Source organism: Micromonospora sp. NPDC000121 (assembly GCF_042899165.1).
Lineage (GTDB): Bacteria > Actinomycetota > Actinomycetes > Mycobacteriales > Micromonosporaceae > Micromonospora.
In genome coordinates, this window is record NZ_JBIAZP010000019.1 from 1 (window position 1) to 57,671 (window position 57,671).

4 protein-coding genes and 1 pseudogene (1 of these 5 running past the window's edge) are annotated in these 57,671 nt (G+C 76.2%); all 5 read right to left on the minus strand.

The window, feature by feature from the left end:
• Positions 1-1,730 (minus strand): type I polyketide synthase (locus ACFY23_RS31280; protein WP_387039056.1); only part of this gene is annotated, 1,730 nt, incomplete at its 3' end.
• Positions 1,731-1,775: 45 nt separating this feature from the next.
• Positions 1,776-16,448, minus strand: coding sequence for a type I polyketide synthase (locus ACFY23_RS31285; protein ID WP_387039064.1), 14,673 nt, complete (start codon positions 16,446-16,448; stop codon positions 1,776-1,778).
• A 19-nt stretch (positions 16,449-16,467) separates the two neighbouring features.
• A complete protein-coding gene (locus tag ACFY23_RS31290) occupies positions 16,468-26,709 on the minus strand; it encodes a type I polyketide synthase (protein WP_387039058.1) in 10,242 nt (3,413 codons plus the stop codon).
• 338 nt (positions 26,710-27,047) lie between these two features.
• Positions 27,048-56,774, minus strand: coding sequence for a type I polyketide synthase (locus ACFY23_RS31295; RefSeq protein ID WP_387039061.1), 29,727 nt, complete (start codon positions 56,772-56,774; stop codon positions 27,048-27,050).
• Positions 56,775-56,801: 27 nt separating this feature from the next.
• Positions 56,802-57,671 (minus strand): annotated as a pseudogene (locus ACFY23_RS31300) (type I polyketide synthase) (its annotated part continues 5,028 nt past the right edge of the window); the annotation flags it as partial.

A 57,671-nucleotide genomic window follows, 5' to 3' on the forward strand; every position in this document is an offset into this window, starting at 1 on the left:
AACGCGACCTCGCCCGGCGCACCGGCAACCCCGGCGACGACCTGCGGCGCGGGCCGACCCTCGGCGAGCGCGTCCAACGCGACGGTCAACTCGTCCCGATCGGCGGCGAAGACCACCGCCCGGTGGTCGAGGGGCGACCGGGAGACCGCCGAGGTCCAGGCGACGTCGGCCGGGCTCAGGTCGGCGTCGCCGGCGACGTACCCCGACCAGAGCTCGGCCTGGCGGCGCAGCGCGGTGCGGGTACGCCCGGTGAGCAGCACGGGCGCGGGCGCGGGGAGCTCCGCCCGCTCGGCGTCGGCGGGGGTCTCCTCGGGTTGTTCGAGGATGATGTGGGTGTTGGTGCCGCTCATCCCGAACGAGGAGACGGCGGCCCGGCGGGGCCGGTCCACCGCCGGCCACGGCGTCGGTTCGGTGACCAGGGCGACCGCGCCGGCGGTCCAGTCGACGTGCGGGGTGGGCTCGTCGACGTGCAGGGTGGGCGGCAGCACGCCGTGCCGCATCGCCAGGACCGTCTTGATGATCCCGGCGACCCCGGAGGCGGCCTGGGTGTGCCCGATGTTGGACTTGATCGACCCGAGCAGCAGCGGGGCGCCGTCGCCCCGGTCCTGCCCGTACGTGGCGAGCAACGCCTGCGCCTCGATCGGGTCGCCGAGGGTGGTGCCCGTGCCGTGTGCCTCGACGGCGTCGACCATGTCGGGGGTGAGCTTCGCGCTCGCCAGTGCCTGTCGGATGACCCGCTGCTGGGCGGGCCCGTTGGGGGCGGTGAGGCCGTTGCTCGCACCGTCCTGGTTGACCGCGGAGCTGCGGATGATCCCGAGCACCGGGTGACCGTTGCGGCGGGCGTCGCTGAGCCGCTCGAGCAGCAGCACGCCGACGCCCTCGGACCAGCCGGTGCCGTCGGCGGACGCGGCGAACGACTTGCACCGCCCGTCGGCGGCGAGGCCGCGCTGCCGGGAGAACTCGAGGAACGCGCCGGGGGTGGCCATGACGGTGGCCCCGCCGGCGAGCGCCAGGCCGCACTCGCGTTCGCGCAGCGCCTGGCAGGCCAGGTGGACGGCGACGGACGACGACGAGCAGGCGGTGTCGACGGTGACCGCGGGGCCTTCGAGCCCGAACGTGTACGCCAGCCGGCCGGAGACGACGCTGGCGGCGGTACCGGTGAGGACGTATCCCTCGACGCCGGGGGCGCGGTGCATGACGGCGGCGTAGTCTTGGCCGGAGGTGCCCATGAACACGCCGGTGCGGCTGCCCCGCAGCGACAGCGGCGCGATGCCGGCCCGCTCGAACAGCTCCCAGCTGGCCTCCAGCAGCAGCCGCTGCTGCGGGTCCATGGCGACGGCCTCGCGGGGCGAGATGCCGAACAGGGCCGCGTCGAACTGCCCGGCGTCGGACAGGAACCCGCCGGACGCGGTGTACGAGGTGCCGGGGTTGTCCGGGTCGGCGTGGTGCAGCCGGTCGAGGTCCCAGCCCCGGTCGGTGGGGAAGTCGCCGATGGCGTCCCCGCCCTCCGAGACCAACCGCCACAGCTCCTCCGGCGAGCTGATGCCGCCCGGGTAGCGGCAGCTCATGGCCACGATCGCCACCGGCTCGGACTCCTCGGCGGTGACCTCGCGCAGCCGCTGGCGGGTCTGGTGCAGCTCGGCCATGACACGCGTCAGGTAATCGCGGAGCCGCTCCTCGTCCGACATGGTCGATCCCGAGCCCTCGTTCTCCACCGGCACGTTCGCCATGGTTGGTCTCACTTCCTCGTTCATTACCGGTAGGTGACGCGTGCCTCAGGAGAGCCCGAGGTCCCTGTCCAAAAGATCGAAAAGCTCCTGGTTGCTGGCCGTCCGCAGCCGGTCGGCCACCTCGGCGGCCTCGTCGGGCCGCTCGCCGGCACCCCGCTCGGCGGCGCCGAGGCGCTCCAGCAGCCGGTGCAGCCGCATGGTGATCCGCACCCGGCCGATGTCGTCGGCCTCGCGCCGGACGAGCGCCTCCTCCAGCCGGTCGAGCTCCTCGACGGTGGGCAGCGCCTCCACCGACGCCTCGCTGACCAGTTCGGCCCGCAGGTGCTCGGCGAGGGCCTGCGGGGTCGGGTAGTCGAACACCACCGAGCTGGCCGGGCTGAGGCCGGTGGCCTTCGCCAGCCGGCCGCGCAGCTCCACGGCGGTCAGCGAGTCGAAGCCGAGGTCCCGGAACGGCCGGTCGGCCTCCAGGGCGTACGGGCTGTCGTGGCCGATCACCTCGGCGGCGGCGGTGCGGATCAGGTCGACCAGCAGCCGGTTCTGCTCGCTGACGGTGAGGTCGGCGAGCCGCTTGCGCAGCCCGGCGAGCACCTCGTCGCCGCACTCGTCGGCCGGGTCGGGACCGGTGTGCAGCGCCGCCACCTCGGGCAGGTCGCTGATCAGCGGCCGGGGCCGGGCGGAGGCGAAGACGGGGGCGAAGCGCGCCCAGTCGACGTCGGCGACGGTGAGCACCGCGCCGTCGCCCTCGACCGCGGCGCGCAGGGCGGCCATCGCCGGCTCCCGGTCGAGCAGCGTGACCCCGCGCCGGCTCATCGCCACGGCGAGGTCGTCGCTGATCATGCCGCCGCCGGCCCACGGCCCCCAGTTGACCGAGAGCACCCGGGCCCGGCCTGCGGGCCGGGACTGCGCCCAGGCGTCGAGGAAGGCGTTGCCGGCGGCGTACGCGCCGTGGTCGCCGACGCCCCAGGCCGCCGCGATGGAGGAGAAGTAGACGACCAGCTCCAGGTCGTCCGGGTCGAGCAGCTCGTCGAGGTGGCGGGCCCCGGCGGTCTTGCCGGAGACCACGTCGGCGAGTTCGTCGGCGGTGACCACCGCGACAGGGTTGAGGCGTCCGACGCCGGCGGCGTGCACCACGGCGCGCACGGTCTCGCCGTCGCGGCGCAGCCCGTCGACCAGGGCCGCGACGGCATCCCGGTCGGCGAGGTCGCAGGCGAGCACGGTGGCCTGCGCGCCCAGGTCGGCCAGCTCGGCGACGGTGTCGGCGACGCCCGGGGCGTCCGCGCCGCGCCGGCTGACCAGGATCAGCCGCCGGGTGCCGTGCCGGGCCAGCCACGTGGCGGCGTACCGGCCGATGGCGCCGGTGCCGCCGGTGATGAGCACGGTGTCCGGCGGCTGCCAGGCCGGGGCGTCGGGCGCCTCGGCGCGGGCCGCCCGGGCCAGCCGCCGCAGGTGCGTGCCCAGGGGGCGGACGGCGAGCTGGTCCTCGGCGTCGGTGTTGGTCAGCGCCCGCAGCAGGTGCTCCCCGGCGGCGGCGTCCAGCTCGACCGGCAGGTCGAGCAGGCCGCCCCAGTGCGCGGGGTGTTCCAGGGCGGTGACCAGGCCGAGGCCCCAGGTGGTGGCCTGGGCCGGGTGCGCGATGGTGTCGCCGGGGCCGGTGCTGACGGCCTGCCGGGTGAGCAGCCACAGCGGCCCGGCCGGCGCGCCGTCGGTGACGGCCTGGATGAGGGCGAGGTTGCCGGTGAGCCCGGCGGGCACGTTCGGGTGGTCGGGGTGGGCGCGCTCGTCCAGGGCGAGCAGCGAGACGACCCGGGTGGGTGGGCCGGCGGGCAGCAGCCCGGTCAGCTCGGCCCGGGTGACGGACGCGGGGTCGACCGCGACGGTCCGTACGTCGCCGCCGTGCGCGCCGATCAGCTCGGCGATCCGGTCGGCCGTCTCCGCCGCCGCGCCCGCCGGGACGACCAGCAGCCAGTCCCCCGTGGCGTCGCCGGCGGTGAGCCGCCGCTGCGGCCAGGTGATCCGGTAGCGCCAGCCGTCGACGAGCGCGTCGGCCTGCCGCCGGCGGTGCCACTCGGCGAGGGTGGGTAGCTGGGCGCGCAGCGGCTGGTCGGGGTCCACGCCGAACCGGGCCGCCAGCCCCTCGCCGTCGCCCGCGGCCACGGCCTGCCAGAACGCCTCGTCGGCGGTGCCGGCCACGGCGGTGGCCTGCTCGGCGGCGCCGACCACGTCGCCGGCGCCGACGGGCCAGAACCGCCGGTGCCGGAACGCGTACGTGGGCAGCTCGACCGGGTCGGCGGCCGGCAGCAGAGCCGCCCAGTCGACGCGTACGCCGTGGCTGTGCAGCCGGGCCAGCGCGCCGAGCAGGGCGGCCACCTCTCCCCGGCCGCGGCGCTGCGTTCCGGTGACGAGCGGGCCGTCGTCGGGCAGCGCGTCGGCGGCCAGGGCGGTGAGCACGGTGTCGGGGCCGACCTCCAGCAGCGTGCCCACCCCGAGGTCGCGCAGGTGGGTCACCGTGTCGGCGAACCGGACGGCCTCCCGCACGTGCCGCACCCAGTAGTCGGGGGTGCAGACCAGCTCGGGGTCGGCGACCCGGCCGGTCAGGTTGGACACCAACGGCACGGTCGGCGGGGCGTAGTCGAGGCCGGCGGCGACGGCGGCGAACTCGGCCAGCATCGGCTCCATCAGCGGGCTGTGGAACGCGTGGCTGACCTTCAGCCGCTTGACGCGTACGCCGAGCGCGGTGAAGTGCTCGGCCAGCTCGGTGAGCGCGTCGCCGTCGCCCGAGACCACCACGGCGGCCGGGCCGTTGACGGCGGCGACGGCGACCCGGTCGACGTACGGGGTGAGGGTGGGGGTCACCTCGGCCTCGCCGGCGGCGACCGCGAGCATCCCGCCGCCGGCCGGCAGCGCCTGCATGAGTCGGCCCCGGTGGCCGACCAGGGCGCAGGCGTCCGGCAGGGTGAGCACCCCGGCCACGTGCGCGGCGGCGATCTCGCCGACGGAGTGCCCGGCGACCAGGTCGGGGCGGACGCCCCAGCCTTCCAGCAGCCGGTGCAGCGCCACCTCGACGGCGAACAGTCCGGCCTGGGTGAAGACGGTCTGGTCCAGCAGCGCGGCCTCGGCGCTGCCCTCGGCGGCGAACAGCACGGTCCTCAGCGGCCTGGGCAGGTGGGCGTCGAGGTGCTGGCAGACCTCGTCGAGGGCCTCGGCGAAGGCGGGGAACGTCTCGTACAGCTCCCGGCCCATTCCCGCGTGCTGCGCGCCCTGGCCGGAGAAGAGCACGGCGACGGTGCCGCCGGACGCGGCGACGTCCCGGGTGAGGCTCGGATGGGTCTGCCCGGCGGCGAGCGCCCGCAGCCCGGCCACGTACCCCTCGCGGTCGGTGGCCAGCAGCACCGCGCGGTGCCGCAGGTGGGACCGGCCGGTGGCCAGCGCCCGGGCCACGGCCGCGTCGGCGGCGGGCTCGGTGGACGCCCACTCGGCGAGCCGGGCCGCCTGGGCACGCAGCGCGTCCTCGTCGGCGCCGGAGACCGCCCAGGGCAGCAGCGGCAGCGCCGGGGGCCGCGCGGCGTCGGTCCGCTCGACGTCGGTCCGCGGCGCGTCGTCCTCGGCCGGCGGCGCCTGTTCGAGGATGACGTGGGCGTTGGTGCCGCTGACCCCGAACGACGACACCGCGGCCCGGCGCGGCCGGTCCACGACGGGCCACGGCTGGGGCTCGGCGAGCAGCGCGACCGCGCCTTCGGTCCAGTCGACCTGCGGGGTGGGCTCGTCGACGTGCAGGGTGGGTGGCAGCACGCCGTGCCGCATCGCCAGCACCATCTTGATCACGCCGGCGACGCCGGCCGCGGCCTGGGTGTGGCCGATGTTCGACTTGACCGAGCCGAGCCACAGCGGCCGGTCGGCGGGCCGGTCCTGCCCGTACGTGGCGAGCAGCGCCTGCGCCTCGATCGGGTCGCCGAGGCGGGTGCCGGTGCCGTGGCCGTCGACGGCGTCCACGTCAGCCGGGGTGAGCCGGGCGTTGGCCAGGGCCTGCCGGATGACCCGCTGCTGGGCGGGGCCGTTGGGGGCGGTCAGCCCGTTGGACGCGCCGTCCTGGTTGGTCGCGGAGCCGCGCAACACGGCAAGCACGCGCCGGCCCTCGCGCCGGGCGTCGGAGAGCCGCTGCAGGAGCAGCAGGCCGACGCCCTCGCCCCAGCCGGTGCCGTCCGCGCCGGCCGCGAACGCCTTGACCCGCCCGTCGGCGGCGAGGCCACGCTGCCGGGAGAACTCCAGGAACGCGCCCGGCGTCGACATCACCGTGACACCGCCGGCCAGCGCCAGATCACACTCGCCGGAACGCAGCGCCTGCGCGGCCAGATGCAGCGCGACCAACGACGACGAACACGCCGTGTCCACGGTGACCGCGGGGCCCTGCAGGCCGAACGTGTAGGACAGCCGGCCGGAGACGACCGCCGCGGTGTTGCCCGTCGCCTGGAAGCCCTCGGTCTCGGCCCGCGCGGCCATCAGCAGGGTGGCGTAGTCCTGCCCGTTGGTGCCGACGAAGACGCCGGTGCTGCTCTCCCGCATGTCCGCGGGGGCGATGCCGGCGCGCTCGAACAGCTCCCACCCGGTCTCCAGCAGCAGCCGCTGCTGCGGGTCCATCACCAGGGCCTCGCGGGGCGAGATGCCGAACAGGCCCGGGTCGAACCCGCCGACGTCGGCGACGAAGCCGCCCTCGCGGACGTACGAGGTGCCGAGCCTGTCGGGGTCGGGGTCGTAGATGGCGTCGAGGTCCCAGCCCCGGTCGGCGGGGAACGGGGCGATGGCGTCGTGGCCCTCGGCCACCAGCCGCCACAGGTCCTCCGGGCTCGTCACCCCTCCCGGGTAGCGGCAGCTCATGGCGACGATGGCGATCGGCTCGTCCAGCGCGGCGGCGGCCTGTGTGGGGGCGGCCGTCTCGTCGGTCACGCCGAGGATCCGGTCGGCCAGCCAGCCGGCGAGCAGCGACGGGGTGGGCCGGTCGAAGACCAGCGTGGCGGGCAGCCGCAGCCCGACCGCCTCGCCCAGCCGGTTACGCATCTCCACGGCGCTGAGCGAGTCGAAGCCGATCTCCCGGAACGGCCGGTCCACGCCGATCGCCTCGGCGGAGGCGTGCCCGAGCACCGCCGCGGCGTGCATCCGGACCAGCTCCAGCAGGGTGCGGCGGCGCTCCTGCTCGGCCAGGCCGGCGAGCCGGTTGCGCAGGGGGGACGCCTCGGCCGGCTCGTCGTGGTCGCGGGCACGGGCGGCGGCGATGATCCGGGCGACCTCGGGAACGTCCTCGATCAGCGGCCGAGGACGGGTCATCGCGTAGGTCTGGTGGAACCGGTCCCAGGCGATGTCGGCCACGGTGAGGGTCGCCTCGTCGTGGGCGAGGGCCTGGGCGAGCACGGCGACGGCCAGGTCGGGGCGCATCGGCCGGACGCCGGAGCGGAACATGTGGTCGGCGGCGCCCTCGGCCTCCAGCATGCCGCCGCCGTCCCAGGCGCCCCAGGCCACGGCGGTGGCCGCGAGGCCCCGGCGACGCCGGTCCTCGGCGAGCGCGTCGAGGAACGCGTTGCCGGCGGCGTAGCTGCCCTGCAGACCGCCGCCCCAGACGCCCGCCCCGGAGGAGAACAGGACGAACGCGCCCAGGTCGCCGCCGAAGGTCTCGTCGAGGTTGACCGCGCCGGCGACCTTCGCGTGCAGGCCGTCGGCGAGCTCGGCCAGGTCGGTGCCGGCGAGCGGGCCCGCGTGGGCGACCCCGGCGGCGTGGAAGACCGCGTCGATCCGGACGCCCTGCCCGGCGAGCCGGTCGACGAGGCCGCGCAGCGAGTCGAGGTCGGCCACGTCGCAGGCCGCCACGGTGACGGTCGCGCCGAGCGCGGTCAGCTCCGCCTCCAGCGCGGCCGCACCGGCCGCCGCCGGGCCCTGCCGGCTGGTCAGCACGAGGTGGGACGCGCCGCCGCGGGCGAGCCAGCGGGCCACGTGCGCGCCGAGCGAGCCGAGGCCGCCGGTGACCAGGACGGTGCCGGCGGGCCGCCAGCCGGTGGCCGCCGGCGGGGTGTCCGTGCCGGCGCGGACGAGCCGGCGGGCGAACAGGCCGGAGGGGCGGACGGCGATCTGGTCCTCGTGCCCGGCCCCGGCGAGGACGGCGGCGAGCCGGCCCCGCGAGGTCCGGTCCAGGGCGGCCGGCAGGTCGACCAGGCCGCCCCAGCGCTCGGGGTGTTCCAGGGCGACCACCCGGCCGAGGCCCCAGACCGGGGCCTGCCGGGGGTGGTCGAGCGGGTCGGCGCGACCGGTGGAGACGGCGCCGCTGGTGGCGCACCACAGCGGGGCGGTGATCCCGAGGTCGCCGAGGGTCTGCACCAGGGCGAGCGTGCCGGCCAGCCCGGCGGGCACCACCGGGTGGTCCGGGTGGCCGGTCTCGTCGAGGGCGAGCAGGGAGAGCACGCCGGTGACGGCGTCGGCCTCGAGGTGGGCGAGCTGCCCGGCCAGCGCCGCGCGGTCCGGGTCGGCGACGGTCACCGGGACGACGTCGGCCCCGGCCTCGTCGAGGGCCTGGGCGACCTGCCCGACCAGCGGGTGGTCGGCGTACGCGGCGGGCGACACGAGCAGCCAGGTCCCGCCCAGCCGGGCGGAGGACGCGGCGGTGAGGGGCTTCCAGCGCACCCGGTAGCGCCAGGCGTCCACCGTGGACTCGTCGCGGCGCCGCTGCCGCCATCCGGAGAGCACCGGCAGCGCCTCGCCGAGGGTCCGCGCCGCGGTCCCGTCGATGCGCATGGCGGCGGCGAGGGCGTCCGCGTCGGCCCGCTCCACGGCGTCCCAGAACTGGCGGTCGACGGAATCCTCCACCGTGGACGCCGGGCCGGTGCGCAGCGGCGCCTCGGGCCAGTACCGCTGCCGGTGGAAGGCGTACGTCGGCAGCGGCACGGCCGGTCCGGTACGCACGCCGCAGACGGCGTGCCAGTCCGCGTCGACGCCGCGGACGTGCAGCTCGGCGAGGGCGGTGAGGATCCGGGGCCAGCCGCCCTCGCCGTGGCGCAGGGTGTCCACCACGGCCGCCTCGTGCTCGCTGGCGTCGATCGCCTCCCGCGTCCCGGAGCTGAGCGCGGGGTGCGGGCCGACCTCCAGGAAGACCTGGTGGCCGTCGTCGAGCAGGCTGCGCACGGCCCGCTCGACGTCCACCGTCTCCTGCAGGTTGCGGTGCCAGTAGTGGGCGTCGAGGGTGGTGGTGTCGGTCTGCCGGCCGGTCAGCGCGGAGTAGAAGGGCAGCTCGGCGGGGCGGGCGGTGATCCCGTCGAGGGCGCTCAGGAACCGGTCGGCGACAGCCTCGATCTGTGCGGGGTGGAGGGCGCCGTCGACGTCGAAGGCGTCGACCGTCCCGGCCTCGCCGGCGAGGTCGGCCAGCACCTGGCTGCGCAGGACCACGATCCGGGCGGCGTCCTCCAGGGAGAGGGCGCCGGCCACGCAGGCGGCGGCGATCTCCCCCTGGGCGTGCCCGACCACCGCGGCCGGCCGTACGCCGAGCGAGCGCCACAGCCGGGCCAGGGAGACCGTCACCGCCCAGAGGGCGGGCTCCAGCACGCCGGATGCGGCCAACGGCGGGGCGCCCTCGGCGCCGCGCAGCACGTCGGTCAGCGACCAGTCGACCCAGGACGCGAGGGCGGCCTCGCACTCGGCCATCGACGCGGCGAAGACCGGGGAGCTGTCCAGCAGCTCCGTCGCCATGCCCGGCCACGGCGAGCCGTGGCCGGAGAAGACGAAGACGGGGGCGGTGTTACGCAGGGCCGTACCGGTCACCACGGCGGGGGCGGACTGGCCGTCGGCGAGCGCGGTGAGGCCCCGGGTCAGCTCGGCCTGGTCCCGGCCGAGCACCACGGCCCGGTGCGGGAACGACGCCCGCGTGGTCGCCAGGGCGTACGCCACCTCGTCCGGTTGGATCTCGGGGTGCGCGGCGAGGTGCGACCGCAACCGGACGGCCTGCTCCCCCAGGGCGGTCCGGTCCGCGGCGGACAGCACGAGCGGGACGAGCCCGGCTTCGGCGGCGGTGCCGGGCCGGAACTCCGCCACGACCGTGGGCTCGGGGGCCTGCTCCAACACCACGTGGGCGTTGGTGCCGGAGATGCCGAAGGACGACACGGCGGCCCGGCGCGGCCGGTCGACGGCCGGCCACGGGGTCGCCTCGGTGGCGAGCGCGACGGCCCCGGCCGTCCAGTCGATGTGCGGCGAGGGCTCGTCGACGTGCAGCGTCGGCGGGACGAGGCCGTGCCGCATGGCGAGGACCATCTTGATCACGCCCGCCACACCCGCCGCGGCCTGCGTGTGCCCGATGTTCGACTTGATCGACCCCAGCAGCAGCGGCCGGTCGGCGGGCCGGTCCTGCCCGTACGTCGCCAGCAACGCCTGCGCCTCGATCGGGTCGCCGAGGGTGGTGCCGGTGCCGTGCGCCTCCACGGCGTCGACGTCGGCCGTGGTCAGGCGCGCGTTGGCCAGCGCCTGGCGGATGACCCGCTGCTGCGACGGACCGTTCGGCGCCGTGAGGCCGTTGGACGCGCCGTCCTGGTTCACGGCGGTGCCGCGCACGACCGCCAGGATGCGCCGGCCCTCCCGCTGGGCGTCGGACAGCCGCTGCACGAGCAGCACGCCGGCGCCCTCCGCCCATCCGGTGCCGTCGGCGGCGGCGGCGAACGACTTGCACCGCCCGTCCTGCGACAGCGCGCGCTGCCGCGAGAACTCGACGAACGTGCCCGGGGTGGCCATCACGGTCACGCCACCGGCCAACGCCAGGTCGCATTCCCCCGACCGCAGCGCCTGCGCCGCGAGGTGCAGCGCGACGAGGCTGGAGGAGCACGCCGTGTCGACCGTGACCGCCGGGCCCTCGAGCCCGAACGTGTACGCCACCCGGCCGGACAGCACGCTGCCGGAGGTGCCGGTGCCGATGTAGCCCTCCACCTCGGCGGGCAGGTCCAGCAGACGGGACGCGTAGTCGTGGTACATGACGCCCGCGAACACGCCCGTCCGGCTGCCCCGAAGCCGGTGCGGGTCGAGGCCCCCCGACTCGAACGCCTCCCACGAGGTCTCCAGCAGCAGCCGCTGCTGCGGGTCCATCGCAAGGGCCTCGCGCGGCGAGATCCCGAAGAAGCCCGGGTCGAACTCGGCGGCCCCGTACAGGAATCCGCCCTGCCGGGTGTACGACGTGCCGCTGCTGTTCGGGTCCGGGTCGAACAGCGACTCCAGGTCCCATCCGCGGTCGGCCGGGAACTCGCCGATCCCGTCCCCGGCCGTGGCCAGCAACTCCCACAACCGGTCCGGGCTGTCGACCCCGCCCGGGTACCGGCAGGCCATGCCGACGATCGCGATCGGCTCGCCGAAGCCGGTGCCCGTGGCCGCCTCGGCGGCGGCGACCGTGGCCGCCCGGCCGCCGGCCAGCTCGGCGTAGACCTGGTCGGCGAGGATCCGCGCGGTCGGGTAGTCGAACACCAGCGTCGACGGCAGCCGCAGCCCCGTCGCCGCGTTGATCCGGTTGCGCAGGTCGACGGCCGTCAGCGAGTCGAAGCCCAGCTCCCGGAACGCCCGGTCCCCCGGCACCGCCTCGGCGGTGCCGTGCCCGAGGACCTGGGCGACCAGGCCACGGACGAGAACATCGACCTGGTCGCGGGCCTCCTGCGGGTCCAGTCCGGCCAGCCGGTCGGCCCAGTTGCCCCGGCCCGCCTGCCGGCGGGCGTTGACCGCGCCCAGCAGCACCCGCAGCAGCGACGGCACCCGGCCGGCGACGACCTGCGCCCGCATCGCCGCCACGTCGATGACGGCCGGCACCAGCACGGGCCGGTCCGCGGCCAGGGCGGCGTCGAACAGCTCCAGGCCCGTCTCGGTGCTCATGCCGGTGATGCCGGCCCGGGTCGACCGGGCGCGGTCGGCGTCGCTCACCGACGCGGCCATGCCGGCGGTGTCCCACATGCCCCACGCCAGGCTGACGCCGGGCAGCCCCGCCTGCCGGCGGTGCACCGCGAGGGCGTCGAGGAAGGCGTTCCCCGCCGCGTACGCGGCCTGGCCCGGGGAGCCCAGCACGCCCGCCGCGGACGAGAACACCACGAACAGGTCGAGGTCCAGGCCGAGCGTCGCCTCGTGCAGCCACCAGCCGGCGGCGGCCTTCGGGGCCAGCACGCCGGCCAGCCGCTGCGGGCTGATCGCCGAGACCACGCCGTCGTCGAGCACGGCCGCGGTGTGCACCACACCGGCCAGTCGGCCGCCGACGCCGGCGACCAGCGCCGCCACCTGGTCGCGGTCGGTGACGTCGGCGGCGACGACCTCGACCCGGGCGCCGAGGCCGGTCAGCCGCTCCGCCAGCGCGTCCGCGCCGGGGGCGGCCGGGCCCCGCCGGGACACCAGCAGCAGCGACCGCGCCCCGTACGCCGTGACCAGGTGCTCCGCCACGAGGGCCGCCAGCGCCCCCGTGCCGCCGGTGACGAGGACCGTGCCGTCGCCGAGGGACGGCGCGTCCCCCGTCGAGGGGAGCGTGGCCCGGGCGAGGCGGGGGGTCAGGACCGCGTCGGCGCGCAGCGCCACCTGCCCGCCGGTGGCGGGCAGGTCGTCGGCGACGCCGGCCAGCACGGCGAGGGTGGCGGCGTCCGGGTCACGGTCGAGGTCGGCCAGCACCAGGCGCTCCGGGTGCTCGGACTGCGCCGAGCGGAGCAGGCCCCACACGGCGGCGCCGGGCAGGTCGGCGACCTGGTCGGCGTCGCGGGCCGCCACCGCGCCCCGGGTCAGCACCACCAGTCGGGAGTCGGCCAGGGCATCGGCGGCGAGCCACGCCTGCGCCACCCCGAGCACGTCCGTGGTCACCGCCCGGACCGCCCCCGGCACGTCCAGGCCGGACGGGGCGGACACCGGCAGCACGAGGATCCGCGGGGGCTCCTCCCCCGTCTCGGCCGCGGCGGCCAGCACCGCCGCCACGTCGGCGAACGCGGGCAGGCCGGCGAGGTTCGGCTGGTCCGCGTCGGCGAGCAACGCCCAGCCGGACAGGTCCTCGACCGCCGTGACCTCCTCGGCCTGCCAGACCACCTCGAACATCGACCGGGCCGCCGCGCCCGGGGCGGTCAGGCCGGTCATCTCCCGCAGGACCAGGGAGTCCACCGACACGACCGGCGCGCCCGTGGCGTCGGCGGCGACCAGCCGCACCGCCGAGCCGTCACGGGACAGCCGCACCCGCAACGCCGACGCGCCGGACGCGTGCACCTGGACGCCCTCGAACGCGAACGGCACCCGGGGGCCGTCGCCCGCATCGGCGAGCAGCACTCCGACGGGATGCAGGGCGGCGTCCAGCAGCGCCGGGTGCACCCCGAAGGCGCCGGCGGCGTCCGCCACGTCCTGCGGCAGGGCCACCTCGGCGTACACCTCGCCGTCGCCCGTCCACAGCCGGCGCAGCCCCCGGAACGCCGGCCCGTACGCGAGGCCGCGCCCGGCCAGCGCGTCGTACCAGTCGTCGAGCCGCACCTCGGTCGCGGCGGCGGGCGGCCACGCCCCCAGGCCGGGTTCCTCGGCGGTGGCGGGCTCCAGCACGCCCTCGGCGTGCCGCACCCAGCCGGCCTCCGGGTCCTCCTCGGACTGGGCGTGCACGGTCACCGCGCGGGCGCCGGCGTCGTCGGCCGGGCCGACGCGCACCTGCACCCGCATGCCCCCGGCTGGGGGCAGCGTCAGCGGCGCGGCGACGGTCAACTCCCGTACGCGGGAGGCGCCGATCTCGTCGCCGGCCCGCACCACCAGCTCTACCAGCGCCGTGCCGGGCACCACCACGACGTCGGAGACCGCGTGGTCGGCCAGCCACGGGTGGGTGGCCAGCGACAGCCGGCCGGTGAGCAGCACCATGTCCTCGCCGGCGACGGAGACCGCCGCGCCGAGCAGCGGGTGCCCGGCCGCGCCGAGTCCGGCGCCGGAGACGTCGGCGAGCCGGCCGACGGGCTCCAGCCAGTACCGCTCGTGCTCGAACGCGTACGTGGGCAGGTCCACCCGGCGGGCGCCGGTGTCGGCGAGCAGCGCGTCCCAGCCGACGGCGAGGCCGTCGGCGTGCAGCCGGGCGAGCCCCTCCAGCACGGCGCGGGGCTCCGGCCGGTCCTTGCGGACCAGCGGCACCAGCACCGCGGCCGGGTCGGTGAGGCAGCTCTGGGCCATGGCCGTGAGCACTCCGCTGGGCCCCAGCTCGACGTACGTGCCGACGCCGGCCTCGGCGAGCCGCCCGACGGCGTCGGCGAAGCGCACGGCCTCCCGGACGTGCCGCACCCAGTAGCCGGGGCTGCACAGCTGCTCCGGCTCGGCGATCCGGCCGGTCACGTTGGACACGATCGGCACGGTGGGCGGGCGGAACGTCAGGCCCTCGGCGACCGCCGCGAACTCGGCGAGCATGGGCTCCATCAGCGCGCTGTGGAAGGCGTGGCTGACCCGCAGCCGGTGGGTGGGCGTGCCCCGGCCGGCCCAGAGCGCGGCCAGCTCGTCGATGGCCTGCGCGTCGCCGGAGACGACGACAGAGGCGGGCCCGTTGACGGCGGCGATGTCGACGCGGCCGGTCACGCCGGACAGCGACTCGGCCACCGACGCCTCGTCGGCGGCGACGGCGAGCATCGCGCCGCCGGCCGGCAGGGCCTGCATGAGCCGGCCCCGGGCGGCGACCAGCGCGGCCGCGTCCGCGAGGGAGAGCACCCCGGCGACGTGCGCGGCGGCCAGTTCGCCGATCGAGTGGCCGACCAGGAAGTCGGGGACGACGCCGAACGACCCGGCGAGCCGGGCCAGGGCCACCTCGACGGCGAAGAGGCCGGCCTGGGTGAACACCGTCTGGTGCAGCAGCTCCGCGTCCGCGGTGCCGTCCTCGGCGAACATCACCTCCCGCAGCGGCCGCGGCAGGTGCGGGTCGAGCTGGGCGCAGACCTCGTCGAGGGCGGCGGCGAAGACCGGGTACGCCTCGGCGAGCTGCCGGCCCATGCCGGGACGCTGGGCGCCCTGGCCGGAGAAGAGGAACGCGACCCGGCCGCGGGAGGCGGCCGCGCCGGTGACCACCGAGGGGGCCGCCGCGCCGTCGGCGAGGGCGCGCAGCCCGGCGAGCAGGTCGGCGCGGTCGGCGGCGAGCACGACGGCCCGCCGGTCCAGCCCGCCCCGGCTGAGCGAGGACGCGGCCACGTCGACGGGCCGGGCCGAGGAGTCGGTGGCGAGGTGGTCGGCCCAGCGGCGGGCCTGCGCGGCGAGGGACCGCGGGCTGCGCGCGGACAGGAGCACCGGGACCAGCGGCGGCGGGGCCGCCTGCCCCGCCGGCTCCGGCTCCTCGGCGGCGGGGGCCTGTTCGACGATGACGTGGGCGTTCGTGCCGCTGACGCCGAAGGACGACACGGCCGCCCGCCGCGCCCGCTGCTTCTCCGGCCAGGGCCGGGCCTCGGTGAGCAGCTCGACGGCGCCGGCCGACCAGTCGACGTGCGGGGTGGGCTCGTCGACGTGCAGGGTGCGCGGCAGGACGCCGTGCCGCATCGCCATGACCATCTTGATGATGCCGGCGGCCCCGGCCGCGGCCTGGGTGTGACCGAGGTTGGACTTCACCGAGCCGAGCCACATGGGCTCCCCGTCGGCGCGGTCCTGCCCGTACGTGGCGAGCAACGCCTGCGCCTCGATCGGGTCGCCCAGGGTGGTGCCCGTGCCGTGCGCCTCGACCACGTCCACGTCGGCCGGGGAGAGCCGGGCGTTGGCCAGGGCCTGCCGGATGACCCGCTCCTGGCTGGGACCGTTCGGGGTGGTCAGGCCGCTGCTGGCGCCGTCCTGGTTGACGGCGCTGCCCCGGATCACCGCGTAGATCCGCCGGCCGTCGCGTTGCGCGTCCGAGAGCCGCTGGAGCAGCAGCACGCCGACGCCCTCGGCCCAGCCGGTGCCGTCGGCGGCGGCGGCGAACGACTTGCACCGCCCGTTGCCGGAGAGCCCGCGCTGCCGGGAGAACTCGGCGAAGACGCCGGGGGTGGACAGCACGGTCACACCGCCGGCCAGGGCGAGGTCGCAGTCGCGCTGACGCAGCGCCTGCACGGCGAGGTGCACAGCGACCAGCGACGACGAGCAGGCGGTGTCGACGGTGACGGCCGGCCCTTCGAGGCCGTACGTGTACGCCACCCGGCCGGACACCACGCTCCCGGAGTTGCCGGTGCCGAGGTACCCCTCCACACCCTCCGGCAGGTCCACCACCCGGGAGGCGTAGTCGTGGTACATCACCCCGGCGAACACCCCGGTACGGCTGCCGCGCAGTCGCTGCGGGTCCAGGCCGGCGGACTCGAACGCCTCCCAGGAGCTCTCCAGCAGCAGCCGCTGCTGCGGGTCCATGGCCAGGGCCTCGCGGGGCGAGATGCCGAAGAAGGCCGGGTCGAACTTGGTGGCCTCGTAGAGGAAGCCGCCCTTGTCGGTGTACGAGGTGCCCGGGTTGTCCGGGTCGACGTGGAACAGCCGCTCCAGGTCCCAGCCCCGGTCGGTGGGGAAGTCCCCCACCCCGTCCCGGCCGTCGGCGACCAGTCGCCACAGCTCGTCCGGGCTCGTGACGCCGCCCGGGTAGCGGCACGCCATGCCGACGATGGCCATCGGCTCGCGGTCCTTCGCCTCCACCTCGCGCACGCGCCGCCGTGCCTCGCGCAGGTCGGCCGTGGCGCGCCGGAGGTAGTCGAGGAACTCTTCCTCAGTGGGCATCGGGCCACTCCGTATCGGGGTCAGAGGTCCGGGACATGCGCGCTCAGGCCGTGCCGAGCTCGTCGTCGAGGAGGTTGAACAGCTCCTCCGCGCTGGCGGAGCTGAGGTTGCCGTCGGCCGCGGCGGCGTCGTCGGTGCCGCTGTCGGCGTACGTCCAGAGCGAGAGCAGCTCGCGCAGCCGGGCGGCGACGGCGGTCCGGTCGGTGTCGTCGGCGGCGACCGCACGCATGGCGGTCTCCAGCTTGTTGAGCTCGCCGAGCACCGACAGCGCGGAGGTGGTCCGCTCGGCGAGCAGCGACCCGCGTAGGTGGGCGACGATGGCCGCGGTGGTCGGCCGGTCGTAGATCAGGGTGGACGGCAGGCGCAGGCCGGTGGCGGCGCTGAGCCGGTTGCGGAACTCCACCGCGGTCAGCGAGTCGAAGCCCAACTCGACGAAGCCCTTCTCCTCGTCGATGTCGCGCATCGAGGAGTAGCCGAGCACCGCGGCCGCGTGGGTGCGGACCAGGTCGGACAGCACCCGGTCCCGCTCCCCCTCGGGGGTGGCGGCGAGGGTGTCCGCCAGCGCCGCCGCCGCGTCCGCCGCCGACGTCGCCGCCGCCGGTGCCCCGACGGTCGGGCGGACCAGGCCGTGCAGCAGCGGGGGCAGCGCCGGGCCGAGCCGGCCGAACACCCCGTGGTCCAGGCTCACGGGCACGACCACCGCGTCGCCGAGGCGCAGCCCCTCGCTGAACAGTTCCATGCCCTCGTCCGGGTCGAGGGGGTGGAAGCCGGCGCGGCTCATCCGCTCCTCGTCCACGTGCCCCTGCGGCCCGCCGGGCTCGTCGGGGTTGGCCCACGGCCCCCACGCCATCGAGGTGACGGCCAGCCCGCTCGCCCGGCGGTGGTGGGCGAGGGTGTCGAGGAACGCGTTCGCGGCGGCGTGGTTGGCCTGGCCGGGGCCGCCGAACAGCCCAGCCGCGGAGGAGAAGAGCACGAACGCGGCCAGGTCGAGCTTCTCGGTCAGCTCGTGCAGGTGCCAGGCGGCGTCCACCTTCGGCCCGAGGACCCTGTCGAACCGGGCCGGGGTGAGTGCCGGCAGCACCCCGTCGTCGAGGATCCCGGCGGCGTGCACGACGCCGACCAGCGGTCGGTCGGCGGGGATCTCGTCGAGCAGCACGGCGAGGGCGTTGCGGTCGGTGACGTCGGCGGCGGCGACCTGGGCGGTGGCGCCGAGCCCGGTCAGCTCCTCGACGAGTTCCGCCGCGCCCGGGGCGTCGAGGCCGCTGCGGCTGACCAGTAGCAGCCGGGGCACCGCGTACCGGGTGACGAGGTGCCGGGCGACCAGCCGGCCGATCACACCGAAGGCACCGGTGATCAGGACGGTGCCGGCGGACAGGTCCGGCGCCGGCCGGTCCTGCGGCGCCGGACCGAGCCGGGTCAGCCGGGGCACCCGGAGCTGACCGGCGCGGACGGCGAGCTGCGGTTCGCCGGTGCCCAGCGCCGCCGGCAGGGCCACCGCCGAGCGGGGGTCGTCGTCGAGGTCGAGCAGCACGAACCGGCCCGGGTTCTCCGACTGTGCGGAGCGGACCAGCCCCCACACCGTGGCGGCCGGCAGGTCGGCGGGCCGCTCGTCGCCGTCGACGCAGACCGCGCCCCGGGTGACGACGACGAGCCGGGCGTCCGCCAGCGGCTCGCGGGTGAGCCAGTCCTGCGCCAGCGCCAGCGTCTCGTGGCTGACCAGGTGCGCGGCCCGCGCCGGGCTCGGCTCGTCGGCGCGCTTCCCCACGCAGGTGGCGAGCACCGCGTCGGGCACGGCCGTCCCGCGGGTCACGGCCTCGACCAGCTCGTCGAGGTCCCGGTACGCCTCCGTGCCCGGCCACCCGTCGGCGTCGCCGAGCACGGCGATCCGGGCGGGCCGGCCCGTCGCGGGCTCGGGGGCGATCCAGTCGAGCCGGTGCAGCGACCGGTTCGCCGCCCGGCGGGCCGCGTCGAGCTGGTCGGTGCTGACCGGCCGCAGGACGAGGGAGTCGAGGGACGCGACGGGCACGCCGGAGGTGTCCGTGACGGTCGCCGCCACCGACGCCTCGGTGACCGTGAGTCGGACCCGCAGCTCACGGGCCCGGGTGGGCTGGATGGCGACGTCCGTCCAGGAGAACGGCAACCCGGTCTGCGTCGCGCTCGGCTGCGCCTCGGTGTCGACGCGGTCGAGGACGCTGGCGCCGATGGCGTGCAGAGCGGCGTCGAGCAGCACCGGGTGCACCGAGAAGGCGGCGCTGTCGGTGGCCGCGTCGACGTCCAGCGCCACCTCGGCGAGGATGTCGCCGCCGCTGCGCCAGGCCGCGCGCAGGGCCTGGAAGACCGGTCCGTAGTGGTAGCCCTGCTCGGCGAGGTGCGGGTAGAGGGCGTCCAGCGCGATCGGCTCGGCGTCGGCGGGGGGCCAGGCGCCGGCCGGGGCCGCCGTCACCGCCCGGGTGGGGGCGAGCAGGCCCGTGGCGTGCCGCTGCCACTGCCGGGTCTTCTCCGGCCGGTCGGTGCCGTCGTCGACGTACGAGTGGATGGCGACCGGGCGGCAGCCGTCGGCGTCGGCCGGGCCGACGCGGACCCGCAGGTCGACGCCGCCGGTCCCGGGGACGACGAGAGGCGCCTCCAGGACCAGCTCCGCCACGTGGGCGGTGCCGACGCCCCGGCCGCTGGACGACGCCAGCTCCACCATGGCCGTGCCGGGCAGCAGGGCCGTGCCGAGCACGGCGTGGTCGGCCAGCCACGGGTGGGTGGCCAGCGACAGCCGGCCGGTGAGCAGCAGGCCCTCGTCGCCGGGCAGGTCGGCCGCCGCGCTGAGCAGCGGGTGGTCCACCGGGTCGAGGCCGACCGACGGCAGCCCCGCCCGGCTGGCGCCGCCGCGCGACAGCCAGTACCGGTCCCGCCTGAACGGGTACGTGGGCAGGTCGACGGTCGGCGCGGGCGTGAGGACCTTCGCCAGGTCGACGGGCAGGCCGATCGCGTACGCGGTGGCCAGGTTCGTCAACAGCCGCGTCGGATCATCATCACCCCGCCGCAAGCTACCCAGCGTGTGCCCCGTGCTGCCGGTGTCGTCCAGGATCGCCGTCACCGGCATCGTCAACACCGGATGCGCCGACACCTCCACGAACGTGGTGTGCCCCGCCGCGACCGCCACCCGCACCGCCGCGTCGAACCGCACCGGATTCCGCAGGTTCTCATACCAGTAACCGCCATCCATGACGGTCGGATCAGCCCAGTCACCAGTCAGCGTCGACACCAACGGAACGTCCCCGCGCCGCGGCTCCAGACCCGCCAGATCCGCCAACATCTGATCACGAATTTGCTCGACCGCCGGGGAGTGCGAGGCGTAGTTGAACCGGATCGGCCGCGCCCGCACCCCCTCGGCCCGGAACACCTCCACCAACTCCGCCACCTGCTCCGGCGGCCCGGAAACCACCACCGTCGCCGGCCCGTTCACCACCCCCACCACCACCTCGGGATGATCCACCAGACGAGCCGTCACCTCGTCGGCCGGCAGGTCCACCGCCGCCATCGCCCCCGTACCCGCAAGACCGGCCAGGGCACGAGCCCGCAGAATCACCGCCCTCGCCGCATCATCCAGGGACAGCACACCCGCCACACAAGCCGCCGCGATCTCCCCCTGCGAATGACCAATCACCACCTGCGGAGTCACCCCCGCCTGCCGCCACACCTCCGCCAAAGACACACCCACCGCGAACAACACCGGCTGCAGGATCTCGACCCGGTCCAACCAGGACTCGTCATCCCCGGTCAACACCGACACGATGTCCACATCCAGATACGGCGCGAACGCCCGCTGACACTCCGCCAGCCGCGCATCAAACGCCGCACACCGCCCCACCAGACCCGCCGCCATCCGCGCCGACTGGCCACCCTGACCGGGGAACACGAACACCACCCCGTGGTCGGACGCCGTTCCGCCGACGACGTGGCCGGCGGGCGCGCCGGTCGCCAGGGCGTCCAGGCCGGCCAGCAGCTCCTCGGTGTTCGCCCCGACGACGGCGGCGCGCTGCTCCAGTGCGGCCCGGGTGGTCGCCAGCGACCACGCCACGGCGGCCGGGTCGAGGTCGTCGTGCTCGCGGACGTGCCGCGCGAGCCGTTCCGCCTGGGCCCGCAGTGCCGCGCCGGACCGCGCCGACAGCGGCCACAGCACCACGTCCGAGCCGACCAGCCGGTCGGGGCCGCCCTCGGCGGGCGGGCCGGCCTCGGTGGGCTCGGCGTCGGCGTCCGGCTCGGCGGGCTCCTCCGGCTGTTCGACGATGATGTGGGCGTTGGTGCCGGAGACACCGAACGACGACACCGCTGCCCGGCGCGGCCGGCCCGTCTCCGGCCACGGCCGCTGCTCGGTGACGAGCGTGACGGCCCCGGCCGTCCAGTCGATGTGCGGGGAGGGCTCGTCCACGTGCAGGGTCGCGGGGACGACCCCGTGCTGGATGGCCTGCACCATCTTGATCACACCGGCCATCCCGGCCGCGGCCTGGGCGTGCCCGATGTTCGACTTGATCGAGCCGAGCAGGAGCGGCTCGGCGTCGCCCCGGTCCTGCCCGTACGTGGCCAGCAGCGCCTGCGCCTCGATCGGGTCGCCGAGAGTGGTGCCGGTTCCGTGTGCCTCGGCCACGTCCACGTCGGCCGTGGTCAGCCGGGCGTTGGCCAGCGCCTGGCGGATGACCCGCTGCTGGGACGGCCCGTTCGGGGCGGTCAGCCCGTTCGACGCCCCGTCCTGGTTGACCGCGGAGCCGCGCAGCACGGCGAGGACGCGGTGGCCGTTGCGCCGCGCGTCGGAGAGCCGCTCGACCAGCAGCATGCCGACGCCCTCGGCCCACCCGGTGCCGTCGGCGGCGGCGGCGAACGACTTGCACCGCCCGTCGCCGGCGAGACCGCCCTGGCGGGAGAACTCGGCGAAGGTGTCCGGGGTGGCCATCACGGCGACACCGCCGGCGAGGGCGAGATCGCACTCGCCCCGGCGCAGCGCCTCGCCGGCCAGGTGCAGCGCGACCAGCGACGACGAGCAGGCGGTGTCCACGGTGATGGCCGGGCCCTCCAGCCCGAGCGTGTACGCCACCCGGCCGGAGATGACGCTGTGCGAGCCGCCGGTCATCAGGTAGCCCTCGGTGCCCTCCGGCACCTCGGTCAGCCCGCTGCCGTAGCCGGAGGTGGACGCGCCGACGTACACGCCGGTGCGGCTGCCCTTGAGGGCGGTCGGGTCGAGCCCGGCCCGTTCCAGCACCTCCCAGGACGCCTCCAGGGTGAGCCGCTGCTGCGGGTCCATCGCCAGGGCCTCGCGGGGCGAGATGCCGAAGAACGCCGGGTCGAAGCCGGTCACGTCGTAGAGGAAGCCGCCGGCCGGGGTGTAGCCGCTGTCCGGCGCGGGGGTGTCCCAACCCCGGTCGGTGGGAAACTCGCCGATCGCGTCGACGCCCTCGGTGACGAGCCGCCACAGCTCCTCGGGGCTGCCGGCGCCTCCCGGGTAGCGACAGGCCATGCCGACGATGACGATCGGCTCGCCGGCGGTGACGGCGACCGCGACGGGCGCGGCGGCGCGGTCCGCGCCGAACGCCGTCTCGCGCAGGTGCCGGGCCAGGTCGGCCGGGGTGGGGTGGTCGAAGACGAGGGTGGCCGGCAGCCGCAGCCCGGTGGCCTCGTTCAGCCGGTTACGGAAGTCCAGGGCGGTGAGCGAGTCGAAGCCGAGGTCCTTGAACGGCCGGCCGCGCAGGTCGTCCGGGGTGGCGTGGCCGAGCACGCGGGCGGCCTGCTCGTTGACGAGCCGGAGCAGCTCCCGCTCCTGCTCGGCCCCGGGCAGGTCGGCCAGGTGGCGCAGCGCGTCGGTCGCGCCGGCCGGCGCGTCGGTCTCCGCCTCGGCCTCGGCCAGCGCCCGCACAGTGGGCAGCTCCGAGAGGAACGGGCTGGGCCGGGCCAGGGTGAACGCCGGGTGGAAGCGGCTCCAGTCGACGTCGGCGACGGTCAGGCAGGTCTCGCCCTGCTCGACGGCGCGGCGCAGGGCGAGCAGCGCGTCGGCCGGCTGCATCGGGTTGAGGCCGCGTCGGCTGAGCAGTTGTCGGGTTTCCTCGGTGGTGGCCATGCCGCCCTCGGCCCAGGCGCCCCAGGAGATCGAGGTGGCGGTGAGCCCCCGGGCGCGGCGCTGCTCCGCGAGCGCGTCGAGGTACGCGTTGGCCGCGGCGTACCCGCACTGGCCGGCGCTGCCCCACACCGCGGCGATGGAGGAGAACGTGACGAAGGCGTCGAGTTCCCGGTCCGCCAGGAACTCGTCGAGGTGCAGCGCGCCGAGCACCTTGCCGGCGATGACGTGGTCGAACACGTCGAGGCCGGTGTCGACCAGCGGGGTGAGGTGGTCGGTGCCGGCGGCGTGCAGCACGGCGGTCAGCGGGGCCACGTCGTCCAGGCCGGCGACCAGCGCGGCGACCTGGTCACGGTCGGCCATGTCGCAGGCGACCACGCTGACCCGTACGCCCGTGGCGGCCAGTTCGTCGACCAGCTCACGCGCGCCGGCGGCGTCGAGGCCGCGGCGGCTGGTCAGCACCAGGTGCTCGGCGCCGTTGCCGGCGAGCCAGCGCGCGGCCTGCGCCCCGATCGCACCCGTGCCGCCGGTGATCAGCACGGTGCCGCGCGGCTGCCACGGGATCGCCTGCCCCGAGGGGCGGGCGGTGGCGGTGTGGAGCCGCCGGACGAACGTACCGGACGGACGCACCGCGAACTGGTCCTCGTCCCCGGCGCCGCCGGTGAGGATCCGGGCGACCTCCGCCCAGGTCGCCGAGTCGGGCTCGGCGGGCAGGTCCACGAGCCCACCCCACTGCCGCGGGTATTCCAGGCCCACCACCCGGCCCAGCCCCCACAGCGCGTGCTGCGCGGCGCTGACGACCGGCTCCGCCGGGCCCGTGCCGACCCCGCCACGCGTCACGCACCACAGCGGCGCGGACACCTCGGCGTCCTGCAACGCCTGCACCAGGCGCGTCGTCGCGACCAGCCCGGTGGCGACGCCCGGGTGACCGGGGAACTCCGCATCCACCAGGCCGAGCAGGGACACCACCCCGGCCAGCGGCGCGTCCGCGTGCCCGGCCAGCCGCTGTGCCAGCTCCTCCCGGGACACCACGGCCGGGTCGACGGCCAACGACCGCACCGCCGACCCGCCCGGCAGTGCTGCGGCGAGCAGGTCCAGCCAGCCGTCGACCGTCGCGTCGTCGGCGGGCCGCACCACCAGCAGGTCGCCGGCCGCGACGGCACCGCCGGCCGCCGCCACCCGCTTCCACACCACGCGGTACGACCAGCCGTCCAGCACCGCCCGCTGCAACCGGGCCTTGCGCCACGAGGACAGCACCGGCAGCGCCGGGGCGAGCACCTCCGCGTCGGCCGCGCCACCCTCGAGCTGCGCGGCCAGGGCCGCCACGTCGGAGTTCTCCACGGCCGACCAGAACTCGACGTCGACCACGTCGGGGCTGACCGGACCGGCGACGGCCGGTGCCACCTGCTCCGGCCAGTACCGCTCGGCCTGGAAGGCGTACGTGGGCAGGCCGGTGAGGATCGGCGCGGGGGCGAGGACCCGGCGGTAGTCCACCGGCAGCCCGTTCGCGTGGGCGGCGGCGATGCTGGTCAGCAGCCGGACGCGGGCGTCCTCACCGCGACGCAGCGTCGCCAACGCCCGACCGGCGACGCCCGTGTCGTCCAGGATCGCGGTCACCGACATGCTCAGCACCGGGTGCGGGGAGACCTCCACGAAGTCCGTGTGGCCGGCGTCGATCGCGGTACGCACCGCGGTGTCGAACAACACCGGCAGACGCAGGTTCTCCGCCCAGTAGTCCGCGTCCATCCGAGCGCCGTCGAGCCAGGTCCCCGTGACGGTCGAGATGATCCGGACGTCGCCGTCACTCGGGGCGAGACCAGCCAACTCGACACGCACCCGATCGGAGACCGGCTGCACCGCCGGAGAGTGCGAGGCGTAGTCCACGGCCACCAACCGGGCCCGCACACCATCGGCGACACACGCCGCCACCAGATCGGCGACCGGCTGCGGCGGCCCCGCGACCGCGGTGGTGCCGGGGCCGTTGATGACGGACACGGTCACCCCCTCGGGCAGCCGTGCGTTGACCTCAGCGGCGGGCAAATCGATCGCGGCCATCGCCCCGGTGCCGGCGATGGTGGCCAGCGCCCGGACCCGCAGCGCCAGGACCTTGACGGCGTCGGCCAGCGACAGCACCCCGGCGACATGAGCGGCCACGATCTCACCCTGCGAGTGACCGATCACCGCCTTCGGGGCCATCCCCGCCTGCCGCCACAACCGCGCCAAACCCACACCGACCGCGAACAACGCCGGCTGCGCCACCTCCGAGCGAGCCAGCCACGAATCGTCGGCACCGGTCAGCACCGCGACCACATCGATGTCCAGCCACCGGTCGAACTCCGCCTGACACTCGGCGAGAGCCTCGTCGAACACCGGACACGCACCGATCAACCCGGCCGCCATCGCCACGTGCTGCGCGCCCTGACCAGGGAACACCCAGACCGGACCCTCCCCCGGCTCACCGGCCACGCCGGTGACGACCGTGCCGGCGGGGGTGCCGGCGGCCAGGGCGTCCAGCCCCGCGAGAAGCTGCGCCGGATCGTCGGCCACCACCGCCGCCCGGTGCTCGAACGCGGACCGCGTGGTCGCCAACGACCAGGCCAGCCGGGCCGGATCGACATCACCGTGAGCGCGGACGTACCGGGCGAGCCGGGCGGCCTGCTCCCGCAGCGCGGACGTGGACCGGGCCGACAACGACCAGACCGTGGCAGGAGACGCGAGCAGGCCGGGCTGCTCCGGTGCGGGCGCCGGCGCGGCGGCGGGGTCGGTCGCCGCCTCCGGGGCGGTGTCGCCGTCCGGGGTTTCCTGGGGCGCCTCCTCGATGATCACGTGGGCGTTGGTGCCGCTCATCCCGAACGAGGAGACCCCGGCGCGGCGGGGCTGCTCCCCACGCGGCCAGGGCAGCGCCTCGGTCAGCAGTGACACCGCGCCGGCCGACCAGTCGACGTGGGGGGTGGGCTCGTCGACGTTCAGGGTGGCCGGCAGCGTGTCCTGCCGCAGGGCCATGACCATCTTGATCACCCCGGCGACGCCGGCGGCGGCCTGGGTGTGGCCGATGTTCGACTTGACGGAGCCCAGCCGCAGCGGGCGGTCCGCCGGCCGTCCCTGCCCGTACGTGGCGAGCAGAGCCGTGGCCTCGATCGGGTCGCCGAGGCTCGTGCCGGTGCCGTGCGCCTCCACCGCGTCGACCTGCTCCGGGGAGAGTCGCGCGCTGGCCAGGGCCTGGAGCACGACCCGCTGTTGGGACGGGCCGTTGGGGGCGGTGAGGCCGTTGGACGCGCCGTCCTGGTTGACGGCACTGCCGCGCACCACGGCGAGGACGGGGTGGCCGTTGCGGCGGGCGTCGGAGAGCCGCTCCACGAGCAGCATGGCGGCGCCCTCGCCCCAGGCGGTGCCGTCGGCGGCGGCGGCGAACGCCTTGATCCGCCCGTCGGGGGCGAGCCCGCGCTGGCGGGAGAAGCCGACGAACGCGCTGGGGGTGGACAGGATGGTGGCGCCGCCGGCCAGCGCGAGGGTGCACTCGCCCTGACGCAGGGCGTGACAGGCCAGGTGCAGCGCGACCAGGGACGAGGAGCAGGCCGTGTCGACGGAGACGGCGGGGCCCTCGAGCCCGAGCGAGTACGCGATGCGGCCGGAGACCACGCTGGCGGCGGTACCGGTGAGGACGTACCCCTCGACGCCGGGCGGGGGCGGCTGGAGCAGCGCCGCGTAGTCCTGGACGGTGGTGCTGGCGAAGACGCCGACCTGGTGGCCGCGCAGCGTGGCCGGGTCGATGGCGGCGTGTTCGAACGCCTCCCACGAGGTCTCCAGCAGCAGCCGCTGCTGCGGGTCCATGCCCAGCGCCTCGCGCGGCGAGATGCCGAAGAAGCCGGGGTCGAACTCGGTGGCCGAGTCGAGGAAGCCGCCCTGTCCCACGTACGAGGTGCCGGGATGGTCGGGGTCCGGGTGGATCAACCGCTCCAGGTCCCAGCCGCGGTCGGTGGGAAAGTCGACCATGGCGTCGCGACCGGAGGCGACCAGCCGCCACAGGTCCTCGGGCGAGCGCACCCCGCCGGGGAATCGGCAGCCGATACCGACGATGGCGATGGGCTCCCGGTGCGCCGCCTCCAGTTCTCCGAGCTTCCTCCTGGTCTGGTGGAGGTCCGCGGTAACCCATTTGAGGTATTCCCGGAGAGTGTCTTCAGTCGCCATTAACGCCACCTTTTCGGGCCGGAAAAAGGCGACCCGATACCGTCCACAGACGCCTCAAGCCGCGACACCACAGCCCATTAAGCCCGACCACGAATTGCAAAAATCAACAGCGTTGCAGTGCCCACCAGGTCCTACTTCCCGGAGGAAGGTAAGTGTCGGCCGACAGCGGTCACAACCCCTAGCGTCCCCTACGGCCGCCCCTAGCAGGACCACCGCCGGAACGGCCGCAGGCTGGCCCGCCGACCCGCCGCCGCCGACCCCACGGGGCCGGCGGCGGTGGCGATGTCAGCCGCCGCGACCGGCCCCGTGGGCGCGCCCCACAATGGGCCGCCAATTGTTCAGAAAACACCGCCGACATTGCCGCCTGGGCCGCCGAGCTCCCGATGGATGAATTCGAAGATCTCGGCGTCGCTGGCCCCCTCGAGCGTCTGCGTGACGGGGGCCTCCGCCGGCGCGGGCCGGTCCTCGCCCCAGCGGGCGATGAAGGCCTGCATCTGCACCAGCAGCTTCTGCCGGGTCAGTTGGTCCGGGGCGCTGGCGGCGAACAGGCCGTCCAGTTTCTCCAGTTCCGACAGCAGGCCGGCGGTCGCGGTCACCCCCTCCTCCACCACGAGGGTGCGCAGGTGGCGGGCCAGCGCCAACGGGGTCGGGTAGTCGAAGACCACGCTGCCCGGCAGGCTGACCCCGGTGGCCGCCCGGAGCCGGTTGCGCAACTCCACCGCGGTCATCGAGTCGAAGCCGACCTCGCGGAACGCCCGCGTCGGGCCGAGCTCGCCGGTGCCCGGGTGACCGAGCACCGCCGCGGCCTGGGTGGAGACGAGATCGACCAGGACGGCGTCCCGCTCCGCGTCGCCGAGCGGCCGCAGCCGGTCGCGCAGCGCGGCGGCCGCCCCGTCGTCGGCCGGCTCGTCGGCGTGCAGGCTGTGCAGCGCCTCCTGCGCCTCGGGGATCTCGCCGAACAGCGGCCGGGCCCGCACGGCGGCGACGGCCGGCACGAACCGGTCCCACCGCACGTCGGCCACGACGAGCTGCGCGCCGTCGGCCACGGCCCGACGCAGCGCGGCGACCGCCAGCTCCGGGTCCATGCCGGGCAGGCCGCGCCGGCCGAGCTGCTCCAGGTCGGCGTCGGCGAGGCCGTCCGCCCAGGGGCCGAACGCCACCGACGTCACCGGCAGGCCGGCGAGGTGCCGGTTGGCGGCGAGGACCTGGAGCAGGGCGTCGCCGGCCGCCTGGCCGGAACGCCCACCGGAGCCCCACACCCCCGAGGTGGACGAGCAGAGCACCAGCGCCCCCAGGGCCCGGCTCTCCAGCTCGTCGGCGTACCGGGGGATGTCGCCCACGGTGGCGAGCAGGTCCGCGGCGAGGTCGGCGAGGGTCAGCTCGGCCAGCGGCACGGTGCCGGTGTCGGTCGGTACGTGCACCAGGGCGGTCACCGGCCGCCCGTCGGCGGCGAGCTGCTCCATCCGGTCGGTCAGCTTCCCGCCGGCCGGCTGGTCGAGCGGCACCACGGCGGCGCCGTTCCGGTCCAGCCAGGCGGTGGTGTGCCGGGCGATGGCCCCCGCCCCGCCGGTGACCAGGACGGTGCCCTGCGGGGACCAGCCCGTACCCCCGGCCGGGCCGGTGGCCCGCAGCAGGCGCCGGACGCGCACGCCGGACGCGCGGACGACGACCTGGTCCTCACCCTCCACGTTGGTCAGCGCGGCGACCAACGCGGCGGACAGCTCCCCGGTCACCGTGTCGGGCAGGTCGACGAGGCCCCCGACGTGCCGGGGGTGTTCGAGCGCGGCGGCCAGGCCGAGGCCCCAGGTGGTGGCCTGCCACGGCCGCGTCGCCGGCTCCTCGTCGCTGGCGACCGCCCCGGTCGTGGCCAGCCACAGCGGCGCCCCGGTCTCCCGGCCGGTGTGCGCCTGGAGGAGCAGCAGGTTCGCCGCGAGCCCGGACGGCAGAGCGTCCTGCTCGGGGTGCGGCGCCTCGTCGAGGGCGAGCAGCGACAGCAGCGCCGTCGGCTGGTGCTCCGCGCATGCCCGGTCGAGGTCGGCGGCGAGGCCGTCCCGCTGCGCCGTCGCCGGGTCCACCGTGAGCACGTGTACCGCGGCTCCGCCCGCCCGCAGCGCGTCGGCGACCGTTTCCGTGGTTTCCCGCGGCGGCGCGACCAGCAGCCAGCGGCCCGGCTCGCCGCCGGTCAACCGCCGCTGCCGCCAGGTGACCCGGTACCGCCACCCGGTGAGCGTGCCGTCCTGCCGCTGCTGGCGCCGCCACGACTCCAGCTCCGGGAGCAGCTCCTTCAGCGGCTGACTGGTGTCGATGCCCAGCCGGTCCAGGTCGCCGTCCCTGACGGCCCGCCAGAACTCGGTGTCGGCCTGGTCCGTGGTCCCGCCGAGCGGCGTGGCCAGGGTCGGCCAGTACCGCTGCGGCTGGAACGCGTACGTGGGCAGTTCCGGCAGGTCGCGCGGGGCCGGTCGGGGTCCGGCCAGCGGCGTCAGTACCGCGGCCCAGTCGACGTCCCGCCCGGTCGCGTACCGGGAGGCGACGGCCGTGAGCAGCGCCGTCACCTCGGGTACGCCCGCCCGCTGGACGGCGACGGCGGTGCCGCCGTCGTCGGGGAGCACGTCGGCGTTCATCGGGGTCAGCACGGCGGCGGGGCCGATCTCCAGGTACGTGTCGACGCCGGCAGCCCGCAACGCCGCGACGCCGTCGGCGTACCGCACGGCCTCGCGGACGTGCCGCACCCAGTAGTCGACCGTGCGAAGCTCGTCGCCCGCAGCCAGCGCCCCGGTCAGGTTCGACACGACCGGCACCAGCGGCGCCGAGAAGGTCAGCCCGTCGAGCACCGTGCGGAACTCGGCCAGCATCGGCTCCATCAGCGGGCTGTGGAACGCGTGACTCACCGTCAGCCGCCGCGTCCGCACGCCCCGGCCCCGCCAGACGGCCTCCACCTCGTCCAGGGCCGTCAGGTCGCCGGACACCACGACGGAGGTCGGACCGTTCACGGCCGCGATCCCGACCCGGTCGGTCAGCCCTTCAAGCGTCGGCAGGACGTCGGCCTCGGCCGCGTTCACCGCCAGCATCCCGCCGCCAGCCGGCAACGCCTGCATCAACCGACCCCGCGCCGCCACCAGGGCACACGCGTCCCCAAGGGACAACACCCCGGCCACGTACGCGGCGGTGATCTCCCCCACCGAGTGGCCACCGACGAAGTCCGGCACCACACCGAACGACTCGACAAGGCGGAACAGCGCCACCTCGACCGCGAACAGGCCCGCCTGGGTGAACACCGTCTGGTCCAGCAGCCCCGCCTCCGGCGAGCCCGCCTCGGCGAACAGGACCTCCCGAAGCGGCTGCGGCAGCAGCGGGTCCAAGTGCCCGCACACCTCGTCCAACGCCGACGCGAACACCGGGAACGAGTCGTACAACTCCCGGCCCATGCCCGCGCGCTGCGCGCCCTGCCCGGAGAAGAGGACGGCGGTGCCGCCCGAGGCGGCCGGGCCAGCCGGGACGAGCGCGGGGTGCGCATCCCCGGCGGCGAGGGCCCGCAGCGCCGCCAGCCGGGCCTGCGGGTCGGCGGCGACGACCACCGCCCGATGGGCCAGGTGCGCCCGGCCGTCGGCCAGCGCCCAGGCCACCGTCCCGGGCCGGCCCGCCGCGTCCCCGTCGCCCGGGTCGGCGAGCCGGCGGGCCAGGCGGTCGGCCTGCTCCCGCAGGCCGGCGGCCGTCGCGGCGGCGACCGGCCACGGCAGCGCGGCGTCGGCGGCCCGGTCGGTCCCGTCGACCGGCCCCGCGTCGACGGCGACGTCGGCGGGCGCCTCCTCCAGGATCACGTGGGCGTTGGTGCCGCTGATGCCGAACGACGAGACGCCCGCCCGGCGGGGCCCCCTGTCGGCGTCCCACGGGCGCGCCTCGGTGAGCAGCTCCAGCGGGCCCGACGCCCAGTCCACGTGGGGCGACGGCTCGTCGACGTGCAGGGTCGCCGGCAGCGTCCGGTGCCCCAGTGCCAGCACCATCTTGATCAGGCTGGCCACGCCGGCCGCGGCCTGGGTGTGCCCGATGTTCGACTTCACCGAGCCGAGCCACAGCGGCCGGTCGGCGGGCCGGTCCGGCCCGTACGCGCCGATCAGCGCCTGCGCCTCGATCGGGTCGCCGAGGGTGGTACCGGTGCCGTGCGCCTCGATGGCGTCGACGTCGGCCGGGGTCAGGCCGGCGTTGGCCAGGGCCTGCCGGATGACCCGCTGCTGGGCGGGGCCGTTCGGGGCGGTCAGCCCGTTGGACGCGCCGTCCTGGTTGACGGCGCTGCCCCGCACCACGGCCAGGACGCGCCGGCCCTCCCGCTCGGCGTCGGAGAGACGTTGCAGCAACAGGACGCCGACGCCCTCGCCCCAGCCGGTGCCGTCCGCGCCGGCCGCGAACGCCTTGACCCGCCCGTCGGCGGCGAGGCCACGCTGCCGGGAGAACTCCAGGAACGCCCCCGGCGTCGACATCACCGTCACGCCACCGGCCAGCGCCAGATCACACTCGCCGGAACGTAGCGCCTGCGCGGCCAGATGCAGCGCCACCAACGACGACGAACACGCCGTGTCCACGGTGACCGCGGGGCCCTGCAGGCCGAACGAGTACGCCAGCCGGCCGGAGACCACCGACGCCCCGTTACCGGTCGCCTGGTAACCCTCCACCTGCGACCGGGCGCCCAGCAGCAGCGTCGCGTAGTCCTGCCCGTTGGTGCCCATGAAGACGCCGGTCTCGGACCCGCGTACCCGGTGTGGGTCGATGCCGGCGCGCTCGAACACCTCCCAGGTGGTGTGCAGCAGCAGCCGCTGCTGCGGGTCCATCGCCAGCGCCTCACGCGGGTTGATCCCGAAGAACGCCGCGTCGAAACCGGCCACGTCGCCCAGGAAGCCGCCGTTGCGGGCGTAGCTGGTGCCGATCCGCTCCGGGTCGCTGTCGAACATGCCGTCCAGGTCCCAGCCCCGGTCGGTGGGCATCGGCGTCACCGCGTCCACGCCGTCGGCGAGCAGCTGCCACAGCTCCTGCGGGGAGGACACCCCGCCGGGGAAGCGGCAGGCCATCGAGACGATGGCGATGGGTTCGTCCACGGGTGGCCGGACCACGGTGGTGACGGCCGCCGGGCCGTCCGCGCCGCCCACCAGTTCGGTACGCAGGAAGCGGGCCAGTTCCGCCGCCGACGGATGGTCGAAGACCACGGTCGACGGCAGGGTCAGCCCGGTGGCCCGGCCCAGCCGGTCCCGCAGCTGCACCGCCGCGAGGGAGTCGAAGCCCAGCTCGCGGAACGCGCGCCCGGCCGGCACCTGGTCGGTGGAGGCGTGGCCGAGCACCGCCGCCGCCTCCGCGCGGACCAGGTCGACCAGCAGGTTCTCCTGGCCGGTGGCCGGCAGCGCGGCGAGCCGGGCGCGCAGCCCGTCGGTGCCCGCCTCGGTCTCCGGCCGCTCCGGTTCCGCCTCGACGGCCGGGGCGACCCGGTCGAACAGGCGGCTGGGTCGCGCCGCGGTGAACGCCGCGACGAACCGGGACCAGTCCACGTCGACGATCACCGGCGCCGGCTCGGGGGCGTTCACCCAGCGGCCCAGCGTCGCGACGGCGGCGTCGGGCGCGAGCGGGGTGAATCCGCGGCGGCGCAGGCCGTCCGCGGTCTCCCCGGCGGCCATGCCGTCCTCCGCCCACGGGCCGTAGGCCAGGGCGGTGGCGGGCAGCCCGGCCGCGCGGCGGGCCGCGACGAGCGCGTCGAGCAGGGCGTTGCCGGCCGCGTAGCCGGCCTGGCCGCCGCCGCCCCAGACGCCGGCGACGGAGGAGAAGACCACGAACGCGTCGAGGTCCCGGTCGCGGCACGCGCCGTCCAGGTGGACGGCCCCGAGCACCTTGCCGGCCAGGGTTTCCGCCAGGTCGCCGTCGGTCAGCTCGTACGCCGGCGCGGTCCCGCCGGACGCGCCGGCGGTGTGCACGACGGCGGTCAGCCCCGGCAGGTCGTCCACCAGGTCGGTGACGGCGGTGGCGTCGGTGACGTCGCACGCCACCACCCGCACGGCGCCCAGCTCCGCGACCAGGTCGGCCGCGCCGGGGGCGTCCGGGCCGCGCCGGGAGGCGAGCACCACCTCGGCCGCGCCGTTGGCCAGCAGCCACCGGGCCACGTGCCGACCCAGCGCGCCCGTGCCGCCGGTGACCAGCACCGTCCCGCGCGGCTGCCAGCCCGCCCCGGTGGGCGGGGTGGCCGGCAGCAGCCGCCGGCCGAACACGCCGTTGCGGCGCACCGCCACCTGGTCGAGGGTGCCGTCGGCGAGGACCGCGACGAGCGCGGCCCGGGTGCCCCGGTCGCCGCGGGCGGGCAGGTCGATCAGGCCGCCCCAGCGGTCGGGCTGTTCCAGGGCCACGGCCCGGCCGAGGCCCCAGGTCAGCGCCGCCCACACGTCGCCGCCCGGTTCGCCGGCCGTGACCGGCAGGGCGGCACGGCTGAGCGCCCACACCCGTCCGGGCAGGCCGGTGTCGGTCAGCGCCTGGGTGAGGGTGAGCAGCCCGGCCGTACCCGCGGGAACGGCCGGCGCGTGCGCGAGCGGCTGGTCCTGCCGGGGCAGGACGCACAGCACCCCGGCCCAGCCCTCGCCGCTGATCGTGCGCAGCCGCTCGCCCAACTCCCGCCGGCCGAGGGTGGACGGCACGGTCACGGTGTCCACCCGCGCGCCGGCCTCGGCGAGCGTCTTCGCCACGCCCGCGTCGGCGCCGCCACCCACCGTGGCGACCAGCCACCGGCCGGACAGCCCCGAGGTGGGAGCCGGCCGCACCGGCTCCCACCCGATCCGGTACGACCAGCCGTCGAGCGCCGTTCCCCGGTCCCGGCTGCGGCGCCACGTGGAGAGCACGGGCAGGGCCGGCGCGAGGGCGTCCACGGCGTCGCCGCCGAGCTGGCCGGCGAGGGCGGCGAGGTCGCCGCTCTCGACGGCTGCCCAGAACTCGGCGTCGTGCTCGGGGACGGCCTGCGGTCGGGGGGCCGACTCGGGCCAGTAGCGCTGGTGCTGGAACGCGTACGTCGGCAGGTCCACCCGGGCCGCGCCGGTGCCGGCGAACCACTGCGCCCAGGTCAAGGGAACGCCGTGGACGTGCAGCTCGCCCAATGCGGCCAGCAGCGCGGCGGTCTCGGACCGGTCCCGACGCTGGGCGGCCACGGCGAGCACACCCGCCTCGCCGGGCAGCACGTCCGCCGTCATCGCCGTCAGCACGCTCTGCGGGCCGACCTCCAGGAACGTGCCCACCCCGGCGTCCCGCAGCGCCACGACGCCGTCGGCGAAACGGACGGCCTCGCGGACGTGCCGCACCCAGTAGTCGACCGTGCGAAGCTCGTCGGCGGTCGCCAGGCTGCCGGTCAGGTTCGACACGACCGGCACCAGCGGCGCCCGGAACGTCAGCCCGTCGAGGACGGCCCGGAACTCGGCGAGCATCGGCTCCATCAGCGGGCTGTGGAACGCGTGGCTCACCGTCAGCCGCCGCGTCCGCACGCCTCGGTCCCGCCAGACGGCCTCCACCTCGTCCAGGGCCGTCAGGTCGCCGGACACCACGACGGAGGTCGGACCGTTCACGGCCGCGATGCCCAGCCGGTCGGTCAGCCCTTCGAGCGTCGGCAGGACGTCGGCCTCGGCCGCGTTCACCGCCAGCATCCCGCCGCCAGCCGGCAACCCCTGCATCAACCGACCCCGCGCCGCCACCAGGGCACACGCGTCCCCAAGGGACAACACCCCGGCCACGTACGCGGCCGTGATCTCCCCGACCGAGTGGCCGCCCACGAAGTCCGGCACCACACCGAACGACTCGACAAGGCGGAACAGCGCCACCTCTACCGCGAACAGACCCGCCTGGGTGAACACCGTCTGGTCCAGCAGCCCCGCCTCCGGCGAGCCCGCCTCGGCGAACAGGACCTCCCGAAGCGGCTGCGGCAGCAGCGGGTCCAAGTGCCCGCACACCTCGTCCAACGCCGACGCGAACACCGGGAACGAGTCGTACAACTCCCGGCCCATGCCCGCGCGCTGCGCGCCCTGCCCGGAGAAGAGGAGGGCGAGCTGGCCGCGTTCGCCGCTGGTACCGGTGACGACGGCGCCGGAGGGGTCTCCGGTGTCGAGGGCCCGCAGCGCGGACAGGAGGCTGTCCCGGTCGGTCACCACGGCGACGGCACGCTGTTCCAGTGCCGGGCGGGTGGTGACCGACGACCACGCCACGTCCAGCGGACGCAGCCCCTCGTCGGCGGCCAACCAGCGCGCCCACCGGCCGGCCTGCGCCGCAAGCGCCGCGTCGGTCCGCGCCGACAGCAGCACCGGCACCACCGGCGACACCCGGTGCTCCACGATCTCGCCCTCGACCACCTGCGCCGGCGGCTGCTCGATGATCACGTGCGCGTTGGTGCCGGAGATGCCGAACGACGACACGGCGGCCCGACGCGGCCGGTCCACCGCCGGCCACGGGGTCGCCTCGGTGGCGAGCGCGACGGCCCCGGCGGTCCAGTCGATGTGCGGCGACGGCTCGTCCACGTGCAGCGTCGGCGGCACGAGACCGTGCCGCATGGCGAGGACCATCTTGATCACGCCCGCCACACCGGCCGCAGCCTGGGTGTGGCCGATGTTCGACTTGATCGACCCCAGCAGCAACGGCCGGTCGGCGGGCCGGTCCTGCCCGTACGTCGCCAGCAACGCCTGCGCCTCGATCGGGTCACCCAGCGTCGTGCCGGTCCCGTGCGCCTCGACCGCGTCCACGTCCAGCGTGGACAGCCCGGCGTTGGCCAGCGCCTGCCGGATCACCCGCTGCTGCGACGGCCCGTTCGGCGCCGTCAACCCGTTCGACGCACCGTCCTGGTTCACCGCCGTGCCACGCACGACCGCCAGGATGCGCCGGCCCTCCCGCTCGGCGTCGGACAGCCGCTGCACGAGCAGCATGCCCACGCCCTCGGACCAGCCCGTGCCGTCGGCGGCGGCGGCGAACGACTTGCACCGGCCGTCCTGGGCCAGGCCCCGCTGCCGGGAGAACTCGATGAACGTCCCCGGCGTCGCCATCACGGTCACGCCACCGGCCAGTGCCAGGTCGCACTCACCGGAGCGCAGCGCCTGCGCCGCCAGGTGCAGCGCCACGAGGGACGACGAGCACGCCGTGTCGACCGTGACCGCCGGCCCTTCCAGGCCGAACGTGTACGCCAGCCGACCGGACAGCACGCTGCCCGAGGTGCCCACGCCGACGTAACCCTCGACCTCGGCCGGCTGGTCCATCAGTCGCGTCGCGTAGTCGTGGTACATCACGCCGGCGAACACGCCCGTGCGGCTGCCGCGCAACCGCGCCGGGTCCAGCCCGGCGGACTCGAACGTCTCCCACGACGCCTCCAGCAGCAGCCGCTGCTGCGGGTCCATGGCAAGGGCCTCCCGCGGCGAGATCCCGAAGAACCCGGGATCGAACTCCGCCGCCCCGTACAGGAACCCACCGTGCCGGGTGTAGGACGTACCGCTGCTGTTCGGGTCCGGATGGAACAACGACTCCAGGTCCCAGCCCCGGTCCGCCGGGAACTCCGAGATCCCGTCGCCGCCGGTGGCCAACAGCTCCCACAACTGATCCGGGCTGTCCACCCCGCCCGGGTACCGGCAGGCCATGCCCACGATCGCGATCGGCTCGTCTGCCGCGACGGCCCGCACCACCGACCGCCGGACGGCGAGCTGACCAGACACCTGCTCGTACAGATGCTCCGCCAACGCGGCCGGGGTCGGATAGTCGAACACCAGCGTCGACGCCAACCGCAACCCCGTGGCCGCGTTCACCCGATTACGCAGGTCCACAGCCGTCAACGAGTCGAAGCCCAACTCCCGGAACGCCCGGTCCGCCGGCACCGCCTCCGCACCACCATGCCCCAACACCTGCGCCACCAGACCCCGCACCAGCAGCGCGACCTGGGCCCGGCCCTCGTCCTCGGTGAGTTCGGCGAGTCGCCCGGCCCAACCGCCGACGCCCTGTCCCGCCTGGCGGCGGGTCGCGGTCGAGCCGACGAGGGCACGCAGCATCGGCGGCACGGTTCCGCCGGTGGCCGCCGCCCGCAGGGCGGGCAGGTCGATCACCGTGGGCACCAGGGCCGCCCGGTCCGCGGCCAGGGCCGCGTCGAACAGCTCCAACCCGACCTCGACGCTCATCGGCGTCAGGCCGGCCCGCGCCGACCGCGCCCGGTCCGCCTCGGACACCGACGCGGCCATGCCATCGGTGTCCCACATGCCCCACGCCAGGCTCACCGCCGGCAGACCCGCCTGCCGCCGGTACGCCGCAAGGCCGTCCAGGAACGCGTTCCCCGCCGCGTACGCCGCCTGACCCGGCGAACCGAGAACACCCGCCACCGACGAGAACACCACGAACAGATCCAGGTCCAGACCCGCCGTCGCCTCGTGCAGCAACCAGCCCGCCGACACCTTCGGCGCCAGCACGCCGGCCAGCCGCTCAGGGGTCAGCCCTTCGACGACGCCGTCGTCGAGCACGCCGGCCGTGTGGACCACCCCGGCCAGCCGGCCCGGAACGCCCGCCACGAGGTCGGCCACCTGCTCCCGGTCCGTCACGTCGCACGCGACCACCCGCGCCGACGCACCCAGCCCCGACAGCCGCGCCACGAGCGCCTCCGCGCCCGCAGCGGCCGGACCCTGCCGCGACACCAGCAGCAGCGACCCCACCCCGTACGCCGTGACCAGATGCTCCGCCACGAGCGCACCCAACGCACCCGTGCCACCGGTCACCAGCACCGTGCCCTCGCCGAGGACAGGGGCGGCCCCTACCGAAGCCCGGACCAGCCGCGGCACGAGGACGCGGCCCTCCCGGACGGCCAGTTGGTCGTCCGAGCCCTCGCCCACGAAGCCGGCGAGCGCGGCGAGCAGCGTCGACTCCACGTTGCCGTCCAGGTCCACGAGGACGACCCGACCGGGGTGCTCCGACTGGGCCGACCGCAGCAGGCCCCAGACGGCGGCGCCCGCCAGGTCGCTGATCCGGTCCGCGTCCCGAACCGCCGTCGCGCCCCGGGTCAGCACCACCAGCCGCGAACCGGCCAGGGAATCGGCGGCCAGCCACGCCTGGACCGCCCGCAGCACGTCCGACGTCACCGACCGGACCGCCTCCGGCAGGTTGCCGGCCGGCTCGGACGCGCCGAGGACCGGCAGCACGAGGACCTGCGGCGCGTCCGCGCCCGCCTCGACGGCGGCGAGCACCGCCGCCACGTCCGCGTACGCCGGCAACCCGGCCCGGGCCACCGACTCGTCCACGCCACCGGTCAGGACCGCCCAGCCGGACGGCTGCCGGGCTGCCGGGGCCGCGTCGGCCTGCCAGCGCACCTCGAACAGCGACCGGGCTGCCGCGCCCGGGGCGGGCAGACCCGTCATCTCGCGCAGGACGAGGGAGTCGACGGACACCACGGGCATGCCCGACTCGTCGGAGGCGACCAGCCGTACCCCGGAGCCGGCCCGGGTCAGCCGCACCCGCAGCACCGAGGCGCCGGAGGCGTGCACCTGCGCGCCCTCGAACGCGAACGGCACCCGCGGCCCGGCCGCCTCGTCGGTCAGCAGGAGCCCGACGGCGTGCAGGGCGGCGTCCAGCAGCGCCGGGTGGACGCCGAAGCGCGCCGCGTCGCCCGCCGCGTCGTCGGGCAGGGCCACCTCGGCGTACGCCTCACCGTCGGCCGTCCAGGCCCGCCGCAGCCCCTGGAACACCGGCCCGTACGTGAGGCCGTGCCCGGCGAGCGTCGCGTACCAGCCGGTCAGGTCCACCTCGGACGCACCAACCGGCGGCCAGGCGCCCACGGTCGGCTCGTCCGGCGAGGACGCTTCGAGGACGCCCTCCGCGTGACGGACCCAGCCCGCCTCGGGGTCGTCGTCCCGTCGGGAGTAGATGGCGACGGCACGCTGCGCGGAGCCGTCGGACGACTCCACCCGTACCTGGACGCGCACGCCCCCCGTCTCGGGTACGACCAGCGGCGCGGCGACGGTCAGCTCCCGCAGCCGGGAGGCGCCGACCTCGTCGCCGGCCCGCACGGCGAGCTCCACGAGCGCGGTGCCGGGGACCAGCGTCACGCCGGACACGGCGTGGTCCGCCAGCCAGGGGTGCGTGGCCAGGGACAGCCGGCCGGTGAGCACCACCTCGTCGTCGCCGGCCAGGTCCACGGCCGCGCCGAGCATCGGGTGCCCGGCGTCGCCCAGCCCCGCCCCGGACACGTCGCCGACGCGGGGGCGGCCCGAAGCGGGCCAGTAGCGCTGGTGCTGGAACGCGTACGTCGGCAGATCCACCCGCCGCGCGCCCGCCCCGGCGAACCACTGCGCCCAGGTCACCGGAACGCCGTGGACGTGCAGCTCGCCCAATGCGGCCAGCAGCGCGGCGGTCTCGGACCGGTCCCGACGCTGGGCGGCCACGGCGAGCACACCCGCCTCGCCGGGCAGCACGTCCGCCGTCATCGCCGTCAGCACACTCTGCGGGCCGACCTCCAGGAACGTGCCCACCCCGGCGTCCCGCAACGCCAGGACGCCGTCGGCGTACCGCACGGCCTCGCGGACGTGCCGCACCCAGTAGTCGACCGTACGAAGCTCGTCGCCCGCAGCCAGCGCCCCGGTCAGGTTCGACACGACCGGCACCAGCGGCGCCGAGAAGGTCAGCCCGTCGAGCACCGTGCGGAACTCGGCCAGCATCGGCTCCATCAGCGGGCTGTGGAACGCGTGGCTGACGGTCAGACGCCGGGTCCGGGCGCCGCGCGCCGTCCAGACCTTCTCCACCTCGTCCAGAGCCCCGACGGCACCGGAGACGACGACGGCGTTCGGCCCGTTGACGGCCGCGATGCCCAGCCGGTCGGTCAACCCGTCGAGGCTCGCCAGCACCTCCGCCTCCGGCGCGGCCACGGCCAGCATCCCGCCCCCGGCCGGCAACGCCTGCATCAACCGACCCCGCGCCGCCACCAGGGCGCACGCGTCGGCCATCGTGAGCACCCCGGCCACGTACGCGGCCGTGATCTCACCGACCGAGTGACCACCGACGAAGTCCGGCACCACACCGAACGACTCCACCAGGCGGAACAGCGCCACCTCGACCGCGAACAGGCCGGCCTGCGTGAACACCGTCTGGTCCAGCAGCCCCGCCTCAGGCGAGCCCGCCTCGGCGAACAGGACCTCCCGAAGCGGCTGCGGCAGCAGCGCGTCCAAGTGCCCGCACACCTCGTCCAACGCCGAGGCGAACACCGGGAACGAGTCGTACAACTCCCGGCCCATGCCCGCGCGCTGGGCGCCCTGCCCGGAGAAGAGCAGGGCCAGGTGCCCGCGCTGGCTGACGGTCCCGGCGACGACCGCGCCGGACGGGTCCCCGCCGGCGAGGGCCGTCAGCGCCGCGAGCAGATCCTCGCGGTCGGCGGCGGTCACCACCGCCCGCTGTTCCAGGGCCGGGCGGGTGGTGACCGACGACCACGCCACGTCCAGCGGACGCAGCCCCTCGTCGGCGGCCAACCAGCGCACCCACCGACCCGCCTGCGCCGTGAGCGCCGCTTCCGTCCGCGCCGACAGCAGCACCGGCACCACCGCCGGCACCCGACGCTCCACGAGTTCGCCCTCGACCACCTGCGCCGGCGGCTGCTCGATGATCACATGCGCGTTCGTCCCGGAGATCCCGAACGACGACACCGCCGCCCGACGCGGCCGGCCCACCACCGGCCACGGCGTCGCCTCCGTCGCCAGGGCAACCGCCCCGGCAGTCCAGTCGATGTGCGGCGACGGCTCGTCCACGTGCAGCGTCGACGGCACGAGACCGTGCCGCATCGCGAGGACCATCTTGATCACACCGGCCACACCGGCGGCGGCCTGGGTGTGGCCGATGTTCGACTTGATCGACCCCAGCAGCAGCGGCCGGTCGGCCGGCCGGTCCTGCCCGTAGGTGGCCAGCAGCGCCTGCGCCTCGATCGGGTCACCGAGGGTGGTGCCCGTGCCGTGCGCCTCCACGGCGTCCACGTCCAGCGTGGACAGGCCGGCGTTGGCCAGGGCCTGGCGGATGACCCGCTGCTGCGACGGACCGTTCGGGGCGGTCAGCCCGTTGGACGCGCCGTCCTGGTTCACGGCGGTGCCGCGCACCACGGCGAGAACCCGGTGGCCGTTACGGCGCGCGTCGGACAACCGCTCGACGAGCAGCATGCCCACGCCCTCGCCCCAGCCGGTGCCGTCCGCAGACGCCGCGAACGACTTGCACCGCCCATCGGCCGACAGGCCCCGCTGCCGCGAGAACTCGACGAACGTCCCCGGCGTCGCCATCACGGTCACGCCGCCCGCGAGCGCGAGGTCGCACTCACCGGAGCGCAGCGCCTGCGCCGCGAGGTGCAGCGCGACCAGCGACGACGAGCACGCCGTGTCGACCGTGACCGCCGGCCCCTCCAGGCCGAACGTGTACGCCACCCGTCCCGACAGCACGCTGCCGGAGTTGCCGGTGCCGACGTAGCCCTCGGCGTCCGGCGGAAGGTCGGCCAGCCGCGAGGCGTAGTCGTGGTACATCACGCCGGCGAACACGCCCGTGCGGCTGCCCCGCAGCCCCTGCGGGTCCAGCCCGGCCGACTCGAACGTCTCCCACGACGCCTCCAGCAGCAGCCGCTGCTGCGGGTCCATCGCGACCGCCTCGCGCGGCGAGATCCCGAAGAACGCCGGGTCGAACTCGGCCGCGCCGGCGAGGAAGCCGCCGTGCCGGGTGTACGACGTGCCGCTGCGATCCGGGTCGGGGTCGAAGAGGCCGTCGAGGTCCCAGCCCCGGTCGGTGGGGAACTCCGAGATCCCGTCCCCGCCCGTGGCCAACAGCTCCCACAACTGATCCGGGCTGTCCACCCCACCCGGGTACCGGCAGGCCATGCCCACGATCGCGATCGGCTCGTCTGCCGCGACGGCCCGCACCACCGACCGCCGGACGGCGAGCTGACCGGACACCTGCTCGTACAGATGCTCCGCCAACGCGGCCGGGGTCGGATAGTCGAACACCAGCGTTGACGCCAACCGCAGCCCCGTGGCCGCGTTCACCCGATTACGCAGGTCCACAGCCGTCAACGAGTCGAAGCCCAACTCCCGGAACGCCCGGTCCGCCGGCACCGCCTCCGCACCGCCATGCCCCAACACCTGCGCCACCAGACCCCGCACCAGCAGGTCGACCTGGGCGCGGGCCTCGTCGGCGTCCAGTCCGGCGAGCTGGTTGGCCCAGTCGCCGCCGTGGCCGGCCTGCCGGCGGGTGACCGTCGCGCCGACCAGGGCGCGCAGCACCGCCGGCGCCTGGCCGCCGGCGAGGGCGGCCCGCATCGCGGGTACGTCGAGCGCGGCCGGCACGAGCGCCGGCAGGCCCGCGCCCAGGGCGGCGTCGAACAGCTCCAACCCGACCTCGGCGCTCATCGGCGTCAGGCCGGCCCGCGCCGAGCGGACCCGGTCGGCCTCGGACACCGACGCGGCCATGCCATCGGTGTCCCACATGCCCCACGCCAGGCTGACCGCCGGCAGACCCGCCTGCCGCCGGTACGCCGCAAGGCCGTCCAGGAACGCGTTGCCCGCCGCGTACGCCGCCTGACCCGGCGAGCCGAGGACGCCCGCCGCCGAGGAGAAGACCACGAACAGATCCAGGTCCAGACCCGCCGTCGCCTCGTGCAGCAACCAGCCCGCCGACACCTTCGGCGCCAGCACGCCGGCCAGCCGCTCCGCCGTGATCGACGAGACCACCCCGTCGTCCAGCACGCCGGCGGTGTGCACCACGCCCGCGAGCCGCCCCGCCGAGGTCACCTCGGCCATCAGCCCGGCCACCTGGTCCCGGTCCGTCACGTCGCACGCGACCACCCGCGCCGACGCACCCAGCCCCGACAGCCGCGCCACGAGCGCCTCCGCGCCCGCAGCGGCCGGACCCTGCCGCGACACCAGCAGCAGCGACCCCACCCCGTACGCCGTGACCAGATGCTCCGCCACGAGCGCACCCAACGCACCCGTGCCACCGGTCACCAGCACCGTGCCCTCGCCGAGGACAGGGGCGGCCCCTACCGAAGCCCGGACCAGCCGCGGCACGAGCGCCCGACCGTCGCGGACGGCCACCTGGCCACCCATCACGGCCGGATCGGCGGCGACCCGGGCCAGCAGGGCCAGGACGCCCGCGTCCAGGTCGCCGTCGACGTCGGCCAGGACGATGCGGCCCGGGTGCTCGGTCTGCGCCGAGCGCAGCAGGCCCCATGCGGCGGCGCCCGCGAGGTCGGTCACCCGGTCCCCGTCGCGGGCGGTCACGGCCCCCCGGGTCGCCACGACGAGCGTCGTGTCGGCAAGCGCGTCGGCCGCCAGCCAGGTCTGCACGGCGGCGAGGACGTCGGCGGTGACCGTGCGGACGGCGTCCGGCACGGGCGCCTCGGAGGCGGCGGGCAACGGCAGCAGCAGTGCGCGCGGGGCCTCGGCCCGGCCCGCGCCGACCGCCTCGGTCAGCGCCTCGACGGCCGGGAACGCCGGCAGGTCCACGCCGCCGGCAGGCAGGTCACCGGAGAGCAGCGCCCAGCCGGACGCGTCGTCGGCCGGGGTGACGTCTTCGGGCTGCCACGCGAGTGCGAACAGCGACCGGGCCGTCGCGCCGGGGGCGGCCACGGCCGTCATCTCCCGCAGGACGAGGGAGTCGACGGACACGACCGGCGCGCCGGACTCGTCCACCGCGACCAGGCGCGCGGAGGTGCCGGCCCGGGTGAGCCGTACGCGCAGGACGCGCGCCCCGGCGGCGTGCACCTGCACGCCCTCGAACGCGAACGGCACGCGTGGCCCGCCGGCCTCCTCGGCGAGCAGCAGCCCGACGGGGTGCAGCGCGGCATCCAGCAGCGCGGGGTGGACGCCGAACCGGGCGGCCTCGCCGGCCGCCTCGTCGGGCAGGGCGACCTCGGCGTAGACCTCGCCGTCGCCGGTCCACAGCCGGCGCAGCCCCTGGAACACCGGCCCGTAGGACAGGCCGTGCTCGGCCAACACGTCGTACCAGCCGGCCAGGTCCGCCTCGGCGAGCCCGACGGGCGGCCACGTCTCGAGCGTCGGCTCGCCGGCCGAAGCCGGGTCCAGCACACCCTCCGCGTGCCGGATCCAGTCAGCCTCCGGGTCTCCGTCGGACTGCGAGTGGACGGCCACGCCCCGGCTGCCCGCCTCGTCGGCGGCGCCGACGCGCACCTGCACCCGCACCCCGCCGGTCTCGGGCAGCACCAGCGGGGCCGCGATGGTCAGCTCCCGTACGCGGGAGGCGCCCACCTCGTCGCCCGCCCGGATCGCCAGCTCCACGAGGGCGGTGCCGGGCACGACGACCGCGCCGGAGACGGCGTGATCGGCGAGCCAGGGGTGCGTGGCGACCGACAGCCGGCCGGTCAGGACCACCATGTCCTCGCCGGCGACGGTGACGGCCGCGCCGAGCAGCGGGTGCCCGGCGGCGCCGAGCCCGGCGCCGGTGACGTCGCCCGCCCGGGCCCGGCCGATGCCGAGCCAGTAGCGCTCGTGCTGGAACGCGTACGTCGGCAGGTCGACCTGCCGGGGGTCCGTCCCGGCGTACCACTGGGTCCAGGTGACGGGTACGCCGTTGACGTGCAGCTCGGCCATGGCGTGCAGCAGCGCCTGCCCGCCGGCGCGGTCCCGCCGCTGCGTGGCGAGCGCCAGGGCGTCCTCGGCGAGCAGGTCGGCGTTCAGGGCGGTGAGGACGCTCTGCGGGCCGATCTCCAGGTACGTGCCCGCGCCGGCGTCCCGGAGGGCGGCGACGCCGTCGGCGTACCGGACGGCCTCGCGGACGTGCCGGACCCAGTAGTCGGCGCGGGTCAGCTCCTGCGGGTCGGCGAGCGCCCCGGTCAGGTTCGACACGACGGGCACCAGCGGCGCCCGGAACGTCAGCCCGTCGAGGACGGCCCGGAACTCGGCGAGCATCGGCTCCATGAGCGGGCTGTGGAACGCGTGGCTGACCGTCAGCCGGCGCGTCCGCACGCCCCGGTCCCGCCAGACGGCCTCCACCTCGTCCAGGGCCTCGACGGCACCCGAGACGACGACAGCGTTCGGCCCGTTGACGGCGGCGATCCCGACCCGATCGGTCAGCCCGTCCAGCGTCGACAGCACCTCGGCCTCCGGCGCGGCCACGGCCAGCATCCCGCCGCCGGCCGGCAGGGCCTGCATCAGCCGACCCCGCGCGGCCACCAGGGCACACGCGTCGGCCAGGGACAGCACCCCGGCCACGTACGCGGCCGTGATCTCCCCGATGGAGTGACCGCCGACGAAGTCGGGAACGACCCCGAACGACTCGACGAGCCGGAACAGCGCCACCTCGACGGCGAACAACCCGGCCTGGGTGAACACGGTCTGGTCCAGCAGCCCCGCCTCCGGCGAGCCCGCCTCGGCGAACAGGACCTCCCGAAGCGGCTGCGGCAGCAGCGGGTCCAGGTGCCCGCACACCTCGTCCAACGCCGACGCGAACACCGGGAACGAGTCGTACAACTCCCGACCCATCCCGGCACGCTGCGCGCCCTGCCCGGAGAAGAGGACAGCGAGCCGGCCGCGCGCGGACCCCGTGCCGGTGACGACCCCGGCGGCCGGGGAGCCGGCGGCGAGGGCGCGCAGCCCGGCCAGCAGCTCGTCCCGGTCGCCGGCGGTGACCACGGCGCGGTGTTCGAGGACGGCGCGGCTGACCACGGACGACCAGCCGACATCGATCGGACGCCGGGTCTCGTCGGCGGCGAGCCAGCGGGCCCAGCGGTCGGCCTGCGCGGCGAGCGCGGCGTCGGAGCGGGCGGAGAGCAGCACCGGGGCGGAGCGGGCCGGGTCGGGCGTCGCTGCGGCCGGGGCGGGCCGGGTGTCGGCGGGCGGCTGCTCGATGACGACGTGGGCGTTGGTGCCGCTGACCCCGAACGAGGACACGGCGGCCCGGCGCGGCCGGCCGGTCCGCGGCCACTGCCGGGCCTCGGTGAGCAGCTCGACCGCGCCCGCGGTCCAGTCGATGTGCGGAGACGGCTCGTCGACGTGCAGGGTGCGGGGCAGGACGCCGTGCCGCATCGCCATGATCATCTTGATGATGCCGGCCGCCCCGGCCGCCGCCTGGGTGTGCCCGATGTTCGACTTGATCGAGCCGAGCCACAGCGGCTCCCGGCCGTCGCGGTCCTGGCCGTACGTGGCCAGCAGCGCCTGCGCCTCGATCGGGTCACCCAGCGTCGTGCCGGTGCCGTGCGCCTCCACCGCGTCCACGTCCAGCGTGGACAGCCCGGCGTTGGCCAACGCCTGCCGGATCACCCGCTGCTGCGACGGCCCGTTCGGCGCCGTAAGGCCGTTCGACGCCCCGTCCTGGTTCACGGCCGTGCCACGCACGACCGCCAGGATGCGCCGACCCTCCCGCTCGGCATCGGACAGCCGCTGCACGAGCAGCATGCCCACGCCCTCCGACCAACCCGTGCCGTCGGCGGCAGCCGCAAACGACTTGCACCGCCCGTCCTGCGCCAGACCACGCTGCCGGGAGAACTCGATGAACGTCCCCGGCGTCGCCATCACGGTCACACCACCCGCCAGGGCCAGATCGCACTCACCGGAGCGCAACGCCTGCGCCGCCAGGTGCAGCGCCACGAGGGACGACGAGCAGGCGGTGTCCACGGTGACCGCCGGCCCCTCCAGGCCGAACGTGTACGCCACCCGCCCGGACACGACGCTGCCGGAGTTGCCGGTGCCGATGTAGCCCTCCAGGCCCTCGGGCAGCTCCTGCACCTGCGAGGCGTAGTCGTGGTACATCAGGCCGGCGAACACGCCGGTGCGGCTGCCGCGTACCCGCGCCGGGTCGATGCCGGCGGACTCGAACGTCTCCCAGGACGCCTCCAGCAGCAGCCGCTGCTGCGGGTCCATCGCGACCGCTTCGCGCGGCGAGATACCGAAGAATGCCGGGTCGAACTCGGCCGCCCCGGCCAGGAAGCCGCCGTGCCGCGCGTACGAGGTGCCGGCGTGGTCGGGGTCGGGGTGGAAGAGGGCGTCGAGGTCCCAGCCCCGGTCGGTGGGGAACTCGCCGATGCCGTCGCCGCCGCCGGCCAGCAGCTCCCAGAGCTGCTCGGGGCTCTCGACCCCGCCGGGGTAGCGGCAGGCCATGCCGACGATGGCGATGGGCTCGTCCACGCTGGTGGCGGCCACCGCGTCGGGGCGCGCCGCGACGTCGCCGGTGAGCTGCTCGTGCACGTGCGCGGCGAGCGCGGCCGGGGTCGGATAGTCGAACACCAGCGTCGACGCCAACCGCAGCTCCGTGGCCGCGTTGACCCGGTTACGCAGGTCCACGGCCGTCAACGAGTCGAAGCCCAGCTCCCGGAACGCCCGGTCCGCCGGCACCGCCTCCGCACCACCATGCCCCAGCACCTGCGCCACCAGACCCCGCACCAGCAGGTCCACCTGGGCGCGGGCCTCGTCGGGGGCGAGCGCCGCGAGGCGCTGGGCCCAGCCGCCGGCCGCGCCGCCGCCGGCCTGGCGCCGGGCGGTCGCGGCGCCGACGAGGGCGCGCAGCATCGGCGGTACGCCGGCGGTGGCCGCCGCCCGCATGGCGGGCACGTCGACCACTGCCGGTACGAGGGCGGCGGCGTCGGTGGCGACCGCCGCGTCGAACAGCGCCACGCCGACCGGGGCGGTGATCAGGCCGAGGCCGGCGCGGGACACCCGGGACCGGTCGGTGGCGTTGAGGCCGGCCGCCATGCCGTCGGTGTCCCACATGCCCCAGGCCAGGGAGTGGCCGGGCAGGCCGCGGTCGCGCCGGTGGGCGGCGAGGGCGTCGAGGAAGGCGTTCGCCGCCGCGTACGCGCCCTGGCCGGGCGAGCCGAGCACCCCGGCGATCGAGGAGAACACGACGAACAGGTCGAGGTCGAGGTGGGCGGTCGCCTCGTGCAGCCACCAACCGGCGTCGACCTTCGGGGCGAGCACGCGGGCCAGCCGGTCCGCGTCGATGCCGGTCACGACGGCGTCGTCGAGGACGCCGGCGGTGTGCACCACCCCGGCGAGGCGTTCGCCGTCGGTGAGCCGCGCGACGAGGGCGCGCACGGCGTCGGGGTCGGTGACGTCGCAGGCGAGCACCCGGACACGGGCGCCGAGGGCGGTGAGTTCGTCGGCCAGCTCGGCCGCGCCGGCGGCGTCGGGGCCGCGCCGGCTGACCAGGGCGAGGGAGTCCACGCCCCACTCGGTGACCAGGTGGCGGGCGAGCAGGCCGCCGAGCGCGCCGGTGCCGCCGGTGACGAGGACGGTGCCGCCGCGGGTGCGCGGGGCGTCCGCGGGCGGGGCGTCGGCGCGTACCAGCCGGGGGGTGAGGGCCGTGTCGCCGCGGACCGCGAGCTGTGCCGCGGCCGGGTCGTCGGCGGCGGCCGCGAGCAGCGCGACGGCGGGTTCGTCGAGGTCCCGGTCGAGGTCGGCCAAGACGATCCGGCCGGGGTGCTCGGACTGGGCGGAGCGGACGAGGCCCCACACGGCCGCGCCGGCCAGGTTGCCGGCCGGGTCGGCGTCGGTGGCCCGCGCCGCGTCGCGGGTGACCACCACGAGCCGGGCGTCGACGTCGGCGGCCAGCCACGCCTGCACCTCGGCGAGCACACCGGCGGTGACCGACCGGACGGCGGCCGGCAGCTCGTCGGGCTGCGCCGCGGGCACGGGCAGCAGCACCAGCGGGGGTACGTCGCCAGCGGCGACCAGCTCGGCGACCCCCGGGTACGCGGGTGTGTCGGGCAGGGCGGGGACCGGGGCGCCGAGCACCGCGCGCCCGGCGGTCGCCGGGGCGGGGGTGAGCGTCTCGGCCTGCCAGGCGACCCGGAACAGCGACCGGGCGGCCAGGGCGGCCGCCGACGGGTCGACGCTGGTCATCTCGCGCAGCACGAGCGAGTCGATGGACACCACGGGCCGGTCGGTGTCGTCCACGGCGAGCAGCCGCACCGCCGCGCCGGCCCGGGTCAGCCGGACCCGCAGGGTGTCCGCGCCGACGGCGTGCACCTGGACGCCCTCGAACGCGAAGGGCGCCTTGGGGCCGGTGGTGCCGTCGCCCGGCAGCAGGGCGGTGGGGTGCAGGGCGGCGTCGAGCAGGGCGGGGTGCACGCCGAAGCCGGTGACCCCGTCGGGGCCGGCCGCGGGCAGGGCCACCTCGGCGTAGACGGTGTCGCCGGCCGTCCAGGCCCGCCGCAGGCCCTGGAACGCCGGGCCGTACGTCATGCCGTGCCCGGCGAGGGCGTCGTACCAGCCGGCGAGGTCGGCCTCGACGGCGTGCGCCGGGGGCCACGCGCCGAGGCCGGCGTCGTCGCCTGCGTCGACGGCGGTGAGCACGCCCTCGGCGTGTTGCACCCAGTCGCCGTCGGGGTCGTGGTCGGGCTGGGAGTGCACGGCGACGGCCCGCCAGCCGGCGCCGTCGCGCGGGCCGACCCGGACCTGCACCCGCACCCCGCCCTGGGCGGGGAGCACGAGCGGCGCGGCGATGGTCAGCTCCCGTACCCGGCAGGGGCCGAACTCGTCGCCGGCCCGCAGCGCCAGCTCGACGAGGGCGGTGCCGGGGACGATCACCGCGCCGGCCACCACGTGGTCGGCGAGCCACGGCTGGGCCGCCACCGACAGCCGGCCGGTGAGCACGGCCGCGTCCTCGCCGGCCAGCCGGACGGCGGCGGCGAGCAGCGGGTGGCGGGCGGCGCCGAGTCCGGCGCCGGAGACGTCGGAGGCGCGGCCGGCGGGGCGGAGCCAGTACCGCTCCTCGGCGAAGGCGTACGTGGGCAGGTCCACCCGGGTGGCGGCGGCACCGGCGAAGACCGGGGCCCAGTCGACGGCGCCGCCGGCGGCGAAGAGTTCCGTGAGGCCGGTGAGCAGGGCGCGCGGCTCGGGGCGGTCCCGGCGCTGGGCCGGCACGGCCACGACGGCGTCGTCCCCGGACAGGGCCTCGCGGACCAGCGCGGTGAGGACCGGGCCGGGCCCGACCTCGACGAAGGTGTCCACGCCGGCGGCGCGCAGGGCGGCGACCCCGTCGGCGAAGCGGACGGCCTCGCGGACGTGGCGCACCCAGTAGTCGGCGCGGGTCAGCTCCTGCGGGTCGGCGAGCGCCCCGGTCAGGTTCGACACGACCGGCACCAGCGGCGCCGAGAAGGTCAGGTTTTCCAGCACGGCCCGGAACTCGGCCAGCATCGGCTCCATCAGCGGGCTGTGGAACGCGTGACTCACCGTCAGCCGCCGCGTCCGCACACCCCGGCCCCGCCAGACGGTCTCCGCCTCGTCCAGGGCCGTCAGGTCGCCGGACACCACGACGGAGGTCGGACCGTTCACGGCCGCGATGCCCAGCCGGTCGGTCAGCCCTTCGAGCATCGGCAGGACGTCGGCCTCGGCCGCGTTCACCGCCAGCATCCCGCCGCCGGCCGGCAGGGCCTGCATCAGCCGGCCGCGCGCCGCCACGAGGGTGCACGCGTCCCCAAGAGACAGCACCCCCGCCACGTACGCGGCCGTGATCTCACCGACCGAGTGACCACCCACGAAGTCCGGCACCACACCGAACGACTCGACAAGACGGAACAGCGCCACCTCGACCGCGAACAGACCCGCCTGCGTGAACACCGTCTGGTCCAGCAGCCCCGCCACGGCCGAACCCGCCTCGGCGAACAAGACCTCCCGAAGCGGCTGCGGCAGCAGCGGGTCCAAGTGCCCGCACACCTCGTCCAACGCCGAGGCGAACACCGAGAACGAGTCGTACAACTCCCGACCCATGCCCGCGCGCTGCGCGCCCTGCCCGGAGAAGAGGACCGCGACGGGGCCCCGGTCGGCGGCGCGGCCGGTGACGACGGCGTCGGTGGGCTCGCCGGCGGCGAGGGAGCGCAGCGCGGCGATCAGCTCGTCGTGGTCGGCGGCGAGCAGCACGGCCCGGTGCTCCAGTGCCGTGCGGGCGGTCAGGGACGTCCAGCCGGCGTCGACCAGCCGCGGCCGGTCGGGCGCGGCGAACCGGTCGGCCCAGCGGTGGGCCTGCCGGGCGAGGCCGTCGCCGCGGGCGGAGAGCAGCACCGGCACCAGCGGCGGTGCGGCAGGCTCGACCACCTCACCGTCGACGATCTCGGCCGGCGGCTCCTCGACGATGACGTGCGCGTTGGTCCCGCTGACCCCGAACGAGGACACGGCGGCGCGGCGGGGGCGGCCGGTCTCCGGCCAGGGCCGGGCCTCGGTCAGCAGTTCGACGGCGCCGGCCGACCAGTCGACGTGCGGGGTGGGCTCGTCGACGTGCAGGGTGCGGGGCAGGACGCCGTGCCGCAGCGCCTGCACCATCTTGATCACCCCGGCGACGCCAGCGGCGGCCTGGGTGTGGCCGATGTTCGACTTGATCGAGCCCAGCCACAACGGCTCCCGGCCGTCGCGGTCCTGCCCGTACGTGGCGAGCAGCGCCTGCGCCTCGATCGGGTCGCCGAGGGTGGTGGCGGTGCCGTGGGCCTCGACGGCGTCCACGTCGGCCGTGGTGAGGCCGGCGTTGGCGAGCGCGGCCCGGATGACCCGCTGCTGCGACGGGCCGTTCGGCGCGGTGAGCCCGTTGGACGCGCCGTCCTGGTTGACGGCGCTGCCCCGGACGACGGCGAGGACGCGGTGGCCGTTGCGTCGGGCGTCGGACAGCCGCTCGACCAGCAGCACGCCGACGCCCTCGCCCCAGCCGGTGCCGTCGGCGGCGGCGGCGAAGGATCGGCAGCGGCCGTCGGCGGCGAGTCCGCCCTGCCGGGTGAACTCGACGAACGCGCCGGGGGTGACCATCACGTTGACGCCGCCGGCGACCGCCAGGTCGCACTCGCCCTGCCGCAGCGACTGCACGGCCAGGTGCAGCGCGACCAGCGACGACGAGCAGGCGGTGTCGACGGTGACGGCCGGGCCCTCCAGTCCGAACGTGTACGCGACCCGGCCGGAGATGACGCTGTGCGCGCCGCCGGTGAGCCGGTAGCCGTCCAGGTCGGGGGTCTCGTCGCCGGTGCCGTAGCCGGACGGGGACGCGCCGACGAAGACGCCGGTGGCGGTGCCGTGCAGGGAGTCGGGCGTGACGCCGGCCTGCTCGAACGCCTCCCAGGTGGCCTCCAGCAGCAGCCGCTGCTGCGGGTCCATCGCCAGGGCCTCGCGGGGCGAGATGCCGAAGAAGACCGGGTCGAAGTCGGTGGCCCGGTCGATGAACCCGCCGTACCGGGTGTGCGAGCGGCCGGACGCCTCCGGGTCGGCGGCGTAGAGCCGGTCGAGGTCCCAGTGCCGGTCGGTGTGGAACTCGGTGATGCCGTCGCGGCCGTGTGCGACGAGGTCCCACAGCCCGTCGGGGTCGCTGACCCCGCCCGGGTAGCGGCAGCTCATCCCGACGATGGCGACCGGCTCGTCGGCGAGGGCGGCGCCGGTGGCCGTGGCGGGCGTCCCGGCGGGGGCGGCGGCCTCGGCGTCGTCCAGGCGCAGCAGGGACGCGAGGTGCCCGGCCAGGGTGGCCGGGTTGGGGTAGTCGAAGATCAGGGTGGTGGGCAGGGCCAGCCCGGTCGCGCCGGTGAGCTGGTTGCGCAGCTCGACGGCGGTCAGCGAGTCGAAGCCCAGCTCCTTGAACGCCCGCTTCGGCCGGACGGCGTCGGTGCCGGCGTGGCCGAGCACGGCGGCGGCGTGGTCGCGGACCAGGTCGGTGAGCTGGCGGTCCCGTTCGGCGCGGGGCAGGGCGAGCAGCCGCTCGCGCAGCACGGCGGCGGAGTCGGTGACGCCGTCGGCGGGGCGGGCGGCCAGCGCCTCGCGCGCCTCGGCGATGTCGGCGAGCAGCGGCCGGGGCCGGGCGGAGGCGTACGCGGGGGCGAAGTGCGCCCAGTCGACGTCGGCGACGGTGAGGCAGGTCTCGCCGTGCTCGACGGCGCGGCGCAGGGCGAGCAGCGCGGCGGCCGGCTGCATCGGGTTGAGGCCACGGCGGCTGAGCAGCCGCTGTGCCTCCTCGGTGGTGGCCATGCCGCCCTCGGCCCAGGCGCCCCAGGAGATCGAGGTGGCGGTGAGCCCCCGGGCGCGGCGCTGCTCGGCGAGCGCGTCGAGGTACGCGTTCGCGGCCGCGTACGCGCCCTGCCCGCCGCTGCCCCACACGCCAGAGATCGAGGCGAACGTGACGAACGCGTCGAGCTGCCGGTCGCCGAGCAGCTCGTCGAGGTACGCGGCGCCGGCGGCCTTGCCGGCCATGACGTGGTCGAACACGTCGAGGTCGGTGTCGACGAGCGGGGTGAGCTGGGTGATGCCGGCGGCGTGCAGCACGGCGGTCAGCGGGGCGACGTCGTCCAGGCCGGCGACCAGCGCGGCGACCTGGTCGCGGTCGGCCATGTCGCAGGCGACCACGCTGACCCGTACGCCGGTGGCGGCCAGCTCGTCGACCAGCTCACGCGCGCCGGCGGCGTCGAGGCCGCGACGGCTGGTGAGGACCAGGTGCTCGGCGCCGTTGTCGGCGAGCCAGCGGGCGGCCTGTGCGCCGATGGCGCCGGTGCCGCCGGTGACGAGCACGGTGCCGTGCGGCCGCCACGGGGTGACCTGCTGGGCGGTGCGGGCGGTGGTGCGGGCGAGCCGCCGGACGAAGGTGCCGAAGGGGCGGACGGCGAACTGGTCCTCGTCCCCGGCGCCGGCGAGGATGCGGGTGACCTCGGCCCAGGTGGCGGCGTCGGGCTCGGCGGGCAGGTCGACCAGGCCGCCCCAGGTGCGGGGGTGTTCCAGGCCGATGACCCGGGCCAGGGCCGACAGCGCGTGCTGGGCGGCGCTGGCGACCGGCTCGGCGGGGCTGGTGCCGACGCCGCCCTGGGTGACGCACCACAGCGGCGCGGGCAGGTCGGCGTCCTGCGCCGCCTGCACGAGGCGGGTGGTGGCGACCAGCCCGGTGGGGATGCCGGGGTGGCCGGGGTACTGCGCGTCGGCGAGGCCGAGCAGGGACACCACGGCGGCCGGGGGTGTCTCGCGGTGCCCGGCCAGCGACTCGGCCAGCTCCGTCCGGGTGACCCGCTCCGGGTCGACGGCCAGCGTTCGCACGGTCACCCCGTCGGGCAGGGCGGCGGCGAGCAGGTCCAGCCAGCCGTCCACGGCCGCGTCGGTGGCGGGCCGCACCACGAGCAGGTCGCCGGCGAGGGTCGCCCCGCCGGCCGGGGCGGCGGGCTTCCACACCACGCGGTACGACCAGCCGTCCAGCACCGCCCGCTGCAACCGGGCCTTGCGCCACGAGGACAGCACCGGCAGCGCCGGGGCGAGCACCTCCGCGTCGGCCGCGCCACCCTCGAGCTGCGCGGCCAGGGCCGCCACGTCCGAGCGCTCCACCGCCGACCAGAACTCGACGTCGACCACGTCGGGGCTGACCGGCCCGGCGACGGCCGGCGTGCTCCGCTCCGGCCAGTAGCGCTGCCGCTGGAAGGCGTAGGTGGGCAGGTCGGTGAGGATCGGCGCGGGGGCGAGGACCCGGCGGTGGTCGACCGGCAGCCCGTTGGCGTGGGCGGCGGCGATGCTGGTGAGCAGTCGGAGCGCGGCGTCCTCGCCACGGCGCAGGGTGGCCAGCGCCCGGCCGGTGGTGCCGGTGTCGTCGAGGATGGCGGTCACCGACATGGCCAGCACCGGGTGCGGGGAGACCTCCACGAAGTCCGTGTGGCCGGCGCCGATCGCGGTACGCACCGCGGTGTCGAACAACACCGGCAGACGCAGGTTCTCCGCCCAGTAGTCCGCGTCCATCCGGGAACCGTCGAGCCAGGTCCCCGTGACCGTCGAGACGATCCGGACGTCGCCGTCACTCGGGGCGAGACCAGCCAACTCGACACGCACCCGATCGGAGACCGGCTGCACCGCCGGGGAATGCGAGGCGTAGTCCACGGCCACCAACCGGGCCCGCACACCATCGGCGACACACGCCGCCACCAGATCGGCGACCGGCTGCGGCGGCCCCGCCACCGCGGTGGTACCCGGACCGTTGATCACGGACACGGTCACCCCCTCGGGCAGCCGCGCCTCCACCTCAGCAGCCGGCAGGTCGATCGCCGCCATCGCCCCGGTGCCGGCAATGGCCGCCAGGGCCCGCACCCGCAACGCCAGAACCTTCACCGCGTCAGCCAGCGACAACACCCCAGCCACATGAGCGGCCACGATCTCACCCTGCGAGTGACCGATCACCGCCTTCGGGGCCATCCCCGCCTGCCGCCACAACCGCGCCAAACCCACACCGACCGCGAACAACGCCGGCTGCGCCACCTCCGAGCGAGCCAGCCACGAATCGTCGGCACCGGTCAGCACCGCGACCACATCGATGTCCAGCCACCGGTCGAACTCCGCCTGACACTCGGCGAGAGCCTCGTCGAACACCGGGCAGGAGCCGATCAGCCCGGCCGCCATCCGCACGTGCTGCGCGCCCTGGCCGGGGAACACCCAGACCGGACCCTCGCCCAGCTCACCGGCCACGCCGGTGACGACCGTGCCGGCGGGGGTGCCGGCGGCCAGGGCGTCCAGCCCCGCGAGAAGCTGCGCCGGATCGTCGGCCACCACCGCCGCCCGGTGCTCGAACGCGGACCGCGTGGTCGCCAACGACCAGGCCAGCCGGGCCGGGTCGACGTCGCCGTGGGCGCGGACGTACCGGGCGAGCCGGGCGGCCTGCTCGCGCAGGGCGGGCGTGGACCGGGCCGACAACGACCAGACCGTGGCAGGAGACGCGAGCAGGCCGGGCTGCTCCGGTGCGGGGGCCGGGGCGGGCGCGGCCTCGGCCTGTTCGAGGATGACGTGGGCGTTGGTGCCGCTGATGCCGAACGACGACACGGCGGCCCGGCGGGGCCGGTCCACCTCGGGCCAGGGCCGGGCGTCGGTGAGCAGTTCGACGGCACCGGCCGACCAGTCGATGTGCGGGGACGGCTCGTCGACGTGCAGCGTGGCGGGCAGGACGCCGTGCCGCATGGCCATCACCATCTTGATGACGCCCGCGACGCCGGCGGCCGACTGGCTGTGCCCCATGTTGGACTTGATCGAGCCGAGCCACAGCGGGTCGGCCTCGCCGCGCTCCTGCCCGTACGTGGCGAGCAGCGCCTGCGCCTCGATCGGGTCGCCGAGGGTGGTGCCGGTGCCGTGCGCCTCGACGGCGTCCACGTCGGCGGTGGTGAGGCGCGCGTTGCTGAGCGCCTGCCGGATCACCCGCTGCTGGGCGGGCCCGTTCGGGGCGGTGAGCCCGTTCGACGCGCCGTCCTGGTTGGTCGCGCTGCCGCGGATGACGGCGAGGATGCGGTGGCCGTTGCGTTGGGCGTCGGAGAGCCGCTCGACGAGCAGCAGGCCGACGCCCTCGCCCCAACCGGTGCCGTCGGCGGCGGCGGCGAACGACTTGCACCGTCCGTCGGAGGCGAGGCCGCGCTGGCGGGAGAAGCCGACGAACGGGCTGGGGGTGGCCATGACGCAGACGCCGCCGGCCAGGGCCAGGTCGAACTCGCCGGCCCGCAGCGCCTGGCAGGCCAGGTGCAGCGCGACCAGGGAGGACGAGCAGGCCGTGTCGACGGTGACGGCCGGCCCCTCCAGCCCGAGGGCGTACGCGATCCGCCCCGAGACGACGCTGGTGACGGTGCCGGTCAGCAGGTAGCCCTCGTCGGCGCCGTCCGCGCCGCCGTCCTGCCCGACGCCGTAGCCGTTGGCGGCGGTGCCGACGAACACGCCGACCTTCTGGCCCCGCACCGACGACGGGGCGATGCCGGCCGACTCGAACGCCTCCCAGGACGTCTCCAGCAGCAGCCGCTGCTGCGGGTCCATCGCCAGGGCCTCGCGGGGCGAGATGCCGAAGAAGTCGGCGTCGAACTCCGCCGCGTCGTAGAGGAAGCCGCCCTGCTGGGTGGTGGACTTGCCGACCCGGTCGGCCTGCGGGTCGTACAGGTTGTCCAGGTCCCAGCCCCGGTCGGTGGGGAAGCCGCCGATGGCGTCCCCGCCGGAGGCGACCAGGTCCCACAGCTGGTCGGGGCTGGACACCCCGCCCGGGTAGCGGCAGGACATGGCGACGATGGCGATCGGCTCCCGGGCCGCCGCGGTCAGCTGCTGGTTGAGCTGCTTGAGCCGGCTGGTCTCCTTGAGCGAAGCCCGAAGCGCCTCGACGACCTTATCTGCAGACGTGGACATCATGTACTCCGTACGTGGGACAAGGGGTCAGGACTCGGAGCCGTCGAGCGCCAGCCGGATGAGGGCGTCGGCGTCCATCTCGTCGATGGAGTCGCCGTCCTCGCCGGTCGGGGCCTGCTCGGCGTCGTCGCCGTCGGTCAGCTTGAGCAGCAGGTCGAGCAGCCCGGCCTCACGGATGCGGGCCAGCGGGATGGTGGCCAGGGCCTGGCGCACCGCCGCCTCGGCCGGGTCGGCCGCCTCCTGCCGCCCGGCCTCGGGGACCAGCGCGGCGAGCAGGTGGCCGGCCACGGCGGCCGGGTCGGGATAGTCGAAGACCAGCGTGGTGGGCAGGGACAACCCGGTGGCCCGGGTGAGCCGGTTGCGCAGCTCGACCGCCGTCAGCGAGTCGAAGCCGAGTTCCTTGAACGCGCGTTGCGGCTTGACCCGCTCCGGGCCCGAGTGGCCGAGGACGGCCGCGGCGTGGGTGCGGACCAGGTCGGTGAGGAGCTTGTCCTGCTCGTCCCCGGGCAGGGCGAGCAGTTGCTCGCGCAGCGGCTGACCGCCGTCGCCCGGCTCGTCCTCGGTGGTCGGGGCTGCCGGCCGGGCCTCGGGCAGGTCGGCCAGCAGCGGTCGCGGCCGGTTCGAGGCGTACGCGGGGGCGAACGTCGCCCAGTCCACGTCGGCGACGGTGAGGCAGGCGCGTCCGCGCCCGACGGCGACCCGCAGCGCGTGGATCGCGTCGGCCGGGGACATGACCCGCAGCCCGCGCCGGGCCAGCTCCCGCTGGGCCTCGTCGGTGGCCATCCCGCCGTCGGCCCACGGCCCCCACGCCACCGAGGTGGCGGCGAGGCCCCGGGCGCGCCGCCGCTCGGCGAGCGCGTCGAGGTACGCGTTGCCGGCCGCGTAGCCGGCCTGCCC

What these genes read in the sequence shown, in the direction of transcription:
- ACFY23_RS31290 (WP_387039058.1), bottom strand. Translation starts at nt 26,709, where the DNA reads ATGGCGACTGAAGACACTCTCCGGGAATACCTCAAATGGGTTACCGCG.
- ACFY23_RS31295 (WP_387039061.1), bottom strand. Translation starts at nt 56,774, where the DNA reads ATGTCCACGTCTGCAGATAAGGTCGTCGAGGCGCTTCGGGCTTCGCTC.